This is a genomic window from Streptomyces sp. NPDC104096 (assembly GCF_055584385.1).
Map to the genome: position 1 here is coordinate 1 of NZ_JBVJMD010000063.1, position 41,191 is coordinate 41,191.

The 41,191-nt window shown below is 71.8% G+C and carries 32 protein-coding genes; 19 read left to right on the forward strand and 13 right to left on the reverse strand.

Translation table 11 applies throughout. The features are described 5' to 3' along the window. From ACZ60B_RS36845 to ACZ60B_RS36855, 3 genes are all read left to right on the forward strand, one after another. The coding region (locus ACZ60B_RS36845; protein ID WP_157882129.1) for an acyl-CoA dehydrogenase family protein at positions 1–82 on the forward strand (82 nt) is incomplete at its 5' end. 192 nt (positions 83–274) lie between these two features. Next, positions 275–3,007, forward strand: coding sequence for a phosphorylase family protein (locus ACZ60B_RS36850; RefSeq protein ID WP_469395042.1), 2,733 nt, complete (start codon positions 275–277; stop codon positions 3,005–3,007). Between the two features lie 43 nt (positions 3,008–3,050). Continuing rightward, positions 3,051–3,890, forward strand: coding sequence for an SAM-dependent methyltransferase (locus tag ACZ60B_RS36855; RefSeq protein WP_469395044.1), 840 nt, complete (start codon positions 3,051–3,053; stop codon positions 3,888–3,890). A 169-nt stretch (positions 3,891–4,059) separates the two neighbouring features. Here the strand turns inward: ACZ60B_RS36855 and ACZ60B_RS36860 are convergent, their stop codons facing one another. Both ACZ60B_RS36860 and ACZ60B_RS36865 read right to left on the reverse strand, forming a co-directional pair. Continuing rightward, entirely contained in the window at positions 4,060–4,698 is a 639-nt protein-coding gene (locus tag ACZ60B_RS36860; protein ID WP_469395046.1) for an HAD family hydrolase, read from the reverse strand. Further along, complete coding sequence (locus ACZ60B_RS36865; RefSeq protein WP_469395048.1) at positions 4,691–5,992, reverse strand: LCP family protein; 1,302 nt, start codon at positions 5,990–5,992, stop codon at positions 4,691–4,693. Before ACZ60B_RS36865 ends, ACZ60B_RS36860 begins: the two co-directional genes overlap by 8 nt. A gap of 119 nt (positions 5,993–6,111) precedes the next feature. Between ACZ60B_RS36865 and ACZ60B_RS36870 the strand changes: the two genes are divergently transcribed. Next, positions 6,112–6,669 (forward strand): acyl-CoA thioesterase, encoded by a 558-nt coding sequence (locus ACZ60B_RS36870; protein ID WP_469395050.1) that lies wholly within the window; start codon positions 6,112–6,114, stop codon positions 6,667–6,669. A 61-nt stretch (positions 6,670–6,730) separates the two neighbouring features. On the opposite strand, the gene ACZ60B_RS36875 is transcribed toward ACZ60B_RS36870, so the two are convergent. Further along, complete coding sequence (locus ACZ60B_RS36875; protein WP_469395052.1) at positions 6,731–8,200, reverse strand: LCP family protein; 1,470 nt, start codon at positions 8,198–8,200, stop codon at positions 6,731–6,733. 126 nt (positions 8,201–8,326) lie between these two features. Between ACZ60B_RS36875 and ACZ60B_RS36880 the strand changes: the two genes are divergently transcribed. Continuing rightward, positions 8,327–9,358, forward strand: coding sequence for a glycosyltransferase family 2 protein (locus ACZ60B_RS36880; RefSeq protein WP_469395054.1), 1,032 nt, complete (start codon positions 8,327–8,329; stop codon positions 9,356–9,358). 85 nt (positions 9,359–9,443) lie between these two features. Here the strand turns inward: ACZ60B_RS36880 and ACZ60B_RS36885 are convergent, their stop codons facing one another. From ACZ60B_RS36885 to ACZ60B_RS36900, 4 genes are all read right to left on the reverse strand, one after another. Next, positions 9,444–11,033, reverse strand: coding sequence for an LCP family protein (locus ACZ60B_RS36885; protein WP_469395095.1), 1,590 nt, complete (start codon positions 11,031–11,033; stop codon positions 9,444–9,446). 122 nt (positions 11,034–11,155) lie between these two features. Next, positions 11,156–12,928 carry an LCP family protein gene (locus tag ACZ60B_RS36890; protein WP_469395056.1) on the reverse strand — a complete coding sequence of 591 codons (1,773 nt, stop codon included), beginning with the start codon at positions 12,926–12,928 and terminating at the stop codon, positions 11,156–11,158. Positions 12,929–13,171: 243 nt separating this feature from the next. Next, a complete protein-coding gene (locus ACZ60B_RS36895) occupies positions 13,172–14,290 on the reverse strand; it encodes an LCP family protein (protein ID WP_469395058.1) in 1,119 nt (372 codons plus the stop codon). Between the two features lie 381 nt (positions 14,291–14,671). Continuing rightward, the gene (locus tag ACZ60B_RS36900; protein ID WP_469395060.1) at positions 14,672–15,436 is read right to left on the reverse strand and encodes a TIGR03089 family protein; all 765 of its coding nucleotides are present in this window, start codon (positions 15,434–15,436) and stop codon (positions 14,672–14,674) included. A gap of 139 nt (positions 15,437–15,575) precedes the next feature. Here ACZ60B_RS36900 and ACZ60B_RS36905 point away from each other — a divergent pair, with 139 nt between their 5' ends. Further along, positions 15,576–17,195 (forward strand): peptidoglycan recognition protein family protein, encoded by a 1,620-nt coding sequence (locus tag ACZ60B_RS36905; protein WP_469395062.1) that lies wholly within the window; start codon positions 15,576–15,578, stop codon positions 17,193–17,195. Positions 17,196–17,358: 163 nt separating this feature from the next. Further along, entirely contained in the window at positions 17,359–18,441 is a 1,083-nt protein-coding gene (manB, locus tag ACZ60B_RS36910; RefSeq protein WP_162469864.1) for a mannose-1-phosphate guanylyltransferase, read from the forward strand. A 257-nt stretch (positions 18,442–18,698) separates the two neighbouring features. Here manB and ACZ60B_RS36915 read toward each other — a convergent pair whose 3' ends face one another. From ACZ60B_RS36915 to ACZ60B_RS36930, 4 genes are all read right to left on the reverse strand, one after another. Next, positions 18,699–19,700, reverse strand: a complete 1,002-nt coding sequence (locus tag ACZ60B_RS36915) for a DNA-3-methyladenine glycosylase family protein (protein ID WP_469395066.1) — start codon at positions 19,698–19,700, stop codon at positions 18,699–18,701. A 96-nt stretch (positions 19,701–19,796) separates the two neighbouring features. Beyond that, positions 19,797–21,128 (reverse strand): coenzyme F420-0:L-glutamate ligase, encoded by a 1,332-nt coding sequence (locus ACZ60B_RS36920; RefSeq protein WP_469395068.1) that lies wholly within the window; start codon positions 21,126–21,128, stop codon positions 19,797–19,799. After that, positions 21,125–22,108 (reverse strand): 2-phospho-L-lactate transferase, encoded by a 984-nt coding sequence (gene cofD, locus ACZ60B_RS36925; RefSeq protein ID WP_469395070.1) that lies wholly within the window; start codon positions 22,106–22,108, stop codon positions 21,125–21,127. Before cofD ends, ACZ60B_RS36920 begins: the two co-directional genes overlap by 4 nt. 108 nt (positions 22,109–22,216) lie before the next feature. Next, entirely contained in the window at positions 22,217–22,741 is a 525-nt protein-coding gene (locus ACZ60B_RS36930; RefSeq protein WP_469395072.1) for a cysteine dioxygenase, read from the reverse strand. A gap of 676 nt (positions 22,742–23,417) precedes the next feature. Between ACZ60B_RS36930 and ACZ60B_RS36935 the strand changes: the two genes are divergently transcribed. The 3 genes from ACZ60B_RS36935 to ACZ60B_RS36945 all read left to right on the forward strand — a co-directional run bounded on the left by ACZ60B_RS36935 (position 23,418) and on the right by ACZ60B_RS36945 (position 29,263). After that, complete coding sequence (locus ACZ60B_RS36935) at positions 23,418–23,681, forward strand: WhiB family transcriptional regulator (protein ID WP_003975777.1); 264 nt, start codon at positions 23,418–23,420, stop codon at positions 23,679–23,681. A 249-nt stretch (positions 23,682–23,930) separates the two neighbouring features. After that, positions 23,931–27,701 carry a glycosyltransferase family 2 protein gene (locus ACZ60B_RS36940; RefSeq protein WP_469395074.1) on the forward strand — a complete coding sequence of 1,257 codons (3,771 nt, stop codon included), beginning with the start codon at positions 23,931–23,933 and terminating at the stop codon, positions 27,699–27,701. Continuing rightward, entirely contained in the window at positions 27,698–29,263 is a 1,566-nt protein-coding gene (locus tag ACZ60B_RS36945; RefSeq protein WP_469395076.1) for a DUF5719 family protein, read from the forward strand. The genes ACZ60B_RS36940 and ACZ60B_RS36945 overlap by 4 nt, the downstream gene beginning before the upstream one ends. An 80-nt stretch (positions 29,264–29,343) precedes the next feature. Here ACZ60B_RS36945 and ACZ60B_RS36950 read toward each other — a convergent pair whose 3' ends face one another. Next, positions 29,344–29,793: a metallopeptidase family protein gene (locus tag ACZ60B_RS36950; protein WP_469395097.1), complete on the reverse strand. Its 450-nt coding sequence runs from the start codon at positions 29,791–29,793 to the stop codon at positions 29,344–29,346. 281 nt (positions 29,794–30,074) lie between these two features. Here ACZ60B_RS36950 and ACZ60B_RS36955 point away from each other — a divergent pair, with 281 nt between their 5' ends. The 8 genes from ACZ60B_RS36955 (at position 30,075) to ACZ60B_RS36990 (ending at position 38,532) form a co-directional block, all read left to right on the forward strand. Further along, a complete protein-coding gene (locus ACZ60B_RS36955; RefSeq protein ID WP_152894381.1) occupies positions 30,075–30,497 on the forward strand; it encodes a DUF3499 domain-containing protein in 423 nt (140 codons plus the stop codon). Between the two features lie 165 nt (positions 30,498–30,662). Further along, entirely contained in the window at positions 30,663–32,027 is a 1,365-nt protein-coding gene (locus ACZ60B_RS36960; protein WP_469395078.1) for a phosphomannomutase/phosphoglucomutase, read from the forward strand. A gap of 187 nt (positions 32,028–32,214) precedes the next feature. Then, positions 32,215–32,385, forward strand: coding sequence for a Trm112 family protein (locus tag ACZ60B_RS36965; RefSeq protein ID WP_469395080.1), 171 nt, complete (start codon positions 32,215–32,217; stop codon positions 32,383–32,385). 29 nt (positions 32,386–32,414) lie between these two features. Next, positions 32,415–33,548, forward strand: a complete 1,134-nt coding sequence (locus tag ACZ60B_RS36970; protein WP_469395082.1) for an SIS domain-containing protein — start codon at positions 32,415–32,417, stop codon at positions 33,546–33,548. A gap of 65 nt (positions 33,549–33,613) precedes the next feature. Further along, positions 33,614–34,765: a mannose-6-phosphate isomerase, class I gene (manA, locus tag ACZ60B_RS36975; protein ID WP_469395084.1), complete on the forward strand. Its 1,152-nt coding sequence runs from the start codon at positions 33,614–33,616 to the stop codon at positions 34,763–34,765. 139 nt (positions 34,766–34,904) lie between these two features. Next, entirely contained in the window at positions 34,905–35,885 is a 981-nt protein-coding gene (locus ACZ60B_RS36980) for a cation diffusion facilitator family transporter (RefSeq protein WP_152895080.1), read from the forward strand. 396 nt (positions 35,886–36,281) lie between these two features. Further along, on the forward strand, positions 36,282–37,739 hold the full coding sequence (gene ahcY, locus ACZ60B_RS36985) for an adenosylhomocysteinase (RefSeq protein ID WP_469395086.1): 1,458 nt from the start codon (positions 36,282–36,284) through the stop codon (positions 37,737–37,739). Between the two features lie 178 nt (positions 37,740–37,917). After that, positions 37,918–38,532 (forward strand): hypothetical protein, encoded by a 615-nt coding sequence (locus ACZ60B_RS36990; RefSeq protein ID WP_469395088.1) that lies wholly within the window; start codon positions 37,918–37,920, stop codon positions 38,530–38,532. A 94-nt stretch (positions 38,533–38,626) separates the two neighbouring features. Here ACZ60B_RS36990 and ACZ60B_RS36995 read toward each other — a convergent pair whose 3' ends face one another. Next, positions 38,627–39,625: an RDD family protein gene (locus ACZ60B_RS36995; RefSeq protein WP_469395091.1), complete on the reverse strand. Its 999-nt coding sequence runs from the start codon at positions 39,623–39,625 to the stop codon at positions 38,627–38,629. 130 nt (positions 39,626–39,755) lie between these two features. On the opposite strand from ACZ60B_RS36995, the gene ACZ60B_RS37000 reads away from it, so the two are divergent. After that, on the forward strand, positions 39,756–40,763 hold the full coding sequence (locus tag ACZ60B_RS37000; RefSeq protein ID WP_469395093.1) for a stage II sporulation protein M: 1,008 nt from the start codon (positions 39,756–39,758) through the stop codon (positions 40,761–40,763). The last annotated feature ends 428 nt before the right edge of the window (positions 40,764–41,191 follow it).

Consider the following 41,191-nt stretch of genomic DNA (forward strand, 5'->3'; position numbering starts at 1 on the left):
GATGCGCGACGCCAAGATCACCCAGATCTACGAGGGCACCAACCAGGTCCAGCGCATCGTCATGGCCCGCAACCTGCCGTAACACGGCCGTACTTTTGCTCCCGGTGGCCCCCGTCCCTTGCCGGACGGGGGCCATCGGCGTACGCCCCGGACGAGGGCCGCTGAGGCCAGCCCAATGTCCTTGTATGTCAAGGATGTTGAAGCCTGCCCGGTGGTAGCTTGTTGACCTGGTTCACTCTGGGTGTCGAGGTCAACACCAAGATCGGTTGGTTCGGTGGCAGCAGCACGTCGTCCTTGCACCGCCGTCGTCGTCACGGCGCTTCCCGTCGAGTTCGGGGCCCTGCTCTCCCGGCTGGCGATCAGAGGTGCCGAATGGCGCGGCACGGAGTGGATAGACGGCACCGTCGTGCGGACGTACCTGCTGGAGGGCGATCACGCCGAGTGGACCGTTCGCCTGGCCCAGGTGGGGCAGGGAAACTCCGACGCAGGTCTGGTGGCACAGCGGCTCCTGCACTTCTACAAGCCGCACGCCGCGCTCCTCGTCGGCGTTGCTGGCGGACTGAAGGACGACATTGCACCGGGCGACGTGGTGATCGCCTCGAAGGTGTACGACATCGAGAGCGCGAGAGAGTCGGACCAGGGGCGTGGTGCCCGTCCCGGTGCGTACTACGCCTCGCACCCACTGGGGCAGACGGCAGTCAACGCCGAAATGCGAAGCAACTGCCACTTCAAGCCGATCGCCTCCGGCAACGTCGTGCTCGACAACGAATTCGGCGACATCCGGGAGCAGCTCGCCAGCACTTACCAGGACGCCGTGGCCATCGAGATGGAGGGCGTCGGCTTCTGCAACGCGGCGCGGCTCAGCCGCACGGAGGCACTGGTCGTGCGGGGGATCAGTGACAAGGCGGACGGTGGCAAGCGCGATGCCGACGCCGCGGGCGGCCAGCAGCACGCGGCCGAGAACGCGGCAGAGGCGGCACTCACCGTCCTCATGGAGCACAATCCCGAACACACGTACTCCGGTACCGCGCCACCCCCGGTGCAGCCTCCCCCACCCGGTCGGTATGACCGGGGTTCTCTTCCCGCCCTCCGCCGGGCGCATCGGATCACCGGCTGGTGGCGAGGCAGAACGGTGAGGAGCAGGGCGACACTGAGCCTTGCGCTGCTGGCCGTGCTGGTCTGGAGCATTCCGACACCGCCCTTCCTGCCCCGGTCGGACGGGCTCGACGGCGCCCGCCTGGCGGAGGTGCCCTCCACACTGGCGCCCTGCAAGGACGCGTCCGTTGTTCTGCACATTGCCGCCTCCGTGGACAAGTCCGAACCCCTGCGGCGGGCGGCGCGGGCCTACGGGCACCGGGCCAGCGGTGGACAGTGCTGGGGAATCCAGATCGACGACAAGAACTCCGGGGAGGCGATGCGGGCGCTGGTCGACGGCTGGAGCGAGTCCGACGGGCACAGGCCGGACGTATGGGCGCCGGCCGGGAGTTCCTGGCTCTCCCTGGCCCGTGCCGATGCGAAGGGGAACGACATGGACCCGTTCCCGGAGAAGGCGGATTCGATCGTGCAGAGCCCGCTGACCATCGCCATGCCGAAACCGATGGCCAAGGCCCTGAACTGGCCCGAGCGGCGATTCTCCTGGAGTGATCTGGCCCAATGGGCGCAGGACGCGGACGGCTTCTGGGCGCGGCGCGGCCATCCGGAGTGGGGCGCGTTCAAGCTCGGCAAGACTAATCCCGGGTACTCCACCTCCGGGCTGAACGCCACCGTCGCTGCCTTCTTCGCAAAGACTGGTACCAGCCGTGAACTGGGTACGGCGCACCTCGACAACAGTGCCGACCGCGCGTTCGTCAGGAGCATCGAGCAGGCCACGGTCCACTACGGCGACACCACCCTGACCTTCCTCTCCAACCTGCGCAGGGCCGAGAGCGGTGGGCCCGACCGGGCTATGTCGTACATCTCCGCCATCGCACTGGAGGAGAGCAGCGTGGCCGCCTACAACGCGGGCTACCCCTGCGGCGCGCTCAGCGAGCAGGACGGCTGCAAGCAGACCGACCCGCCGGACCCGCCGGACATCCCGCTGGTCTCGTTCTACCCGAAGGACGGAGTTCCGTTCTCCGACCACCCGTACATCAAGCTGAACTGGACGAAAGGCGCGAAGAAGACGCTGGCCGACGACTTCCTCGGTTACCTGCAGGATCCCCAGGTCTACGCCGAACAGTTCGCGCCCTACGGCTTTCGCACCCATGACGGCCGGGTCGTCCGGGAATCCAGCCTGCTGAGAAAGTCGGATGAGGTTCAGCCCAAAGCCCAGTACATCCGTATGCCGATGCCCCGGGGCGAGGTCCTCCAGCATCTGCTGGACATCTGGCCCACCCTGCGCCGCCGCGCCAACGTGCTTGTCGTCATCGACAACTCGGAGTCCATGAACGACGAAATTCCAGGAACCGGCGACACCAAGATCGGGCGCTTGAAGGCGGCGGAACCCAGACTCTTCGGCGAGTTCAGCGGCAACGACCGTGTCGGGCTGGTGAAGTTCTCCGACGCGGACGTCCTCGGCGGTGGACGTGACTACCGCGAACTGGTGCCGCTCGGCCTGTACGACGAGAAGCTGAAGGGCGGCACACGTGCGCGACTGCTGACCGAGAACGTCGAGAATCTGGAACCGGACGGCGCGACCGGCCTCTACGACACGCTCGACGCCGAGGTCCGCTTCATGCGCGACCACTACGACCCGCAGGCCATCAACGCGATCGTCCTACTCACCGATGGCCGCAACGAGGACAACGGGAGCCTGGCCAAGGACGAACTGCTCAGACGGATCGGCGACCCCGCAAAGCCTCAGATCCGGATCTTCACCATCGCCTACGGCAGTGACGCCGACGAGAACGATAAGCACGGCAGGACCGTGTTGCAGGAGATCGCGGACGTGACCGGCGGGCAGGCGTACGACGCGAGGAAAGCCGAGACGATCGAGCGTGTGATCACCAGCGTGATCTCCAACTTTTGATTCCGAATGCGTGACCGTCTACCAGGCAAGGAGCCCTGAAGCCATGACACAGCCCGATCTCCCCGCCGCCGAGGACGAAGGCGTCGCGCGCACCACCCGGCTGCGTACGGACGTCTCGCACTCGGCCCGTATCTGGAACTACTGGCTGGGCGGCAAGGACCACTACCCGGTGGACGAGGAGGTCGGCGACCAGATCCTCGGCTTCGTGCCGGCGCTGCCCCGCTCAGCGGTGGCGGACCGGGGCTTCCTGGCGCGGGCGGTGCGCCACCTGGCCAAAGAGGTGGGGATACGCCAGTTCCTCGACATAGGCACCGGCCTGCCGACGGCGGACAACACGCACGAGGTCGCGCAGCGGGTGGCCCCCTCGTCCCGGATCGTGTACGCCGACAACGACCCCCTGGTCCTCACCCACGCCCACGCGCTGCTCACCAGCACGCCCGAGGGCGTCACGGACTACATCGAGGCGGACGTGCGCGACCCCGAGACGATCCTCAGGGGCGCGGCGCGGACCCTGGACCTCGACCGTCCCGTCGCCATCACCATGCTGGGCATCATCAACTTCGTGATGGACACCGACGAGGCCGTGTCCATCGTCCACCGGCTCCTGGACGCCGTTCCCTCCGGCAGCCACCTGGTGATCTCCCACCCCACCACCGAGGTCGACGGCGAGGCCATGACCCAGGCGGTCGCGTACTGGAACAGCCAGGGCTCGGCCCCCATGACCCTGCGCAGCCGGGACGACCTGACCCGTCTCTTCGACCGCGTCGAACTCCTGGAACCCGGCATCGTCTCCTGCTCCCGCTGGCGGCCCGACGCCTCCGACACCAAGGACGGGGCGCCGGTGGAGGTCACCCACTTCGCCGGGGTGGGCAGGAAGCCGTAGGGCGTACGGCGGCACCGGCGGCCGGGTGTGCCGAGGCATCCGAACGAATGGCCTCGGCGCCGTCGCCGCCGCGTCGAGAGGTGCCGCGCGACGGCGGACGTCAGGATGTGGCATCGACCCCGACCGGGTCCGAGGGCACCCCACGGGGTGCCCTCACTCCGTCGCCCGGTCAGGCGAAGAGCGGTTCCAGGGCGCGCTCCAGGTCCGGTGCCTGACGGAAGTGCACGCCCTGCATGCCCAGCGCGGCGGCCGCCATCACGTTCTCCTCGGTGTCGTCCACGAACAGGCACCGCTCGGGGCGCGCGCCCGCCCGTACCGCGGCCAGCTCCAGGATGCGCGGGTCCGGCTTGGCCAGGCCCACCCGGGCGCTGCTGACGACGTGGTCGGCGAGGTCGGTCAGCCCGAGCGAGTCCAGGTCGGCCTCCAGGCCCAGGGTGGCGTTGGTGACCAGGACCAGCGGCACCCGGGTGCGGGCCCGGCGCAGCAAGGACACCACCGTCTCGTCGGCGTGGAAGGGCGACTCCAGCAGGGCGGTGCCCAGCTCCCAGGCCGTCGCCTCGGGGACCAGGCCGGTCAGGCCCTCCGTGATGGACTCCACCCACTCCTGCTCGGTGGCCAGGCCCAGCAGGACCGGCAGGTCGACCTCGGGGGCGAAGGCCACCTTCATCGTGGTGCCCTCGGCCAGCCCGGCGGCCCGCTCCAGCGCCTCCAGACCGGCCGGGTCGAAGTGCCGTATGACGTTGTCGACGTCGCACAGGACCGCGTCGAAGGGCGGTCTCGGGCCGGGGGGAGGGGTCGGCTCAGTCACCGGACACCGTGACCTTCTCGTCGTTGTTCAACTCGTTCACCAGCGTCTTCACCTTCGCCTTGTCCCAGACGAGGTTGCCGCCGGAGGAGCCCGAGATCGGCATGTTCATCGACGTGCCGTCACCGCCGTTGACACCCTTCATCGCGAAGAACATGGAGCCCAGGTCCCACAGGCCCATGTCCTTGTCGACGATCAGGGAGTCCAGGCCCGCACCCATGGTCGGGTAGAACTTGAACGGGTTGAGGATCGTCCCCGGGGTGGCCACCTGGTGGGCCAGCGCCGCGAGGAACTTCTGCTGGTTCTTCGTGCGCTGGAGGTCGGACGTGGCGAAGGCGTGCCGGGTCCGGACGAAGGCCAGCGCCTCCTCGCCGTTCAGCGTCTGCTCGCCCGCCTGGAAGTCGGCGCCGGAGTACTTGTCCTTGAACGCCTTGTCGATGGTGATGTCCACCCCGCCGACCGCGTCCACGATGCCCGCGAAGCCCGCGAAGCCGATCTCGACGTAGTGGTCGATGTGCAGACCGGTGTTGAACTCGATCGTGCGGACCAGCAGCGTCGGGCCGTCCTCGGCGTACGCGGCGTTCAGCTTCCGGTGCCGGCCCGTGCCCTTGAAGACCTTGCCGGACTCGGAGCCCTGGTACGTGGGTATCTCCACGTCCGAGTCGCGGGGCAGGGATATCAGCGTGTCGCCGTTGCTGCCCACGTGCAGGATCATCATCGAGTCGGTGCGCTTGCCCGCGGCGGAGCCGGTGTGCAGCGCCTTCTTGTCGGCGCTGGACAGACCCTCACGGCTGTCGGAGCCGACGATCAGGTAGTTCGTGCCCTCGCCCGCCTCGGGCCGGTCGATGACCGTCGACAGGTCGACCTCGCGGCGTAGCTTTCCGTCGGCCCAGAAGTACGTGCCGACGGTCGTGACCACCAGCACGCTCACCACGGTGATCGCCGTCCACTTGATACGGCGGCGCCAGTCCGGCCGGGGCCGCCCGTACCCGCCGGGGTCGTCCGGGCCGCCGGAGCCGCCACCGGGCGCGCCGTAGACATGGCCCGTGTTGTAGCCGCTGTCGTAGCCGTCGTCGTAGCCCTGGCCGTCGGTGTACGACGGCTGCTGCGGGACGCCGCCCCCGTACGGCGGCGCGGACGGGCCGGGGCCGTAGCCGCCGCCCTGACCGGGCGGAGTCGCCGGACCGCGGCGGACCTGCCGCATCACACGGGCGCTCTCGGGCTGCGCTCCGGCGCTGCCGCGTCCGTGCCGGCTGCCGCCGTTCTCGTCGGACCATCCCTGGGGCCAATCGCTCATGGGCCCCAGTGTGCCGGGACCCGGGGTGTGCCCCACAAGAGTCGTCGGAAAATCAGGGCCCGGCTGTTGCCAAGCTGACACAAATTCCCTGGATGTCGCCTCGGCATAGGGTGGGGGTCATGACAGACCAGGTCTCAGCAGCGGAATCGGGCACCTCGGATATCCCGGGCAAGCCGACCTCCGCGTCCCGCACCACCCTCAGCCACATCATGACCCACAATGACACCAACCTCCTGGGCTCGGTGCACGGTGGAGTGATCATGAAGCTGGTCGACGACGCGGCGGGCGCCGTGGCCGGCCGGCACAGCGGGGGCCCGGCCGTCACCGCCTCCATGGACGAGATGGCGTTCCTGGAGCCGGTCAGGGTCGGCGACCTGGTGCATGTGAAGGCCCAGGTCAACTGGACCGGCCGAACCTCGATGGAGGTCGGCGTGCGGGTCCTGGCCGAGCGCTGGAACGAGTCCACCCCGGCCACCCAGGTCGGCTCGGCCTACCTCGTCTTCGCCGCGGTGGACGCCGACGGCAAGCCGCGCCGGGTGCCGCCGGTCCTGCCGGAGACGGAACGCGACAAGCGCCGCAACCAGGAGGCCCAGATCCGCCGCACCCACCGCCTCGCCCGCCGTCGGGCGATCATGGAGCTGCGGGCCCGCCGGGCGGCGGAGGGCATCGAGGACTGATCCCGTCGGGGACCGGGCGCGTCGACGCCCCGGGCGTCCGGCGCGTCCGCGTCGGCCGTCCCTACGCGCAGCCCACCTCGTCCCCGCGGACCGCCCCGAACTCCCCCTGCCGGGGATCGTCCGCCCGCACCCTGCGCACCTGGCGGAAGTCCGAGCCGGCGATCACCTTCAGCACCGGCCCCTGGCCCCGCACCGCCCGCAGCTCGCTGCCCGGCAGGGCGACGGCCAGGGACTTCGCGGAGCGGTCCCAGCGTGGGTCGTAGACGACGACCGTGCGCGTGACCGTGCGCTCGGCGGCATTGACGGGACGCCGGGTGGTGGCGAAGCCGGTGGCGGTCAGCGCGGCGTCCACGCGCCTGCCGAGCCCGGCGGTGGCGGTGCCGTTCTCCACCTGCACCCGGATCTGCTGCGGGGCCACCGCCACCCGGGCCGCGGCGTGCCGGGGCGGCGGCCGGTGCGTGGCCAGCGGCCTGTCGTCGCGCAGCGCCCGGAAGAGGCGCTCGGACCTGACGGGGTCCCACTTCAGCGTGGAGCCGATGCCCTTGACCGCGTATCCCATCCGGCCGATGGGCACGGTGGTGAACTCCGACGAGGACGGCGAGAAGTTGCGCATCGCCCGGCCGAGGTCCAGCAGTTCGTCCGTGCCGAAGCCCTTGTCGGCGCGCACCGAGCCGAGCACCGCCCGTGTGACGTCCCGGAACCGGATCGGGTTCAGCAGCACCCCGGAGGACGTGGCCCGGTCCACCAGGGCTGCCAGGAAGCGCTGTTGGCGCTGCATCCGGCCGAGGTCCGAGGCGCCGTCCACGTGCCGGGAGCGGACGTACTGGAGGGCCTGCCCGCCCATCAGCGTGTGGGTGCCGGCCCGCAGGTCCAGTCCGGTGTAGGAGTCCTTCATCGGTACGGCGGTGCAGATCCGCACCCCGCCGAGCACGTCCACCGTCTTCATGAAGCTGGTGAAGTCGACCTCCAGATAGTGGTCGATCTTGACGTGGGTCATGCTCTCGACCGTGCGCACGGTCAGTTGCGGCCCGCCCTCCGCGTAGGCCGCGTTGAGCTTGATGGGGTGGCCGGCGTGCGGCCGGCCGGTGGTCCGGTCGATGTGCGAGGGCGTGTCGGCGTAGCTGTCGCGCGGCAGGCTCACCACGCTCGCCCGCTCCAGGTTCTCCGAGATGTGCACGATCATGATCGTGTCGGTGCAGTGGCAGGGGGCGCCGCCGAGCCGGTACTTGCGCCGCTCCGCCTCGGTGATCCGGTCCCGGCCGTCGGTGCCCACCAGCAGGACGTTCATGCCGTGGCCCGCGCGCGGGCGGTTCTTCATGTCCTTGAACGGGTCGACCCGGGCGATACCCGCGTCCAGGCTCGCGACCACGGAGTGCCCGATCCCGGCGGCGGCGAGCACCACCACCGACAGCGTGGTCACCGCCCGCATGGCCCAGCGCGGCCTCCTGCGCCGTACGGGGGGCCGCGGCGCACGGCGGGCCGGCTGCGGTCGGCGCCGTGGCCGGGCGGGGGAGCGGGTGGGGGTGGACAAGAGGGACACCTCCGGACGAGGCCGTACGCGATCCGTGAGCACCGTAGGCCCATACGATCTGCCGCCCGGGTCCGAGCACCCGGCGGCGCGCGCCGGTGTCGCCCGTTCGCGGTAACGTGAGCACCGATGAACGCCAAGTCCGACGTGCAGCTTCCCGCCGTTTCCGTGATCATGCCCGTCCTCAACGAGGAGCGGCATCTCCGGCAAGCCGTCCGAGCGATCCTCGCCCAGGAGTACGCGGGCGAGATGGAGGTCGTGATCGCCATCGGTCCGTCCACGGACCGTACGGACGAGATCGCCGCCGAACTCGTGGCGGAGGACCCGCGGGTGCACACCGTGCCGAACCCGACGGGTCGTACGCCCGCCGCCCTCAACGCCGCGATCAAGGCCTCCCGCCATCCGGTCGTCGTCCGCGTGGACGGCCACGGCATGCTCTCGCCGAACTACATCGCCACCGCCGTACGGCTCCTGGAGGAGACCGGCGCGCAGAACGTCGGCGGCATCATGCACGCCGAGGGCGAGAACGACTGGGAGCACGCGGTCGCCGCGGCCATGACCTCGAAGATCGGCGTCGGCAACGCCGCCTTCCACACCGGTGGACAGGCCGCCGCGGCCGAGACGGTGTACCTGGGCGTCTTCCGCCGGGAGGCACTGGAGCGGCAGGGCGGCTACAACGAGGAGTTCATCCGCGCCCAGGACTGGGAGCTGAACTTCCGGATCAGGGAGGCGGGCGGCCTCATCTGGTTCTCGCCCGAGCTGCGCGTGTCGTACCGTCCGCGCCCCAGCGTGAAGGCGCTCGCCAAGCAGTACAAGGACTACGGCCGCTGGCGGCACGTGGTCGCCCGCTACCACGAGGGCTCCATCAACCTGCGCTACCTCGCCCCGCCGACCGCGGTCTGCGCGATCGCGGCGGGCCTCGTGGTGGGCGCGGCCCTCACCCCGTGGGGCTTCGTCATACCCGGCGGCTACCTCGCCGCGATCGTCGCCGGGTCGCTGCCCGCGGGCAAGGGGCTGCCGCTGAAGGCACGGCTCCGGATCCCCGTCGCGCTGGCCACCATGCACATGTCGTGGGGCTGGGGCTTCCTCACCAGCCCGCGGTCGCTGGCCAGGAAGGTCATCGCGTCCCGGCGGCCGGCGGTCGTCGGCGCGGAGGCGTAGAGCCCGGGACCCGCGGCCTGAACGTACGGCTCGGCCCGGACCGCTCTCCCGCGGTCCGGGCCGACGTGTGTCCGGGGCTGCCGTCCTACCAGGTGTAAGCCGGGTCGACCTGCATGCACTGCGAGGTGTCGGACGCGTTGATCGCCTGCGCCGTGTCGGGCGTCTTGTCCTCGTCCGCCGGCGCCTTGTACGTCGTACCCGACCGCCAGTCCGCTCCCACCACGAGCGTGATCCCGGAGACGGAGGTGGACTTCTCCACCGCGCTCGCCGGGATGCCCAGCGCCTTCGCGATCCGCTCTGCGTCGCCCTTGAGGTCGGCGCTCGGGTAGCGGATCAGCGTGGTGGCCTCGGCCGTGGCCGCCGAGGTGTCCGCCTTGGCCTCGGTGAAGCCCTTGCCGGCCAGCAGCCCGGTCACCGCCTTCGCGCGTCCGGAGACCGGGGCCAGGCCGTCGGTGGCCGTGCCGTTGCGGACCTGGACCGCGATCTGGTCGTCCGCGGCGGCCGGATCCGCGGTCGCCGCCGGGGTGGCGGTGGCGGCGGTCTTCTTCTTGTCCTTGCCGTCGAGGGCGATGTCCTCGCGCACCATGCGGAACAGCTTCGTGGCGTCCGCCGTGGGCTTCACGCGCGCGCCGACGTATTCGTTCGGCATCGTCGTCATCGTGATGCGGTCCGTCGGGACCTTCTTGAGCTCCTCGGCCAGGTCGTACATCTTGGTGATGGTGCCCAGGCCGTCGTCGACCGTGATCGCCTTCGTGGCCGCCTCGGCGAGGCTCTGCAACTTGGTCGGGTTGGTCAGCTTCGCGCTGGCGCGCAGCTCGCGGACCATCGAGTTCATGTACATGTGCTGCGCCTTGGCGCGCGCGAGGTCACTGCCGTCCTCGAAGCCGTACCGGGTGCGCAGCCACTGGAGGGCCTGCTTGCCCTTGATCGAGGTGGTGCCCTCCTTCAGCTTCAGGCCCGAGCCGTGGCCGGTGGAGGTGTGCGAGAAGACGTTGGCGCTCACACAGACCGGGACGCCGCCTATGGCGTCCGCCATGGAGACCACACCCGAGAAGTCGATCATCATGAAGTGGTCGATGTGGATGTCGGTCAGCTTCTCCCACGTCGCCACCGTGCAGCCCGGACCGCCGCGGCCCAGCGACTGGTTCGTCATCACGGTCGTGGTGCTGGCCGCGTAGACCTTGCCGGTGTCCGGGTCCGTGCACTTGGGTATGTCGACCAGGGTGTCGCGCGGCATGCTGACGACCGACATGTTGGAGCGGTCGGCGGAGACGTGCAGCAGCATCTGGACATCGGCGAGGGGAGTGCCGCCGAAGGTCTCCTTGGCGCCGCCGAGCTTCTGGTTCTCCTCGGTGTCGCGCGCGTCCGAACCGATCAGCAGGATGTTCATCGCGGTCTGCCCGGCCGCGTTCGCCTTCGTGCCGGCGGCTCTGTCCTTCTCGTCGCCGATGTTCAACGCATCCTTGTGGATGTTGCCGTTGAGGTGGCGGTAATACAGGTATCCGGCGCCGGCCGTGCCGAGTATGACCACGGCCATCACCGTCGCCGACCAGCGCAGCACACGTCGACTGCGGCCGCCGGCCTTCTTGGTGCCGTGCTCACCGTCCCCGTGCAGTTCCTGCTCCGACAGTTCCTGGTCCGACGGCGTTCCCTGGCCCTGCGGCGTGAGCGACATCGTGTCGTCCACCGCAGACGCCTCCCCCCGCACAATGCTCTGTGCCAACTCCAGCCTCCCCACCCTGCGCCCGACAACGGGTCCGTCCCGCGTTCTAAGAGACGCGTGACGGACCCGTTAGGTCACTTGGCGCACTCAACCTTGTCCGCTGTGGACGTACTGACCGTGTCCGGCACCTTTGTCGCCGCGGTCAGGGATACGCCCGCACCCTTGAAGTCCTTGCCGAGAGTCAGCGTCATCGCGGGCAGACCTTGCGAGTTGGTCACGCTCTTGCCGGGCTTCATCGCGGATCCGGAGAGACCCATGAGCTTGGCGAGCTTGCGTGCCTGGTCGGCCTGGTCGGGCGCGTACTCCAGCGTTGTCCTGCTCAGAGCCGCCGGGGCGTTGCCCGCGTTCTCCGACTTCGTCACGCCCTCATCATTCTGCAGCCAGTTAAGCGTTTCCTGTGCGCTGCCCGCCACGGCCCCGCCGTTCAGGATCCGCACCCGCACCTCGGAGGCCGCGGACTGGGTGCCCTCCAGGCGCTTGGCGGCCGCGGCGGCCTCCTTGCTCTTGGCCGCCTTCTTCTGGGCCGCGACCTCGGTGAAGGACACGTCCTCCTGGATCATCTGGAAGATCGTGGGCGCCGTGGTCTTGTTGAGGACGACCGTGGCCTTCACCTTCTCGGCCGGGTTGTCGAGCACCGGAACCGTGGTGAACGTCAGGTTCTTGGGGTTGAGCTTGCCCATCTCCAGACCGAGGTCCTTGATCTTGCCGATGCTGTCGAGCTGGGAGTCCACGGTCAGCGCCTTGGTGGCCGCCTCGGCCACCTTCACCATCTTCGTCGGGTTGGTGAGGGTGGAGTTGGAGTTCAGCTTGCGCATCAGCGCACTGAGGAACTGCTGCTGGAGCGTGATCCGGCTCAGGTCGCCGCCGAAGCCGACGGCGTGCCGGGTGCGCACGAAGGCGAGCGCGGTCTCGCCCTGGATGTGCTGGGTCCCCTTCTTCAGGTTCAGGTGCGAGTCGGGGTCCTTGATGTCCTTGGCGAGACACACGTCGACCCCGCCGACCGCCGTGGTCAGCGTCTTGACCGCGTTGAAGTCGGCGACCATGAAGTTGTCCGGGGTGATCCCGGTCAGCTCGGTGACCGTGCGCATGGTGCAGCTCGGTGTCCGCTCGTCCTGGCCGAGGCTGGTGTTGAAGCGGACGCCGTCCGTGCCCTTGATGACCTTGGTGGTGCCGTCCGGCTGGGTGGTCGGGCAGTCCGGGACGTTCACGATCAGGTCGCGCGGGATGCTGAGCGCGGTCGCGTTCGTCCGGTCCTTGGAGACGTGCAGCAGGATCGTGGTGTCGGCGTGGCCGACGCTGCCGGAGTCGCCGTAGCCCTTGTTGCCCGCGCCGGTGCGCTTGTCGGTGCCGATGACAAGGATGTTGATCGCCTTGTCCTTGTTGAAGCCACCGGTGCTCGCGCCGTCGTCCGGGGACGACTGGATGTTGTTGTTGAGGTGCTGGATGTAGAGGTATCCCGCTCCGGCACCGGCGACCAGCACGAAGGCCATCGTGCCGCCGGTCCACAGCAGGACCTTCTTCGCGCGTGACTTCTTCTTGCCGGGCCGCCGTCCCCTCCGTCCGGGCGGCGGTTCCTCGGGCACGCCACGGCGACGGCGCGGTGCCGGGATCTCGTGATCCGGCACCCCCCTCTCCCGTCCTGGCGGCGCGGCGGTACGACTGCGCGCTGTGCTCTTGTCCACATCCGCGGCACCCGCTCCGCGTGGCGCGGATCGACGAGGCCTGGGAACCGCTGATTGCGGAGCGGAAGGAGCCAGTCGCAGTTCGTATTCGCCAGTGTTCGGATTGAGTACCCACTGGTCTGCGGGGTCGATGTTGTCCGCCCGCCCACGGCCTTGCGCGTCCACGGTTGTCCGAATCCTCCGTCGGGGCCACGCGGCGCCTTTCCCCCCTCGAGGCGCTCGGGTCACGGTCACACGGTGCGTGACCCGAGGCAGGACCTCGCGGGCCGGGGCACCGGGAGCGCTCACACTATCCGCCCAGTTCAACGTCAGGCGACGACGGTGACAAATTCCACGTTCCTACAAGCGGGCAATACGCCCATTTCCTTGAACTGGCGTTCGTAAATGTACGCCTGCTTGGCAAGCGCTTTACTCGCAGCTGTCCTCGGCGGCGGTGTGGCCCCGGAAAACGGGCGTGGCGAACGCGGGGTCATTCGGGTAGGAATCGCCAGAATTCTTCAAAGCGTTCCGGGAGACCCTCACCGGCGCGTCCTGGCGCAATCTCTCGAACAGACGTTCGGCTTCGGGCTCCACGAGCTGATCGCGGTTGGCGTCGTACACGTACGACCTCCGCGGCACGGTCAGGAACTGCACGCGCTTGACGGGGACGTCGCGCAGCCCGCGCACGAGCTCGTAGACACCGCGCAGGCTCGCCAGGTCCGGGTCGGTGGTGAGCGACGACGTCGCCGCGTCCAGCACCGGGTAGAGCTTGCCGGGATTGAGCAGTACGCCGTTGCTCCGCACCTTGTTGACCAGCGCGCCGAGGAACCGCTGCTGGCGGTCCATCCGGCTGGTGTCGCTGCCGTCGCCGAGCGACTTGCGGGCGCGGACGTAACCGAGAGCCTGCTCGCCGTCGAGCGTGACGCGGCCGGCGGGCAGCCTCAGCCTGGCCGCCTTGTCGGTGATGGGGCCCTTCAGGCACACCTGGACGCCGTCGACGGCGTCCACCATGTCCTTGAACCCGGTGAAGTCGACGACGGCGTAGTGGTCGACCCGGATGTCGGTGAGCTTCTCCACCGTGCGCACGGTGCAGGCCGAACCGCCCATCTGGAAGGCGTAGTTGAACATCGAGAACGTCGGCTCGGTGTGGCTGCCGTCCGGGCGCAGGCACGAGGGCACGTCCACCATCAGGTCACGCGGCAGGGAGACGGCGGTCGCGCTGCGCCGCCCGGCGGCCAGGTGCAGCAGGATCGTCGTGTCCGACCGCTCGGTCCCCGAGTCCCGCCCGTACTTCCCGTTCCCCTCCCCCGAGCGCGAGTCCGACCCGATCAGCAGGATGTTCTGCGCGCCGTGCACCAGCGCCGTGGGCCGTTCCCGGTCGTACCGGGCGAGTTCCGCAGCGGCCGCGTCGTCGGCCGTGATGTTGCCGTTCAGCTTCGCGTACACCGTCCACCCGGCCCCGACGGCACCGACGACGAGCACCGTCACCCCGACCGCCGCTCCCTGCAACCACCGTCGTCGCCGCCGCCGTATCAGCCCGCTGCCCACGGCGGTGGCCCCCGCCCCCGGCCCGAGACACCCCCCGGAGGCCCGAGCCCCGTCGGCGCACCGGCCCCGGACGTCTTCCGCCGCGTCGTCGGTCACGTCCGGGTCCACCCCCTCATCGCGTACCAGCGTGCTGCTCCTACGACCATGGCGCGGCCGAAGCGGCCCTGCGGTCGGGAGTAGCCCGAACGGGCGACATTCTCGGAGCGGGGGCAGAAGCCCCGTACGCCTTGGACGGACGGTGCTGCCGCCCCCTTCAGGGGCAGGGGCGCGCGCGGCTCGGGCGGGCGGTGCCGCCGCCCCCCTCCAGGGGCGAGGGGAACTGCGCGACCGGCCACAACGGACCCGCGGCTTCACCACCGGCCCCCAGAAAAGCGCCCCGAGCTAGCGGCCCGCGCGGACCGCCGTCACCCGCTCGCTCTCGACCCGCTTCGCCAGCCCGTCCTCCGACAGTTCCTCCAGGTGCCGGCACAGCACCACGGACCCGCCGCTCGCCAGCGCCGCGTACAGTCCGGCGCTCAGCCCCTCCCACGTGTCGTAGGGCAGCCCCGACAGCAGCCGGGCCCCGGGCCCGGTGAACCCCAGCTCGGCGGCTTCGTCCCGTGCCCGCGCCACGACCTCGGCCCCGGTGAACTCCGCGCCGGCCACGATCAGCGCGGGCTCCTCCGGGTCCACGGGCGCGTACGGCACGAACCGGTCGCCATGGGTCGGCACGTCCACCGCGTAGTCGGCGTAGCCCTCGGGGGGCCCCGGCAGGAAGCGGCGGCCGAGCGGCGCCAGCGACAGGGCGTACCGCTCCCCGCGGCACGCGAGCCCCGCCTCGAACCGCCCGGGTCCGGCCACGACGAAGTCCGCTCGCGCCGGGTCCCCCGACATGTCCGCGACGACGCCCACCGAAGAGCACGCCAGCAGCCACACCGCCGTCTGCCAGTGCGCGGGCAGCAGCAGCGCGACCCGGTCGCCCGGTTCCGCGGACAGTCCGTCCTGGAGGAGGTTGGCGGTCTTGGCCACCCAATTGGCGAAGGTGGCCACGGACAGTTCGACGCGTTCGCCGGTGGCGTCGTCGTAGAAGGTCACCAGGGGGCGCGAGGGGTCCGCGGCGAGCGCGGAACGCAGCAGGTCGGCAGGGGTGCGATCGGTGGCGTTCACCCGCGCAAGCGTACGCGGGCGGCGCGGCGGGCTCCCACCGGCGGGCCGGTCGCGGACCACCGGTTCGGCGGAACGGCGTCCGACGGGCCGTCAGTTCTCCGATGGACAGACATATATGACTATGTCCATGATCGGCGATATGCGTGGATTGCTTGCTTCTTCGATCGGTGTCACCTGTGCGGCCGCCCTCGTCCTGCCGCTGAGTCCGCCCGCCGCCGCGGCGCCCATGCCGGTGTCCGCGAGCTCGCTCCCGACCGGCGACGCGGCCGCCCCCGCCACGGCCCACATGGCTGCGGCCGACATGGCCGAGTCCGCCGCGGTCCGGGCCGGCGAGGCCGCGGCCGCCGCGTCGGACCTGCCCGGCAGCACCCAGTCGCTGCCCCTCGTCCCCCTCGCCCCCGACCGCCGGGGTTCCGCCACCCGCACCTCCGGCACCCTGGCCAAGGACCAGGGTCTGCCGCGCCGCGGCGTGCACCGCTTCTCCCTGGTCGGCGTCGTCTGGGACGACCCGGACGTCGAACTGCGCGGCCGCGTCCAGGTCCGCACCCGCGCGGTCGGCACCCGTGCCTGGTCCGGCTGGAGGAACGTCGACACGCACAACGGCGACCACGGCGCCGATCCCGGCACCGCCGAGCGCGCCGCGGGCCGGGTGCGGGGCGCCACCGCGCCCCTGTGGGTGGGCGATTCGAACGGAGTCGAGGTGCGCGTGCGTACCGAGTCCGGAGTCCACGGCCCGGCCTCCGCCCAACGGGCGGGCCGCGCCCCGCGCGCGGTGCTCCCGGCCGGCTCCCGGCTCCCCTCCGGACTGCGCCTCGAACTCGTCGACCCGGGGCGCGTGCATCCCGGGCCGGCCACCCGCGCCGTGCGGTCCGGCCCGCGCCACGTGCCGGTGGCCGCCCCGCGCGCCGGTGCCGTGAAGTTCCTCGTCCCGCTCGGACAGGTGGGCGCCGGCGCCGTGAAGTCCCTTGTCCCGTCCGGAACATCGGGTGCCGGGATCCGGGCGGCCGTCGCCGCGGCCACCGCGTCCGCCGCCAACGCCGACCTGGTCCCGCTCGGCGCCACGGTGATCCCCGCGCTGACCCGGCGGCAGACCGTGGACGAACTGCGCGCGCTGCCGGCCGCCGACCCGGCGCAGCGGCAGCGGGCGACGCCGTACATCGGCCCGCGCCCGCGCATCGTCACCCGGCTCGGCTGGGGCGCGAGCGAGGGGCTGCGGGAGAAGGGGTTCGTCTACACGTCGAAGGTCAAGGCCGCCTTCGTGCACCACACGGCCTCCGGCAACACGTACACGTGTTCACAGGTGCCGTCGCTCATCCGCGGTATCTACCGCTACCACGTCAAGAGCATGGGCTGGCGGGACATCGGCTACAACTTCCTCGTCGACAAGTGCGGAAACATCTACGAGGGGCGCGCCGGGGGAGTGGCGAAGCCGGTCCGGGGCGCCCACACCCTCGGTTTCAACACCGACAGCATGGGGATCGCGGTCCTGGGCACGTACGGCACCGCCCGACCGGCCGCCGCCGCGGTGACGGCCATCGCCCGGCTGACGGCGTGGAAGCTTGGCCTGTTCGGCGCCAATCCGAGCGGAAAGACATATCTGACGTCCGGCGGTGGCAATCTCTACCGAAAAGGTAAGAAGGTACGACTGAACGTGATCTCCGGCCACCGGGACGGGTTCGCCACGGAGTGCCCAGGGTGGCAGCTCTACGGCAGACTCGGCACGGCCCGCACGAACGCGGCCCGCTACCAGGGGCGCTGACGGCCGGAGCGCGTTCGGCGGGGCGCATTCACCGCCGTCGGGGGACAGCCGGGAACCAGGGACGGACACCGCGCGGCAACCGAAGAAGCCATCGAGACGGTCTGCGTACACTGGCCGGCCGAAAGACAGTTCGGCCGGTCCCGGCAGGAAGCAGAGACGACAGGTGACAGAAGCCATCCTCCTGGTCGGCGGCAAGGGAACCAGGCTGCGCCCGCTCACGGTGCACACGCCCAAACCCATGGTCCCGGCGGCCGGGGTGCCGTTCCTCACGCACCAGCTGGCGAGAGCGAGAGCGGCGGGCGTGGACCACATCGTCCTCGCCACGTCCTACCTGGCCGAGGTCTTCGAGCCGCACTTCGGCGACGGCTCGGAACTGGGTCTGCACATCGAGTACGTCACGGAGGAGGAGCCCCTCGGCACGGGCGGCGCGATCCGCAACGTCGCCTCCCGGCTGCACTCCGGCCCCGACGAGCCGGTCCTGGTCTTCAACGGCGACATCCTCACGGGCCTGGACATCAGGGCGCTGGTGGACACCCACGAGTCGACCGGCGCGGACGTCTCCCTCCACCTCACCAAGGTCACCGACCCGCGCGCCTACGGCCTGGTCCCCACCGACGGGACCGGCAGGGTCCTGGCCTTCCTGGAGAAGCCCCAGACCCCCGAGGAGATCATCACCGACCAGATCAACGCGGGGGCCTACGTCTTCCGCCGCTCGGTCATCGACACGATCCCGCGGGACCGCCCGGTCTCCGTCGAACGCGAGACCTTCCCGCAGCTGCTCGCCGCCGGCGCCCACCTCCAGGGCCTGGTCGACTCGACGTACTGGCTCGACCTCGGCACCCCGGCGGCCTTCGTACGGGGCTCGGCGGACCTGGTCCTGGGCCGCGCCCCCTCGCCCGCCGTCCCCGGCCGCTGCGGCGACCGTCTCATCCTGCCGACGGCCAGGGTCGCCCCGGACGCCAAGCTGACCGGCGGGACGGTGGTGGGCGAGGGCGCGTTCGTCGCGGAGGGCGTCCGGGTGTTCGGCAGCACGATCCTGCCCGGCGCCGTCATCGAACCGGGCGCCGTCATCACCGACTCGCTCATCGGCACCCGGGCCCGCGTCGGCCGGCGCTCCGTCCTCACCGGCACGGTCGTCGGCGACGGCGCGGTGGTCGGCGCCGACAACGAGCTCCGGGACGGCGTCCGCGTCTGGTGCGACGCCCGCATCCCGGCGGGCTCGGTCCGCTTCTCCTCGGACCAGTAGTCCCACCACCCCAGGGGGCGCCGCCACCAGGCCGCGCCCCACCCCCACCTCCCACGGGCGGCTGTGCCGCGCTCCGAAACCCGCGGGCGGCTGTGCCGCCAGGGGCGGCACGGGCGGGCGCGGGCGGCACCCCGTCAGCGCCGGGCCGCGCACCCCCCGGCCTCGGCACCAACCCCCTGTGCGGCCCGCCCCGGGGCACCTCACCCGGCCTCGCCGCGCCGCCACCCGGCCGCGCCACACCGCCAGGCCGCCGCCCCCTACAACCGCCCGATGTCCCAGTGCGGCATCTTCGGCGCGCGCCGCGCAGGAGTCCTCCCGCCCAGCAGAATCAGCCGTGCCGCCCGGTGCCGCTGCCCCGCGTACGGCTCCAGCAGCTTCAGCATCACCGTGTCGTCCGCGTGCCGGTCCCCGGCGAGCGCCCAGCCCACGATCCCCGGCAGATGCAGATCCCCGACGGTCACCGCGTCCGGCGCACCGTGGCTGCGCTGCACGGTCTCCGCCGACGTCCACGGCCCGATCCCCGGCACGAGCTCCAGCCGTGACCGGGCGTCCCGGGGCGGCATCCCGACCGCCTCCTCCAGCCGCGCCGCGACCCGCACGGCCCGCAGGACCGTCGACGCCCGCTTGTCGTCGACCCCGGCGCGGTGCCACTCCCAGGACGGGACGAGCGCCCAGGTCCGCGGCGCGGGCATCACCCACATCCGCCCGTCCACGGGACCCGGTGCCGGCTCCCCGTACTTGCGCACCAGCAGCCGCCACGCCCGGTACGCCTCGTCGGTCGTGACCTTCTGTTCCAGGATCGACGGGATCAACGACTCCAGCACCAGCCCGGTCCGGGTCAGCCGCAGCCCGGGCCGCCGATGCCGGGCGACGGCGACCAGCCGGTGCCGTGGCTCGAAGGCGGCGGGATCGTCCGCGGCACCGAGCAGCTCCGGCAGCCGGTCCAGCAGCCACTCCGCCCCGGGTCCCCACGCCTCGCCGCGCACCTCGGCGCCGCGCGCGGCGACCCGTAGCGTCCCGGGCCCGGCAGGCGTCAGACTGGCCCGCCACACGGACCCGTCCGGTGTCGTACGGAAGGTGGGATCCGCCGGGCCGCGCCGCAGCGGCCCCAGCACCAGCCCCAGATCGAGCGGCCCGTCCGGCACCCAGGTGCGCACCCGCCCCGGCGCGGGAGCCGGCCGCGGCACGCCCCCGGGCACCGCGACCTGCCCGCCGCGCATGTTCGTACGCGGGGGGCGTGGAGCGAATCGTCCTGCCACGGATGAGGTCCCAGGGGGTGCCGGAGGTGTTCATGGAGCCCGGGGCGTCGTACGGGAGCCGGGTGTCCTACGAGGGTAGGCGTTCGGCCGTCGTGATCACCGCACCTCGACGAAGGCCTCCGCGGTCCGCTCCGGCCGGGGCCTCGGCGACTCCGCCGGATGACCGATGGCGACCGCCCCCATCGGATCCCAGTGCGCGGGCAGGTCCAGCACCTCGCGCACCACGTCCCGGCAGAACATCGTCGAGGACACCCACGCGGACCCGAGCCGCTCCCCGGCCAGCGCCACCAGGAAGTTCTGCACCCCGGCCCCGGTCGCGACCACGAACATCTCCCGCTCGGCCCCGTCGCGGCGCGCGTCCCCGTACGTGTGCGACCCGTCCATGACGAGACACGGCACGGCGAGGTACGGCGCGGCGCGCAGCACCTCGCCGCGCCGCACCCGCTTGGCGATGGACTCCTCGCTCTTGCCGTCCCGCCGCAGGTCGGCGATCCAGGCGTCCCGCATGGCGTCCAGCAGCCCGGTCCGCGACCGCTCGGACTCCAGCAGCACGAACCGCCACGGCGTGGTGTGGTGCGGTGCGGGTGCCGTCACGGCCGCGGCCACCGCCCGCCGTACGGCGCCCGGGTCGACCGGCTCGTCCGTGAAGGCCCGTACCGTTCGCCGCTGGGTCACCGCCTCGCGGACCGCCTCCGACGTCCCGAGCCGGAACATGTCGTCACGCGCGTCGCGCACCAGGGCCCGCGCACCCTGGGTGTCGCCTCGGGCCAGCACGTGCGACAGCCCGCGCGCCACGGCGACCGGCAGTCCCGCGGCCTTGCCCTTCACCAGGTCACCGGCGGCGGCCAGTTCGTCCGCCGTCGCCACGACGGTGGCGCTGAGCGGGTTGCCGTGCCCGTCCGTGCCGCCGCGCAGGTCGTCGAGGACGCGCACCCCGGCGGCGCCGATGGCCACGTCCGTGAGCCCCGCGCGCCAGGGGCGCCCGAAGGTGTCCGTGATCACGACGCCGACCTCGACACCGAGGATGTGGCGCAGCCCGTCCCGTATCGACCGGGCCGAGGCGTCCGGGTCCTCGGGCAGCAACAGGACCGTCCCCGCAGGGGTGTTGGAGGCGTCGACCCCCGCGGCCGCCATCACAAGGCCCTGCCGGTTCTCGACGATCCGCAGCGCGCCGCGGCGCGCCACGACCCGTACGGTCTCGGCGTCGATCGCGGCCTCCCGGTCGCTCGCCTCGACGACGCGTCCCTCCGCCTTGGACACGATCTTCGAGGTGACGAGGAGCACGTCCCCGTCGGCGAGCCCCGGTTCCGCCGCGGCGATCAGCTTGGCGAGGTCGTCGCCCGCGGTCACCTCGGGGATGCCGGGCACGGCCCAGACCCTGAAGCCGTCGGCGGCCGCGGCGGGGGCCTCGGCGGAGAAGTCGCTCACGCCCCCCGCACCTCCTCGGCCATGTCCAGCGCCTCCCGGGCCATCCGCGCGGTCGCGTCGAGGCCGGTCATCATCAGGGGTACGGCGCGGCAGCGGATGCCGGCCGCCCGGACCCGCTCCACCACGCCCGCGTCCACGGTGTCGACGAGCCAGCCGTCGAGGAGACCCGAACCGTAGTGCTCGGCCACCGCGGCGGCCGTGGACTCCACGCCGACCGCGGCGAGCACCTTGTCGGCCATGCCGCGCACGGGCGCGTCCCCGACGATGGGGGACAGACCCACCACCGGCACCCCCGCGTCGGCGATCGCCTCCCGGATGCCGGGCACCGCGAGGATGGTGCCGATCGAGACGACCGGGTTGGACGGCGGGAACAGGACGACGTCCGCCTGGGCGATCGCCTCCAGCACCCCGGGCGCCGGCTTCGCCTGCTCCGCGCCGACCGGCACGACCGCCTCCGCGGGCACCGAGGCCCGCAACCGCACCCAGTACTCCTGGAAATGGATCGCCCTGCGCTCGCCCGCGCCCGCGGCGGGGTCGCCCTCGGGCAGGGTGACGGCCACGTGCGTCTCGACGCGGTCGTCCGTCATCGGGATCAGCCGCACGCCCGGCTTCCAGCGGTCGCAGAGCGCCGCCGTCACCGCGCTGAGCGGATATCCGGCGCCGATCATCTGGGTCCGCACGATGTGCGTGGCGAAGTCCCGGTCGCCCAGCCCGAACCACTCCGGCCCGACGCCGTACGCCGCGAGTTCCTCCTTCAGGTGGAACGTCTCCTCGGCCCGCCCCCAGCCCTGCTCCTCGTTGATGCCGCCGCCGAGCGTGTACATCACCGTGTCGAGGTCCGGGCAGACCTTCAGCCCGAACAGGTGGATGTCGTCCCCGGTGTTGCCGATGACCGTGATGTCCGCGTCCGGGGCGGCCTGCTTCAGACCGCGCAGGAACCGGGCACCGCCGATGCCGCCTGCCAGAACCACAATGCGCATGGGGCCAAGTCTCGCAGGCCGCAACGACAACATGGCAGGCGGTTGTGGACAACCCGCGCACTGTGGACGGACCTGCGCGCCCGCGCGGCCGTCACGCCCGCGCGGCCGTCACGCGCGTACGGCGTCCCGTCGATCGCGCGTCGCCGGCGCCGAGCACCGCGCGGTGTGCATCGGCATCTCGGTCAGACCCGGGAAGTAGACGTGCAGGCTGACCGCGGGCTCCAGCGTGTCGTTCACCACCTCGTGCGCGTACCCCGGCGCGAACACCCGCTCCCGGTTGCGCCCGTCGTCCGCGCCCAACGTGCGCGTGCCGCGCTCGGTGCGCTCGGTGAGCGTGCCCTCCAGGACGGTCATCACGCCGGAGGAGGGGCCGTGGTCGTGCAGTCCGCTGCCCTGGCCGGGGACCCAGGACAGCAGCCACACCTCGTAGCCGGGGCCGGTGCGCAGCCGGTGGTACCAGCGCGTGGTGGCGTCGTACCGGACGAGGTGGGACCACTGGGCGCGGTCGGCGGCGATGGAGCGGGCGAGACCGACGAAGTCGGCCACGGTGGCCGGGTGTTCGCGCGGCGGCTGGAGGAGGTGCGGGACTTCGAGGATGTCGCCCGCGATCTGGAGGTCGCTGTCGCTGTTCATGGGTGCGGTGGTTCCTCGGCGGAGAGTGGGGGGTGCTGGCTGGGTGTCGCGTGCCGTCCGCCCGGATCGCGGGCGGGAGGAGTGCCCTGGTGCGGACATGGGAACAAGCAGCCGAGTCACGGTGGACTCAGTGGCAGCCGGAGCGCGATGGGCTCAACAGCTGCAACAGCAACAGCTACAGCGAGCGCGGGCAGCACCGTGGGACCCGGCGGTGCGGGTCGAGGTGAGGGCCGAGTTCGCGAGCATGCCCACAAGGAGAGCGGTTCACACCTTCACTGTCAACTTGACGCCCGGTATGTGGGACATGTTTCACCTCATCCGGTTCATCTCCCGGGTGAAAGGTTTGTTCATACGCCCACCGGGACACAAGGCGCACAACCGGGCGCGCCGGCCTCGTCGCGCGCGTCGGAACGAGATCGAACATCTCGGCGTCCTTCTTCGTACAGGATCCCGTGCCGGACCGGGAGGTCCGTGCGGGGCTTGTCTGCAGGTCAGGGTTTATGGCGATTTGAACACTTTCCGCATGACCTTGGTTCCGCAGAGTGAATAAGGGGCCCAATAGCAGATCTCGGCTTGACTCGCCCGGAGCAGCACACTTGTAATTTCACTCGTGTCGTTCAGCCGAGATCGGTGACGGCCACGACACGGGGACGCGAAAGACAGACGAGGGGCGCACATGACCGAGCTGGTGCAGCAACTGCTGGTCGACGACGCGGACGAGGAACTCGGCTGGCAGGAGCGCGCGCTGTGCGCCCAGACCGACCCCGAGTCCTTCTTCCCCGAGAAGGGCGGCTCCACCCGCGAGGCCAAGAAGGTCTGCCTCGCCTGCGAGGTCCGTTCCGAGTGCCTCGAGTACGCCCTCGCCAACGACGAGCGGTTCGGCATCTGGGGCGGTCTGTCCGAGCGCGAACGCCGCCGGCTGAAGAAGGCGGCCGTCTGAGCGGTCCGACTTGGATCACTAAGGCCCGGTACGGTCCGGTGCCTCGGACGGTTCATCGAGGTCAGAGGTCGGAGAACAGAGGACAAGCGAGTACATAGGCCGCGTACGGCCCGTCGCGGGTGGGTTGTCCACAGGCGGCGGGCCGCTGTGCTGCCCAGCCGATAGTGTGGTCGCTCGTCCGAGACGCACCGCTGTCCCCCGTGGGCACAGGCGTCCACCGCAGTCCACCGAACCGGGGCCCGTACCTCGATGTCCGTGCACAGCCACACGGCAGCTCAACAAGACGCTGCCACCCCTGAGTTCCCGCGCCACGTCGTGACGGCGGTCCTCGTCGCGCACGACGGTGCCCGCTGGCTGCCCGACGCGCTCGCCGGGCTGCTCGGCCAGGAGCGCCCCGTGCAGTTCGCGATGGCGGCCGACACCGGCAGCGCGGACGAGTCCGCCCTGCTGGTCGGCGACGCCCTCGGCGACGACCGCGTGCTGCACCTCGCCCGGCGCACCGGCTTCGGCCAAGCCGTCGAGGAGGTCAACCGCGCGGCCCCCGTCCTCACCCCGGACGAGCTGCCGTACCTCAAGCGCCCGAGCGGCTGGGACCCCGTCACGCGCAGCTGGCGCGACGACAACTACGACCTGCCGGAGCTCCCCCACGGAGAGCCCGTCCAGTGGCTGTGGCTGCTGCACGACGACTGCGCCCCCGAACCCGACGCGCTGGCCCAGCTGCTGCGCGTCGTGGAGAACGAGCTCGAACTGGGACGCGACGACGTGGCGGTCGTCGGGCCCAAGCTGCGCGGGTGGTACGACCGCCGCCAGCTGCTGGAGGTCGGCGTCACCATCGCCCACTCCGGCCGCCGCTGGACCGGCCTGGACCGCCGTGAACAGGACCAGGGACAGCACGACCACATCCAGCCGGTGCTGTCCGTCTCCACCGCGGGCATGCTGATCCGGCGCGACGTCTTCGAGGAACTCGGCGGCTTCGACCGCCGACTGCCCCTGATGCGTGACGACGTCGACCTGTGCTGGCGGGCCAACGCCGCCGGTCACCGCGTCCTCGTCGCCCCGGAGGCGGTCGTCCGGCACGCCGAGGCGGCCTCCCGCGAGCGCCGCGCGGTCGACTGCGCGGGCCGCACCACGGCCTCCCCGCACAAGGTCGACAAGGCGGGCGCCGTCTACACCCTGCTCGTCAACACGCGCACGGCCGTGCTGCCCTGGGTCCTGATCCGGCTCGTCGTCGGCACGCTCCTGCGCACCGTCGCCTACCTCGTCGGCAAGGTGCCCGGTCAGGCCGTCGACGAGATCCGCGGCCTCCTCGGCACCCTGCTGCGGCCCGAGCGGATCATCGCCGGGCGGCGCAGGCGGGGCAGGCCCCAGGTCGACAAGGGCGAACTGCGGCCGCTGTTCCCGCCGCCCGGGGCGACCGTGCGGGCCACCGTGGAACAGGCCGCGGGCAACTTCTTCAGCGGCTCCGACCCCGAGGCCGTCTCCGGTGCGGGACGCCACGGCGGAGCAGTCGAGTCCGGCCCCGGCGGCGACGACGCCGACTTCCTGGAGGTCGAGCAGTTCGCCCGGCTCAAGCGCATCGCCCGCAAGCCGGGCCCGGTGCTCTTCCTGGTGCTGCTGCTCGTCTCCCTGGCCGCCTGCCGCGGGCTCCTCGGCTCCGGCGCGCTCGCGGGCGGCGCCCTGCTGCCCGCCCCGGCCGACGCGGGCGAGCTGTGGTCGCGCTATCTGGACGCCTGGCATCCGGTGGGCGCGGGCGGCACCGCGTCCGCACCGCCGTACCTGGCGATCGTGGCGACGCTCGCCTCGCTCCTGCTCGGTTCGACCGGACTCGCCGTCACCGTCCTGCTGGTCTGCTCGGTGCCGCTGGCCGGCTTCACCGCCTACTTCGCCTCCCGCCCGCTCGTGGAGTCGAGCCTCCTGCGTGCCTGGGCGGCCGTCGTCTACGCCTTCCTGCCCGCCGTCACCGGCGCGCTCGCGGGCGGCCGCATCGGCACCGCCGTCCTGGCCGTGCTGCTGCCGCTCATCGCCCGCGCGGGCGTCGCGGCAGGCGGCCTGGCGAGCGCCTCCGGCGCCCGCGGCAGCTGGCGCGCGACCTGGGCGTACGCACTGCTGCTGACGATCACCACCGCCTTCACCCCGATCGTGTGGCCGATCGCGCTGGTCCTCGGCGTCGCGGTCCTGGTGGTGCGCCGCGGCGACCTCCCCGCCCACGCCCTGCGCCTGCTGGTCCAGCTGGGCACGCCCCTGCTGGTCCTCGCCCCCTGGTCGCTGTCCCTGCTGCCGTTCGGCTTCTTCCAGGAGGCCGGACTCGACTACGGCGCCTCGGCCGCCTCCGCCCTCGACCTGCTCGGCGCCAGCCCGGGCGGTCCCGGCACGGTCGACGGGCTGATGCTCATCGGCATCGTGCTGGCGGCACTGGCCGCCCTGGTCCGCTCCGAGCGCCGGTCCGGCATCTGGAAGGCCTGGGCGGTCGCCCTGGTGGGCCTCGTCTTCGCGGTCCTGTCCAACGGCTCCACCTGGGCCGGCCCGGCCACCCTCGTCTACGGTCTCGCCCTGCTGTCCGCAGCGGTGCTCGGCGCGGACGGCGCACGCGCACGGGTGGCCGAGATGAGCTTCGGCTGGCGTCAGCCGGTGGTCGCGCTGATCGTCTTCGCCTCGGCCGCGGGCCCGCTGCTCGTCGCCGCCGGCTGGATGCTCGGCGGTGCCGACGGCCCGCTGGAGCGGCGCGACCCGGTGCAGGTGCCGGCGTTCGTCGCCGAGGAGGGCAGCACCCGTGACCAGGCTCGCACCCTGGTCCTCGACAGCGACTCCACGGCCCGCGTGGGCTACGTGCTGGTCCGCGGTTCCGGCGCCCGCCTCGGCGACGCCGAACTCGCCGCGGCCCAGGGCGAGAACGACAAGCTCGACAAGGTCGTCGCCAACCTCGTCGCCGGCTCCGGCGCCGACCAGGCCGACCAGCTCGGCGGCTTCGCCGTGCGCTACGTCCTCGTCCACAAGGGCGCGCCCCGCCAGGTCGCCCGCGTCCTGGACGCCACCCCCGGCCTGTCCCGGCTCAGCGAGCAGAACGGCAGCGCGCTGTGGCGGGTCGACCAGGAGGTCTCCCGCGCCGCCGTCGTCACCAAGTCCGGCTCGGGCACCCCGACGCCGGTCGCCGCCGGGCCCGTGGAGATCCACACCACCCTGCCGTCCGGCTCCGACGGCCGCGTCCTGCGGCTGGCCGACTCCGCGGCCGACGGCTGGACCGCCACCCTGGACGGTAAGCCGCTCACCCGCACCACCGTCGACGGCTGGGCCCAGGGCTTCGAACTCCCCGCCTCCGGCGGGAAACTGGACGTCACCTACGACGACCCGATCGCCCACACCGCCTGGATGTGGACCCAGGGCTCCCTGGCCGTCGTGCTCGTCGTGCTGGCCCTGCCGGGTCGGCGCCGGGACATCGACGACGACCTCCCCGAGGAGCCGTCGTTCGCCGCCGAGGCCGCCTCCGGCGAGGGCCGCCGCGCCCGCCGACTGCGCGCCCAGGCCGAGGCCGATGCCGACGGCGATCTCGACCCCGAGACCGGCGAGTTCGGCGAGGACGACGGGTTCCCGGCCCCCGGGCACGAGGAGACCCCCGTCATCCCCCGACAGCAGTCGTACGACACGGGGACGGACCAGGACGAGCGGAACCAGGCCTGGGAGGGCGAGTCGGCGGGCTACCAGGACGCCGAGTACGACCCCTACCACGACGAGCGGCAGTACGAGGGCGCCCAGCAGTACCAGGCGGCCCCGTACGACCCGACGTACCAGGCCGATCCCTACCAGGCCGACCCCTACCAGGGCGGTCAGGGCGGTCAGGGCGGCCAGTACGACCCGTACGCCTACGGCGGCGGCCAGTCCCGGCAGGCGTCGTACGACCAGCCGTACGACGAGACGTACGAGCAGGCGTACGACCCGACGTATCCGCCGGGCTACGACATGCCGTACGACCCGACGCAGCCGCACGGCAACGGCAGTGAGCGCCCCGACGGGAGTCAGCAGTGAACCGCACCACCCTGTCCCTGATCGCCGGGACGGCCGCCCTCGCCGCCGTCACCGGATTCGCCGCGCTCAACCCGCCGGACGCCGTCGGCGCGGACACCGCCAAGGCGGCCGCCCAGCAGCCGGTGGAGCGCACGAGCCTGCTCTGCCCGGCGCCCAGCACCTCCGACATCGCCGACACGTCGTACACGTCCTTCACTCCCGTCACCAAGGGCACCGGGAGCAGCGGCAAGGCCGAACTCCAGTCCGCCACACAGGAGTCGGCCGACGACACCGGCAGCGCCAAGAGCGACGGCAAGACGGACGGCAAGGACTCCGAGAGCGACGGCAAGAGCGACGGCAAGGACGCCAAGACCGACGGGAAGAAGGCCGCCAAGTCCGTCCTGACGCCCAAGGAGCCCGGCACGCCCGCCGTCGGGGACACCTCCGGCGGCGACACACCGGGCCTCCTCGGCCTCGCCGAGGGGAAGTTCGCGCCCGGCTGGACGGTCCAGGAGACCACGCAGGTCGCCGTCGGGAGCGGCCGCGGCCTGCTGGGCGTCAGCTGCACGCCCCCGGACACGGAGTTCTCGTTCCCCGGCGCCAGCACCCTCGCCGACCGCACCGACTACCTCCACATGACCAATCCCGACGACTCTGCCGCGGTCGTCGACATCGGGCTCTACGGCAAGGACGGCGCCCTGGAGTCGACCGTCGGGGACGGCATCACGGTCCAGCCGCACTCCAGCGAACCGATCCTGCTGTCGACCCTCACCAGTGAGAAGCAGGACGGCCTCACCGTGCACGTGACCGTCCGCAGCGGACGGATCGGCGGCGCCGTGCAGGCCCTGGACGACAAACTCGGCGGCGACTGGCTGGCCGCGGCCGCCGACCCGGCGGACAGCCTCGTCATGCCCGGCATCCCCAAGGACGCCACCGACGTGAGCCTGGTCGTCTTCACCCCGGGGGACGCCGACGCCGACCTGAAGGTGCGACTGGCCTCCCCCTCCGGCCTGATCACCCCCGCCGGCCACGAGACGCTGCACGTGAAGTCCCGTATGACGACCACCCTCGACCTCGCCGACGTCACGCGCGGCGAAGCGGGCTCGCTGGTCCTGACGCCGACGGGCCAGTCCGTGCCGGTCGTCGCCGCGCTGCGGGTCGTCCGCGGCAAGGGCAGCGGGCAGGAGACGGCGTTCATCCCCGCCACGAGCCCGGTCGGCACGCGCGCGACGGCCGCCGACAACAGCGCCAAGGGCACCACCCTGTCCCTGACCGCCCCCCAGGGCACCGCGCAGGTCAAGGTCACGGCGTCGGCGGGCAGTGGCGGCGGCACCGCGCAGAGCAAGACGTACACCATCAAGAGCGGCACGACCCAGGACGTCGAGCTGCCGGTTCCGAGCGGCCTGAAGGGCACCTACGCGCTGACCGTCGAGCCGGTGTCGGGCGGCCCGGTCTACGCGGCCCGCACGCTCGCGGTGACCAAGGACGACGTCTCGGGCTTCACGGTGCAGACCCTCCCGGACGACCGGGGGACGGTGGCGGTGCCCGTGGCGGACCAGGACCTGTCGGTGCTCCAGCAGTAGGGCGACCGGCTCCCGGCCGACCGGCTCCCGGCCGACCGGCTCCCGGCCGACCGGGGGTCCGGCCGGTCCGCCGGGGCGGCTCAGTCCTCCCCGTACCGCGGATCCACCGTCTCCGGCGTCAGCCCCAGCAGCTCGGCGACCTGCTCGACGACGACCTCGTGCACCAGCGCCGCCCGCTCGTCGCGCCCCTTCGTGCGGATCTCGACCGGACGCCGGTACACCACGACCCGCGCCGGGCGGCCCTCGCGCGCGGGGATCGTCCCGCCCAGCGGCACCGCCTCGTCGTTCCAGGGTTCGCCCGGCCCGTCCAGCCGAGGCACCTCCAGCACGAGGAAGTCGATGTCCGCGAGCTGGGGCCAGCGCCGCTCCAGGCGGTCCACCGAGTCCTGCACCAGATCCGCGAAGACCTCGGCCCGGCTCGCGGCGAGCGGCACCTGCGGCGGAGCGATCGGGCCGCGGATGCCGCGCCCGTGGCGATCACGGCGGCGCGGCCCGGGGCCGCCGGCGGGGGGCGGTACGGCGTTGTCCATCACCGCTGAAGCGTAGACCCCGTGGGGGCCGCCCGCCCGACCCCCACGTGACATCCGGCCCATCTGCACGGCATGTTTCGAGATGACCATTCCAGCCAAGGTCCGGCTCGTTTCGGTACCCCTTCGAGACCGTCGATCTCAAGACAATTGACGGTGTTTGTACGGAGTCGTGACCGGATCCGGGCCCTCCCGAAGCCCCGAAAACAGGGGTGGACGCAGGTCGGCAAGGGGTGTCCGAGGGGGCGCGAGGAGCGTTTCACGACACGACACGGTGGGGTGACCTGGGGGAGAGTCGTCGCGGCCCGCTCAAGAGTGCGGTACCGTCCAACGTCGTGAGCCCTGTACGTCGCTGTTCGCGCACCGCCTGCGGCCGACCCGCCGTTGCGACGCTGACGTACGTCTACGCCGACTCGACCGCGGTCCTCGGCCCGCTCGCCACCTACGCCGAACCCCACTGCTACGACCTGTGCGCCGAGCACTCCGAGCGCCTCACCGCCCCGCGCGGCTGGGAGGTCGTCCGGCTGCTGGACGCCTCGGCTCCCGCCCGTCCCAGCGGCGACGACCTGGAAGCGCTCGCCAACGCGGTGCGCGAGGCGGCCCGTCCCCAGGAGCGGGCGGCCGGCGGCGGCGGAGCCCGTGCGGCCGACCCGATGGAGGTCGCGCGCCGCGGCCATCTGCGGGTGCTGCGCTCTCCGGACAACTGAGCCGTCCGGACCGGATCCCGACCTGACCTGACGTCATCCGACCCGCTGTCCGACCTGACGTTACGGCCGGAGGTCCACTTCGCGTCCACTATGCGTCCACACCGTGCGGTGTCGGCCCGTGCGGGTAGTTTGGGGCGACCTACAGGACTTTCAGAAGGGTTGGCCGTGGCTGCTGATCTGTCACAGATCGTGAAGGCGTACGACGTGCGCGGGGTGGTCCCGGACCAGTGGGACGAGACGCTGGCCGAACTGTTCGGGGCCGCCTTCGTCGAGGTGACCGGCGCGGACGCGATCGTGACCGGCCATGACATGCGGCCGTCGTCGCCCGGCCTGTCCCGTGCCTTCGCGCGGGGCGCGGCGGCCCGTGGCGCCGACGTCACCGAGATCGGCCTCTGCTCGACGGACCAGCTCTACTACGCGTCGGGCGCGCTCGGTCTTCCGGGCGCGATGTTCACGGCCTCGCACAACCCGGCCCGCTACAACGGCATCAAGATGTGCCGCGCGGGCGCCGCGCCCGTCGGCCAGGACACCGGCCTGACGCAGATCCGCGAACTGGCCGAGCGCTGGTCGGAGTCGGGCGCCCCCGCGCCGGCCGCGACGCCGGGAACCGTCACCCGGCGCGACACGTTGGAGGATTACGCGGCCCACCTGCGCTCCCTCGTCGACCTGACCTCGATCCGCCCCCTGAAGGTCGTCGTCGACGCGGGCAACGGCATGGGCGGCCACACCGTTCCCACGGTCCTCGAGGGCCTGCCCCTGACCGTCGTCCCCATGTACTTCGAACTCGACGGCTCCTTCCCCAACCACGAGGCGAACCCGCTGGACCCGGCGAACATCGTGGACCTCCAGAAGCGGGTCCGCGAGGAGGGCGCCGACCTCGGCCTCGCCTTCGACGGGGACGCGGACCGCTGCTTCGTGGTCGACGAGCACGGCGACCCCGTCTCGCCGTCCGCGATCACCGCCCTGGTGGCCGCGCGCGAGCTGGCCAGGAACGGCGGCAGGGGCGTCGTCATCCACAACCTCATCACGTCCTGGACGGTCCCCGAGGTGGTGAAGGAGCACGGCGGCACCCCGGTCCGCACCCGGGTCGGCCACTCGTTCATCAAGGCCGAGATGGCGAACTCGGGCGCGATCTTCGGCGGCGAGCACTCCGCCCACTACTACTTCAAGGACTTCTGGAACGCCGACACCGGCATGCTGGCCGCCCTGCACGTCCTGGCGGCCCTCGGCGGCCAGGAGAACCCCCTGTCGGGCCTGGTGGCGCAGTACGACCGCTACACGGGCTCCGGCGAGATCAACTCCACCGTCGCCGACCAGGCCGACCGCATCGCCGCGATCCGGGCGGCGTACGGCAGCCGCGAGGGCGTCACCCTCGACGACCTGGACGGACTGACCGTCACCACCTCCGACTGGTGGTTCAACGTCCGTCCCTCCAACACCGAACCGCTGCTCCGCCTCAACGCGGAGGCACGGGACGCGGCGACGATGGCGGGCGTGCGCGACGAGGTCCTGGCGATCATCCGCGCCTGACCGCCACGCGCACGCCATGGAGCGGCGGGGCGAAACCCACGGCACCCCGCGACAGCGACAGCCCCGCCGCCCATCGGCCCACGCCACCGCCCGACCCCCAACACCCCGCCCCCACCGGCGGTACCCTGACCAGGCACATCCGCACACGCGCGCGCACCCGTGCGCGCACCCGCCGAAGGGACCGCCCATGCCGCTCGAAGCCGGCCTCCTGGAGATCCTCGCCTGCCCGGCCTGCCACGCGCCCATCACGGAGCAGGACTCCGAACTGGTCTGCACCGGTCAGGACTGCGGTCTGGCCTACCCCGTCCGCGACGGCATCCCCGTCCTCCTCGTCGACGAGGCCCGCCGCCCCGCGTAACGACGACCGGCGATCGGAGACTGCCGCCCATGCTCGACGAATCGCTGCTCGACGCACCGGAGGCCCTCGCCGAGGCCGACCGCCGCGCTCTCCTGCGCGGCGCCGCCGAGGCAGGCGCCCGGGTGCGCACGGCCGCCCGGCACGCCGCCGAGGCGGGCGTCCACGCCCTCAAGCCCGACGGTCGCCCCCGCGCCGTCCTCATCGCGGGCCCCGGCGCCGCCGCCACCTCCGCCGCCGACCTGCTCGGCACCCTCGCCGGCGCCGGCAGCCCGGTCACCCGGCTGGCCCCCACCGGCGTGGCCCCGGCGTCCGGCGCCCTGCGCTGGGAACTCCCCGGCTGGGCAGGCTCGGTGGACCTGCTCCTGATCGCCACCCCCGACGGCACCGAGCCGTCCCTCTCCCTCCTCGCCGACCAGGCCTACCGCCGCGGCTGCTCCGTCGTCGCGGTCGCCCCCGCAGCAACCCCGCTCGTCGAAGCGGTGGCGGGCGCCCACGGTCTCTTCGTACCGATGGCGACCGCCCCGTACGACGAGACCGACGAACCACCCCTCACCGCCTCCGCACCCGGGGTCTTCTGGGCACTGCTCACCCCGCTGCTGGCCCTCCTGGACCGCATCGGACTGCTCACCGCTCCGCCCGACGCCGTCGAGAAGGTCGCCGACCGCCTCGACCACATCGCCGAACGCTGCGGTCCCGCCATCGCGACCTACAGCAACCCCGCCAAGACCCTGGCCGCCGAACTCGCCGACTCGCTCCCGGTGATCTGGACCGAGGGCGTCTCGGCCGGCCCGGCCGGCCGCCGCTTCTCCGCGGCCCTCGCCGAACTCGCGGGCCGCCCCGCCCTCGTGGCCGAACTGCCCGAGGCGCTCGCCGCGCACGGCGCACTGCTGGCCGGCCCGCTCGCCGCCAGCGCCGACCCGGACGACTTCTTCCGCGACCGGGTGGAGGAACCGCCCGCCTTCCACGCGCGCGTGGTGCTGCTGCGCGACCGACCCACCGGCGGCCTGACCGCCGCCCCCTCCGCCCGCGACCTGGTCCTCAGTCACGACACGCCGATCAGTGAACTGGAGCCGGAGACCGGCGGTGAGCTGGAGAGCCTCGCGGAACTGATCGCCATCACCGATTTCGCCGCCGTTTACCTGGCGCTCGCCTCCGGTGCCTGATCCTTGGTCCGCACCTGCCGACCAGCGCTCGCCGCGCCGCGTACCCACGGAGACTGAAACTCAGCATGGACCGCCTCGACAACACCGTCCGCCCCTACGCCTGGGGTTCCGTCACCGCCATCCCGACCCTGCTGGGCGTCGAACCGACCGGTGAGCCGCAGGCGGAGATGTGGATGGGCGCCCACCCCGGCGCACCCTCGCGCACGGACCGCGGCACCCTGGTCGAGGTGGTCGACGCCGACCCCGAGAAGGAACTCGGCGTGGCGGCGGTGGCCCGGTTCGGCCCCCGCCTCCCCTTCCTCCTCAAGCTCCTCGCGGCCGACGCGCCCCTCTCCCTCCAGGTCCACCCCGACCTGGAGCAGGCGAAGGAGGGGTACGCGCGGGAGGAGCGCGACGGCGTCCCCGTCGACGCCCCCCACCGCAACTACAAGGACGCCAACCACAAGCCCGAACTGATCTGCGCGCTCACCGAGTTCGACGGCGTGTGCGGCTTCCGCGAGCCGCTCCGGGCCGCCGACCTGCTCGACGGCCTCGGCGTCGACTCCCTCAAGCCGTACGTCGACCTGCTGCACGCCCACCCCGAGGAAGCGGCCCTGCGCGAGGTGCTGACCGCGGTCCTCACCGCCGACCGCGAGCAGATGGCCCACACCGTCGCCGAGACCACGGCCGCCTTCGACCGCCTCGGCGGCGACTACGCCCCGTACGCGGGCCTCGCCCACCACTACCCGGGCGACCCCGGAGTCATCGCCGCGCTGCTGCTCAACCACGTCAGGCTCCAGCCCGGCGAGGCCCTCTTCCTCGGCGCCGGCGTCCCGCACGCCTACTTCGGCGGCCTCGGCGTCGAGATCATGGCCAACTCCGACAACGTCCTGCGCTGCGGACTGACGCCCAAGCACGTGGACGTCCCCGAACTCCTGCGCGTCGTCCGCTTCGAGGCCGCCGACCCCGGCGTACTGCGCCCGGAGGCGTCGCCCGACGGCGAGGAGGTCTACGAGACCCCCATCGACGAGTTCAGGCTGTCCCGGTTCGTCCTCGCCGAAGGCGGCCCCGCCCGCGACCTCACGCGGACGGCCCCGCAGATCCTGCTCTGCACGGCCGGAACCGTACGGGCGGGCGAACACGACCTGCTCCCGGGGCAGTCAGTGTTCGTCCCGGCGGGTGAAAAAGCCGAAGTGTCCGGTGTCGGTACGGTGTTCAGGGCCACCGTGATCGTCTGAAGCGGGCTGCGCGGGTGGCCTGCCGCGGCGCCGTCGGACCGGGCTGCAACAATGTCCCACCGGCAAAGGACGGGCAAAGCCACCCGCGGGCGGCGCCCCGGACGGCGTACGCACGAAGGCGAAGGGACAACGCGAACACATGAGCGCGTCAGGCGGCACCAAGGCGATCGTGGCGGCACTGGGGGCCAATCTCGCGATCGCGGCATCGAAGTTCGTGGCGTTCGCGTTCAGCGGCTCGTCCTCGATGCTCGCCGAGGGCGTGCACTCGCTCGCCGACTCGGGCAACCAGGCCCTGCTGCTGGTCGGCGGCAAGAAGGCACAGCGCGAGGCCACCCCGCAGCACCCCTTCGGCTACGGCCGCGAGCGCTACATCTACGCCTTCCTCGTCTCCATCGTCCTCTTCACGGTCGGCGGCATGTTCGCCATCTACGAGGGCTACGAGAAGATCCAGCACCCGCACGACATCGAGCACTGGTACTGGCCGGTCGGCGTGCTCGTCTTCGCGATCATCGCCGAGGGCTTCTCCTTCCGCACCGCCATCAACGAGTCGAACGAACTGCGCGGCGCGCTGTCCTGGTCGCAGTTCATCCGTCGCGCCAAGGCGCCCGAGCTGCCCGTCGTCCTCCTGGAGGACTTCGGCGCCCTGATCGGTCTGGTCCTCGCCCTCGGCGGCGTCGGCCTCGCCCTGCTCACCGGCGACGGCGTCTGGGACGGCATCGGCACCGTCTGCATCGGTGTCCTGCTCGTCCTGATCGCCCTCGTCCTCGCCGCCGAGACCAAGTCCCTGCTCCTCGGCGAGGCCGCGGGCACGGAGGAGGTCAGGAAGATCGAGGCCGCGATCGTCGACGGCGACACGGTCACCCGCGTCATCCACATGCGCACGCTCCACCTCGGCCCCGAGGAACTGCTGGTCGCCGCGAAGATCGCCGTCCAGCACGACGACACGGCCACCGAGGTGGCCAAGGCCATCGACGCCGCCGAGGCCCGCATCCGCGAGGCCGTCCCGATCGCCCGCGTGATCTACCTGGAGCCGGACATCTACAGCGAGGCCCAGGCCGCCAAGGGCCCGAACCCCGCGGCGACTCCCGGCGGCCCGACCCCGGGCGCCTCCGGCCACTGATCCCGGCCGACATCCCGTTCGGTCGCCGGAGCGGCACAGGCCACGGCGGCGGTACCGACACCGCCGCCCACCGCCGCCCGACCAGGGCGGAGACCTCCGGACCAGCCCCGGCCGGGCCGAGCACCACCCCCTTCCGTGGCCGAGATCGGCCGGGCACGTCCCGAGACGGACTGGGGCGGGCGGGCCCGCCGGTGTAGCTTGGGGTGGAGTCAGACGTCGCTGCTGATGGCGGTCGGGCGGTCCCGGTGTGGACCGTCCGAGGGAGAGAGGGCCTCCGACGGACGGACTGCGCTGCGCACACGCCGGCATGGCTGTGCCCCTTTCGGGCACCCCTGTGTCCGCCGTCGCGCGGAACAGCCCTATCCACCTCGCCCCGATACCGAGGAGCAGCCCGCAATGACGACTGTCGACAACCGACAGGACTTCAAGGTCGCCGACCTCTCCCTGGCCGAGTTCGGCCGCAAGGAGATCACCCTCGCCGAGCACGAGATGCCCGGCCTGATGTCGATCCGCAAGGAGTACGCCGAGACGCAGCCCCTCGCGGGCGCCCGCGTCACCGGCTCCCTGCACATGACGGTGCAGACCGCCGTCCTCATCGAGACCCTGGTCGCCCTCGGCGCCGAGGTCCGCTGGGCCTCCTGCAACATCTTCTCCACCCAGGACCACGCGGCCGCGGCCATCGCCGTCGGCCCGAACGGCACGCCCGACAACCCGCAGGGCGTCCCGGTCTTCGCCTGGAAGGGCGAGACCCTGGAGGAGTACTGGTGGTGCACGGAGCAGGCGCTGACCTGGCCGAACAGCCCCACCGGCGGCCCGAACATGATCCTGGACGACGGTGGTGACGCCACCCTCCTCGTCCACAAGGGCGTCGAGTACGAGAAGGACGGCAAGGTCCCCTCGCCCGACACCGCCGAGTCCGACGAGCACCGCGTCATCCTCGAACTGCTGAACCGCACGATCACCGAGGGCTCCCAGAAGTGGACCCAGCTCGCCTCGGAGATCCGCGGCGTGACCGAGGAGACCACGACGGGCGTCCACCGCCTGTACGAGATGCAGCGCGACGGCGTCCTGCTGTTCCCCGCGATCAACGTGAACGACGCGGTGACGAAGTCGAAGTTCGACAACAAGTACGGCTGCCGCCACTCCCTGATCGACGGCATCAACCGCGCCACCGACACCCTGATCGGCGGCAAGACCGCTGTCGTCTGCGGTTACGGCGACGTGGGCAAGGGCTGCGCGGAGTCCCTGCGCGGCCAGGGCGCCCGCGTGATCATCACCGAGATCGACCCGATCTGCGCCCTTCAGGCGGCGATGGACGGCTACCAGGTCACGACCCTCGACGAGGTCATCGACAAGGCCGACATCTTCGTCACCACGACCGGCAACAAGGACATCATCATGGCCGCGGACATGGCCAAGATGAAGCACCAGGCGATCGTCGGCAACATCGGTCACTTCGACAACGAGATCGACATGGCCGGCCTCGCCAAGATCCCCGGCATCGTCAAGGACGAGGTCAAGCCGCAGGTCCACACCTGGAAGTTCCCCGACGGCAAGGTCATCATCGTGCTGTCGGAGGGCCGTCTGCTGAACCTGGGCAACGCCACCGGTCACCCCTCCTTCGTCATGTCGAACTCCTTCGCGGACCAGACGCTGGCCCAGATCGAGCTGTTCGCCAAGCAGTCGGAGTACCCGATCGGCGTCTACACGCTGCCCAAGCACCTCGACGAGAAGGTCGCCCGGCTCCACCTGGACGCGCTCGGCGTCAAGCTGACGACGCTGCGCCCGGAGCAGGCGGCGTACATCGGCGTCGAGGTCGAGGGCCCCTTCAAGTCCGACCACTACCGCTACTGAGTCCCGCCCCGCCCGCGGTGAGCGCGTTTATGAACCCGGCGCGCTCCTCCGCAGCGGACCCCAGCACCTCCGAGACAGGCCCCCGCACCCCCGTGTCGGGGGCCTGCCCCATTGGCGCCCCCCGGCCGGAACCGCCCGTCACGACGCTCCGGCCAGCCCGTCAAGACCCAGGACCCCCATGCCCCGCGGCCGTTATTCGCTCCACGATCCGCACGATCACACCCCCCTCGCACAAGAGCACTTCCACTGCGCCCCCGGCCCCTCCGGCTGGCGCTACGTCTCCCAGCTGACCTCCCCCTCGGGCGAGCACACCGGCTCGGTCGACCTCGCCCTCGACGAGCTGGGCCGCCCCATCCGACTCGAACTCCACGCGAGGGGCTGGCAGGTCCGCGGCGCCGCCCTCGACGGCGTCACCTGGGTCCGTACGGACCCCACCGGCGCTCATGCCGCCGAAGGCAATGTCCCCGCGCACGCCTTCACCGGCACGTCCCCCGCGTTCCTCGTCGCCACCGCCCGGCTGCTGCGCCTCACCCCCTCCGCCTCCGCGACCCGGGTACGCCTGGTCGCCTTCACCGACCCGGTCCTCGCCCCGCGCACCGTGGACCAGTCCTGGGCCTTGGTGAAGAGAGAAACACACGCCACTGACAACGGCCCCCTGACCGTGGACGAATACCAGGTCACAGCCCTGGACACGGGCGAGCGGCACAGCGTGCACCTCGCCGGCGACGTGGTGCTCGCGGCTCCGGGCATCGAACTGGAGGACCTGGAATCGCCACCGTCGGTGTTCACCTGAGGCGAGGCCCCAGGCGGCTCTCACCGCCCGACCGGCCGGGGCCGGTCGGGCGGCAAGGGACGGACGGTGCGGCCGGGCCGGTGGCCCGAAGAGATCACGCGGGTGGCGCGAACCCGGACGAGGGGCGGTCGGGCGGCGTCGCCCCCGAGGAACCCGACGGCGCGCCGCCCGACACCGTGGACCCACCCGTCGTCCCGTGCGACGGGGGCGGCGGAGCGGAGGGCGCGGGGGCCGGAGCCGCGGGGGCCGCGGCTGCGCGGGCGGGAGCCGGAGGGGGAGGCGCGGGGAAGGCCTGCGCGCCGTACCCGACCGGCGCCCCGCCGGGGGGCGCCGCGGCCGGCGTCCCGTTCCCGAAAGCCCGTCGGGCCTCCCGGACCTGCCGTTCCTGCACCACCGCCGCCAGATAGGCGGCCGGCACCACCCCCGGCGGCACCGGAGCCCCCGTACGGCCCGCGAGATCCGTGGCGAGCCGCGCCGCCATGGCCCAGCCGACCTGCGGGTCCAACTGCCGCATCCGCGTCAGGTACTGCCGGATCGCAAGCCACAGTTCATCGGGTACCGAGGACAGATCGAGCCCGGAGAACCGCCCGGCGAGCCAGGGCGGAGGCGGCGGCACGAAACTGGTCTGGGCCACGGGCACCCGCTCGCGTACGACCAGGGTCCCGGCGAACACGTCCCCGATCCGTCGACCCCGCGCCGACACGAGCGAGGCGATGACGGCCACCACCCCGAGCGTCAGCAGAATCTCGACCACACCGACCGCACCCCGTACCAGCGCGTGCCGGAACCGGATCGGTCCGCCGTCGTCGCGGACCACGCGCAGCCCGACGGCCGCCTTTCCGAGCGAACGCCCGTGGCTGAGGGTCTCCACCGCGATCGGGCCGCCCACCAGCACGAGAAGGAACGCCGCGATCGACACCGCGATCTGCGCGGCCTCGTCCAGGGAAGCCGTGGACAGCACCAGGGCCACCATCACCGCGACGTAGACGACCACGGCGACGGCCACGTCGAGCAAGATGGCCAATGCCCTGCTGGGCAGCCTCGCGGGGCGCAGCTCCAGAGCCACCGCCTCGCCCGTCACCAGCTCACTCACGTCCGCCGTCCCTTCCCTGACCTGCCCCGAGAACGGCCAGTCTGCCAAGCTGAGGGCGCATCGCGCCGCAGTACGAAAAGCCGACACCACGACGAGCCGCCGACGAACAGCTCAGGAGCAGGCAAAACCGATGGACCTCGACGTCTTCGTCTCCGCCCACCGAGCCGAGTGGGACCGCCTGGACACCCTGCTGAAGCGCCGGCGCCGACTGACCGGAGCCGAGGTCGACGAACTCGTCGTCCTCTACCAACGCACCGCCACCCACCTCTCGCTGATCCAGTCCAGCGCACCCGATCCACAGCTGACCGGCCGGCTCAGCCAACTGGTGGCACGCGCGCGTGGCACGGTGACCGGCACCCGCACCGCGTCGTGGCGCGACGTCACCCGTTTCCTGACCCAGGGCTTTCCCGCCGCGGTCTACCGGTCCCGGCACTGGTGGGTGCCGACCGCGCTGGTGTCCACCCTGGTGGGGGTACTGCTCGCCTGGTGGATCGGCACCCACCCCGAAGTGCAGTCCTCCATAGCGGCCCCCAGCGAACTGCGCGAGCTCACCCGCCCGGGAGGCGAGTACGAGACGTACTACTCGTCCCATCCGGCCGCCGCGTTCGCGGCACAGGTCTGGACGAACAATGCCCAGGCCGCCGCGATGTGCCTGGTCCTCGGAGTCTTCCTCGGCCTGCCCGTCCTGTGGATCCTCTTCGAGAACATGCTGAACCTCGGCGTCGGCCTGGGCCTGATGTCCTCCGCCGGACGGCTGGACACGTTCCTCGGCCTGCTCCTCCCGCACGGTCTGCTGGAACTGACGGCGGTCTTCGTCGCCGCCGGCACCGGTCTGCGCCTCGGCTGGACCCTCGTCGACCCCGGCCCGCGCAGCCGACGCACGGCCCTGGCGGAGGAGGGACGCGCCGCGGTGGGAATGGCGATCGGGCTCGCCCTGGTCCTCTTCGTCTCCGGCGCGATCGAAGGTTTCGTCACGCCCTCGGGCCTGCCGACCTGGGCCCGCATAGGCATCGGCGTAGCGGCTGAGCTGGCCTTTCTCGCGTACGTGTACGTCCTGGGCGGCCGTGCCGCACGCGCCGGGGAGACGGGCGACATCGAGGAGGGCGAGCGCAGCGCGTCCGTGCCGACGGCCGCCTGATGTGCGAGCACCCCTGCAGAGCTGTTAATCTCTTCTTCGCCCCGCAAGAGCTGTTGACACAGCTGGCGTGGGGAGGTAGATTTGAGCAGTTGCCTGGAACTGGACGTGATCCGGTCGGCGACCGTGAGCAGTCTTCCTGCTCCTTGGAACATTGATTCCGGGGAAGCCCCCCGATGCAATCGGAAATGGATGGCCGAACAAACGGCCCGAAACTTCTGATAAAGTCGGAACCGCCGGAAAGGGAAACGCGAGAGCGGGAACCTGGAAAGCACCGAGGAAATCGGACCGCGAAACGGTCTGATAGAGTCGGAAACGCAAGACCGAAGGGAAAAAGCCCGGAGGAAAGCCCGAGAGGGTGAGTACGAAGGAAGCGTCCGTTCCTTGAGAACTCAACAGCGTGCCAAAAATCAACGCCAGATATGTTGATA

Excerpts from the sequence above, each read along its gene's own strand:
- ACZ60B_RS36865 (WP_469395048.1), bottom strand. The coding sequence starts at position 5,992 with ATGAGCGATTGGCCCCAGGGATGGTCCGACGAGAACGGCGGCAGCCGG.
- ACZ60B_RS37000 (WP_469395093.1), top strand. The coding sequence starts at position 39,756 with ATGGACCTCGACGTCTTCGTCTCCGCCCACCGAGCCGAGTGGGACCGC.
- ahcY (WP_469395086.1), top strand. The coding sequence starts at position 36,282 with ATGACGACTGTCGACAACCGACAGGACTTCAAGGTCGCCGACCTCTCC.
- ACZ60B_RS36935 (WP_003975777.1), top strand. The coding sequence starts at position 23,418 with ATGACCGAGCTGGTGCAGCAACTGCTGGTCGACGACGCGGACGAGGAA.
- ACZ60B_RS36905 (WP_469395062.1), top strand. The coding sequence starts at position 15,576 with ATGCGTGGATTGCTTGCTTCTTCGATCGGTGTCACCTGTGCGGCCGCC.
- ACZ60B_RS36950 (WP_469395097.1), bottom strand. The coding sequence starts at position 29,793 with ATGGACAACGCCGTACCGCCCCCCGCCGGCGGCCCCGGGCCGCGCCGC.
- ACZ60B_RS36930 (WP_469395072.1), bottom strand. The coding sequence starts at position 22,741 with ATGAACAGCGACAGCGACCTCCAGATCGCGGGCGACATCCTCGAAGTC.
- ACZ60B_RS36980 (WP_152895080.1), top strand. The coding sequence starts at position 34,905 with ATGAGCGCGTCAGGCGGCACCAAGGCGATCGTGGCGGCACTGGGGGCC.
- ACZ60B_RS36855 (WP_469395044.1), top strand. The coding sequence starts at position 3,051 with ATGACACAGCCCGATCTCCCCGCCGCCGAGGACGAAGGCGTCGCGCGC.
- cofD (WP_469395070.1), bottom strand. The coding sequence starts at position 22,108 with ATGCGCATTGTGGTTCTGGCAGGCGGCATCGGCGGTGCCCGGTTCCTG.
- ACZ60B_RS36880 (WP_469395054.1), top strand. The coding sequence starts at position 8,327 with ATGAACGCCAAGTCCGACGTGCAGCTTCCCGCCGTTTCCGTGATCATG.
- ACZ60B_RS36990 (WP_469395088.1), top strand. The coding sequence starts at position 37,918 with ATGCCCCGCGGCCGTTATTCGCTCCACGATCCGCACGATCACACCCCC.
- ACZ60B_RS36870 (WP_469395050.1), top strand. The coding sequence starts at position 6,112 with ATGACAGACCAGGTCTCAGCAGCGGAATCGGGCACCTCGGATATCCCG.
- ACZ60B_RS36940 (WP_469395074.1), top strand. The coding sequence starts at position 23,931 with ATGTCCGTGCACAGCCACACGGCAGCTCAACAAGACGCTGCCACCCCT.
- manA (WP_469395084.1), top strand. The coding sequence starts at position 33,614 with ATGGACCGCCTCGACAACACCGTCCGCCCCTACGCCTGGGGTTCCGTC.
- ACZ60B_RS36885 (WP_469395095.1), bottom strand. The coding sequence starts at position 11,033 with ATGTCGCTCACGCCGCAGGGCCAGGGAACGCCGTCGGACCAGGAACTG.
- ACZ60B_RS36970 (WP_469395082.1), top strand. The coding sequence starts at position 32,415 with ATGCTCGACGAATCGCTGCTCGACGCACCGGAGGCCCTCGCCGAGGCC.
- ACZ60B_RS36965 (WP_469395080.1), top strand. The coding sequence starts at position 32,215 with ATGCCGCTCGAAGCCGGCCTCCTGGAGATCCTCGCCTGCCCGGCCTGC.